Here is a 57671-nt window from a genome sequence, read left to right as displayed (position 1 = left end):
CGATGTCCGGGCCAGTGCCGAGAACACGGGCGGCGGCGAGGTGAAGGAGAACCTCGTCGACGGTGAACCGAGCACCAAGTGGCTCACCTTCGAGCCCACCGGCTGGGCCGAGTTCGACCTGGACAAACCAGTCAAACTGGTGCGTTACGCGCTGACGTCGGCCAACGACCACGATGAGCGCGACCCGAAGGACTGGGCCCTGAAGGGTTCGGCCGACGGCAAGGACTGGAAGACCCTGGACTCCCGCTCCGGCGAATCCTTCTCCGAGCGGTTCCAGACCAAGACGTACGACCTCGCCGCACCCGGCGAGTACCGGCACTTCCGGCTGGACGTCACCGCGAACAACGGCGGAGGCATCCTCCAGCTCGCCGACCTCCAGCTGTCCACGGGCGGCGGCGAAGGGCCGGTCCCGCAGGACATGCTCTCCCTGGTCGACCGCGGGCCGAGCGGCTCCCCCACCGCCAAGGCGGGCGCCGGGTTCACCGGGAAGCGGGCCCTGCGTTACGCCGGCCGGCACACCGCCGACGGGCGGGCGTACTCGTACAACAAGGTCTTCGACGTGAACGTGGCCGTCGGCCGGAACACGCGGCTGGCCTACCGGATCTTCCCGTCGATGGCGGACGGCGACCTCGACTACGACGCCACGAACGTCTCCGTCGACCTCGCCTTCACGGACGGCACCCACCTGAGCGAGCTGCGCGCCACCGACCAGCACGGCTTCCCGCTGACCCCGCAGGGGCAGGGCGCGGCGAAGATCCTCTACGTCAACCAGTGGAACGACGTGGCCTCGCGGATCGGGTCGGTCGCGGCCGGGAAGACCGTGGACCGGATCCTGGTGGCGTACGACTCCCCCGAGGGCCCGGCGAAGTTCCGGGGCTGGCTGGACGACGTGACCATCGAGTCCGCCGCCCCCGAGCGGCCGAAGGCCCATCTGTCGGACTACGCGGTGACGACCCGGGGCACCAACTCCAGCGGCGGCTTCTCACGCGGCAACAACTTCCCGGCGACGGCGGTGCCGCACGGCTTCAACTTCTGGACGCCGGTGACCAACGCGGGATCGCTGAGCTGGCTGTACGACTACGCGCGAGCCAACAATTCCGACAACCTGCCGACGATCCAGGCGTTCAGCGCGAGTCATGAGCCCAGTCCCTGGATGGGCGACCGGCAGACCTTCCAGGTGATGCCGTCCCTCGCCTCCGGTACTCCGGACCTCGGCCGGGAGGCTCGGGAGCTGGCCTTCAAGCACGAGAACGAGACGGCACGGCCGTACTACTACGGGGTGCGGTTCGAGAACGGGCTGAAGGCCGAGATGGCGCCGACCGACCACGCGGCGGCGCTGCGCTTCACCTACCCCGGCGACGACGCGAGCGTCCTCTTCGACAACGTGACGGACCAGGCGGGGCTCACCCTCGACAAGGAGAACGGGGTCGTCACCGGCTACTCGGACGTGAAGTCCGGGCTGTCGACGGGGGCGACCCGGCTGTTCGTCCACGGCGAGTTCGACAAGCCGGTGACCGGGGGTGACTCCAGCGGCGTCAAGGGCCATCTGCGCTTCAAGGCCGACGACCGGACCGTCACCCTGCGCCTGGCCACCTCACTGATCAGCCTCGACCAGGCGAAGGACAACCTCCGCCAGGAGATCCCGGAGGGCAGGTCCTTCGAGGCGGTGAAGAAGAGCGCCCAGCGGCAGTGGGACCGGCTGCTCGGCAAGGTCGAGGTCGAGGGCGCGACGCCCGACCAGCTGACGACGCTGTACTCCAGCCTGTACCGGCTGTACCTGTACCCGAACTCCGGGTTCGAGAAGGTCGGCGGGAAGCACAAGTACGCCTCGCCCTTCTCCCCCATGCCGAACCCGGACACCCCGACGCACACCGGCGCGAAGATCGTCGAGGGCAAGGTGTACGTCAACAACGGTTTCTGGGACACGTACCGGACGACCTGGCCCGCGTACTCGTTCCTGACCCCCTCCCGGGCGGGTGAGCTGGCCGACGGGTTCGTGCAGCAGTACAAGGACGGCGGCTGGACCTCTCGCTGGTCCTCCCCCGGCTACGCGGACCTCATGACGGGAACGTCGTCGGACGTGGCGTTCGCGGACGCCTACGTCAAGGGCGTCGACTTCGACGCGAAGGCGGCCTACGAGGCGGCGGTGAAGAACGCGACGGTCGTACCGCCGAACCCGGGCGTCGGCCGCAAGGGCATGGGCACCTCCCCCTTCCTCGGCTACACGAGCACCGAGACGCACGAGGGCCTGTCCTGGGCACTGGAGGGCTACCTCAACGACTACGGCATCTCCCGCATGGGACGGAAGCTGTACGAGGAGACCGGCGAGCGGCGCTACAAGGAGGAGTCGGAGTACTTCCTGGACCGCGCCCAGGACTACGTGAACCTCTTCGACGCGAAGGCCGGGTTCTTCCAGGGCCGGAACGCCAAGGGCGACTGGCGGGTGGAGTCCGCGAAGTACGACCCCCGGGTGTGGGGCCACGACTACACCGAGACCAACGGGTGGGGGTACGCCTTCACCGCCCCGCAGGACAGCCGGGGCCTGGCCAACCTGTACGGCGGCCGCAAGGGCCTCGCCGACAAGCTGGACGAGTACCTCTCCACCCCGGAGACGGCCTCCCCCGAGTTCGTCGGCTCCTACGGTGGTGTCATCCACGAGATGACCGAGGCGCGGGACGTGCGGATGGGCATGTACGGGCACTCCAACCAGGTCGCCCACCACGCCCTGTACATGTACGACGCGGCCGGGCAGCCCTGGAAGACGCAGAAGAACGTCCGCGAGGTGCTGTCCCGGCTGTACACCGGCAGCGGGATCGGGCAGGGCTACCACGGCGACGAGGACAACGGCGAGCAGTCGGCCTGGTTCCTGTTCTCCGCGCTCGGCTTCTACCCGCTGGTGATGGGCAGCGGCGAGTACGCCATCGGCTCGCCCCTGTTCACGAAGGCGACCGTGCATCTGGAGAACGGGCGCGAACTGGTGGTGAAGGCGCCCCGCAACAGCGCGAAGAACGTCTATGTGCAGGGGCTGAAGGTCAACGGCCGGACCTGGACGAAGACCTCCCTGCCGCACGCGCTGGTCGCCGAGGGCGGTGTCCTGGAGTTCGGCATGGGCCCGCGGCCGTCGTCCTGGGGCACGGGCAGGCATGCCGCGCCCGTGTCGATCACCCGGGACGACGAGGTGCCGACGCCCCGTGCGGACGTGCTGAAGGGGGACGGTGCCCTGTTCGACGACACGTCGGCGACGGATGCGGCGGTGACGTCCGTGGACCTGCCGGTCCGCGAGGGCGCCCAGGCGGTCCAGTACACGCTGACCTCGTCGGCGGACCGGGCGGAGGCACCGGACGGCTGGACGCTCCAGGGCTCCTCCGACGGCACCACCTGGCGGACGCTGGACCGGCGCTCCGGGGAGTCCTTCGCCTGGGACCGGCAGACCCGTGCGTTCTCGGTGAAGTCACCGGGTACGTACGAGAAGTACCGCCTGGTCCTCGACGGCGAGGCGACCCTGGCGGAGGTCGAACTGCTGGGCTGAAGAACCGAGTTGGGGGTCTCGTGCCGCTTCCCGTGCCCGTCCTGCCCGAGGGCGTCGACCCGGCCTGGCTGCCGCCCGCCGCCTTCCGGGCGATCGGTGGCCGCCGGACGCTGATCCGGGGGTCGGCTCCCCTGGTGGAGACGGTGCACGGGGAGGTGGTTCAGGCCTGCCGGCGGTTCGGGGGCCGGGTCGTGCGCGGCGCGCCGGACGGCGGCGCGTACGACCTGGCTCTCGCCCTCGGCGCCGAGGGCCCGGAGCCCCTCGGCGAGGAGGGTTTCACCTGCGCGCGGGAGGGCGGCACGACGACCGTCACCGCCTCCGGCGGGCGTGGCCTGCTGTACGGGCTGTTCCACGTCGTACGGCTCGGCGACGACGCCTTCCGCGGGGAGCGGGCCCGGGAGGTCCACCGGCCGGCGCTCGCCCTGCGCATGCTCGACCACTGGGACAACGTGGCCGTGCACCCGGTCATGGGCCAGGTGGAACGCGGGTACGCGGGCGGCTCGCTGTTCTGGCGGGACGGCAGCGCGCGGGGCGAACTCGACCGGGTGCGGGCGTACGGCAGGCTGCTGGCGGCGTGCGGGATCAACGCGGTCTCCGTGAACAACGTCAACGTGCACGCGGCCGAGGCGCGCCTGCTGACCGACCGCATCGGTGAAGTGGCCGACATCGCCGCGGCGTTGCGGCCCTACGGCATCCGCACCCACCTGTCGGTCTCCTTCGCCGCGCCGGTCACGCTCGGCGGGCTGCCCACCGCCGATCCGCTGGACGGGGCGGTGCGCGACTGGTGGGCCGGGGCGACGCGGCGGGTGTACGAGGCGATACCCGACTTCGGCGGGTATGTGGTGAAGGCCGACTCGGAGGGGCAGCCGGGACCGTTCGCGTACGGCCGCAGTCACGCCGAGGGCGCGAACCTGCTGGCGGCGGCGCTGGAGCCGTTCGGCGGCACGGTGCACTGGCGGGCGTTCGTCTACGACCACCGCCAGGACTGGCGGGACCGCACGACCGACCGGGCCCGCGCCGCGTACGACCATTTCGTGCCGCTGGACGGGGAGTTCGCCGAGCAGGCCGTGCTCCAGGTGAAGCACGGGCCGATGGACTTCCAGGTGCGGGAGCCGGTCTCGCCGCTGATCGGCGCGATGCCGCGGACTCGGCTGGCGGTGGAGCTGCAGGCCACCCAGGAGTACACCGGGCAGCAGCGGCATGTGTGCTGGCTGGGGCCGATGTGGAGTGGGGTGCTGCGGTTCCGGCACGAACACGACCAGTCGGTGGGCGAATTGGCGCGGGGCGGGCTCGTCGCCGTGTCGAACGCCGGCGGCGACCCGTTCTGGACGGGGCATCCGCTGGCGCAGGCCAACCTGTACACCTTCGGGCGGCTGGCCTGGCAGCCGGATGCCGAGCCGCGCGCGGTGCTCGACGAGTGGATCAAACTCAGCTTCCCGGCCGCGCCCCCGCAGTTGGCCGACGGGCTGCACGCCGTGCTCGACGGCTCCTGGCGGACGTACGAGAAGTACACCGCTCCCCTGGGCGTGGGCTTCATGGTGCAGCCGGGGCACCACTACGGGCCGAGCGTGGACGGATACGAGTACAGCCCTTGGGGGACCTACCACTTCGCCGACCGGGACGGCATCGGCGTCGACCGCAGTGTGGCGACCGGCACGGGCTACGCAGGGCAGTACCCCAAGCCGTGGGCCGAGCTGTACGAGTCTCCGGACACCTGCCCGGACGAACTGCTGCTGTTCTTCCACCACGTGCCGTACGGGCATGTGCTGAAGAGCGGGAAGACCGTGATCCAGCACATCTACGACACGCACTTCGAGGGTGTCGAGGAGGTCGAGGAGGCCCGGTCGGTGTGGGCATCCCTGGCCGGGCTGGTGGACCCGGCGCGCCACGCACGGGTGGCGGAGCGCTACGAGGAGCAGCTCCGCGGCGCCCGCGAGTGGCGCGACCAGGTCAACAGCTACTTCTTCCGCAAGTCCGGGGTGCCGGACGGGCGGGGGCGGCGGATCTGCTGAAGGATCGCCACGCCCCAGGGGTCGAGGACCAGGGGTTCGCCCTGGTCCAGCCGCTTGCCGGTGAGCAGGTCGGTCGCGGTGGCGTGGGCGGTGAGGCGGGCCGGTTCGGGGGCGTGGTTGAGGAGGAAGAGCAGGCGGGTGCCGTCGGGGGCGACCCGGGTGGCGGTCTCCACCGCGGGGTGGCCGGCGTAGGGGCCGAGCAGGTCGTGGCGGGCCAGGATCCGGCGGACGATCTCGTCGACGCCCGGCCGGTCGAGGGCGGTGGCGACGTACCAGGCCTCGCCGTCGTGGTCGCCGACGGGGTTGCGGGTCACGGCCGGGGTGCCCGCGTAGAAGTCGGTGCCGTACGTGGCGACAGGCCCGGCGCCGCGCGGTCGCACGATCTCGAAGACGAGCCGGGCCTCCGTGCCCAGCTCGGGGACGGTCTGGGTGAACTCCGGCGGCCGGGCGTCCCATTCGTCCACGCGGATGCCCATGAGGGGTGCGAGCGGCCCGGGGACGTCGGTGAGGAACGCGCGGTCGTGCTCGTCGACGCGGCCGGAGAGGAAGGTGGCCAGGACCGTGCCGCCGCGGGCGGCGACGGCTTCGAGGCGGGCGGCGAGATCGCCCTTGACCATGTGGAGGGCGGGGGCGAGGACCACGTCGTAGGGCGTGAGGTCGGCGCTCTGCGGGATCACGTCCACGTCGGCGCCCGCCTCCCGGGCGGCCCGGTAGTAGGCGTGGACCACGTCCGGGTACTTCACCAGCCGGGACGGGCCGTCGGAGATCTCCAGGGCCCACCAGCTGTCCCAGTCGAAGAGGAGCGCGGTGCGGGCGGGGGTGCGGGCGCCGAGTGTCCGGTCGCCCAAGGCCTCCAGTTCCCGTCCGAGGGCGGCGACTTCGCGGAAGACGCGGGTGTCGTCGCGGCCCGCGTGGCCGATGACGGCCCCGTGGTACTTCTCGCAGGCGCCCCGGGAGGCCCGCATCTGGAAGTAGAGGGCGGCGTCGGCGCCGTGGGCGATGGCCTGGAAGGTGGCGAGGCGGAGTTCACCGGGCCGCCGCAGCGGGTTGACGTCGCGGCAGGCCGTCGTGGACGGGGTCTGCTCCATCAGCCAGAAGGGGGCGCCGTCCTTCAGGCCGCGCATCAGGTCGTGGGCGAGGGCGGGCCGGGTCGGCGGCGCGTCGAGGGGCGGGTAGTTGTCCCAGGAGGCGAAGTCCAGGTGGGGCGCCCAGCGGTGGTAGTCGAGGGGGCGGAAGAGGCCCATGAAGTTGGTGGTGACGGGCGTGTCCGGGTCGTGGGCGCGAATCGCCTCCTTCTCGGCCAGGAAGCAGCCGAGGAGGGCGTCGGTGGTGAAGCGGAAGTAGTCGAGCGTGGTGCCCTGGAAGGCGGTGTGGTCGGGGCCGCGCCAGTGCTCGGTGAGGGCGTTCGGCGGCTCGATCTGGTCCCAGTCGGTGTAGCGGTGGGACCAGAAGGTGGTGCACCAGGCGTCGTTGAGGGCGTCGAGGGTGCCGTGCCGGTCCCGGAGCCACTGCCGGAACGCCTCGGCGCACCGCTCGCAGTAACAGGCGCCGCCGTACTCGTTGTTGATGTGCCAGGCGAGCAGGGCCGGGTGGTGCGCGTAGCGTTCGGCGAGGCGGGAGGCCAGGGCGATGGCGTGTTCGCGGTACGCCGGTGAACTGGGGCAGAAGTCATGGCGCTGGCCGTAGCGGTGGCGGCGGCCCTCGAAGTCGGTGCGGTTGACCTCGGGGTGCCGCTTGGCGAGCCAGGGCGGGAGGGCGGCGGTGCCGGTGGCCAGGCATACCCGGCGGCCCTCTGTCGCCGCGCGGTCGAGGATGCGGTCCAGGACGGTGAAGTCGTAGGTGTCCGGGGCGGGCTGGGTGAGGGACCAGGTGAAGACACCGACGGTGAGGGTGTCGATGCCGGCCCGGGTGAACAGGCGGTGGTCCTCGTCCCAGACCTCCTGGGGCCACTGCTCGGGGTTGTAGTCGCCGCCGTAGCGGATCTTGCGCGTCATGCGGTGAAGTCCTTCCGCGTCTCGGCGATCACCGGGCCGCTGCCGTGCAGCAGGGACAGCAGCAGCGGGGCGGCCAGCAGGGCGGGCACGGCCTCGGTCAGCAGGCCCGCCGACGCGGCCGTCAGAACCAGCAGCGAGGCGGCCGCGAGGGTGGCGCGGCCCTGCCGGAACAGGAAGTACGCGGCGAGGCGGGCGGTGTCCCGGGCGCGGAAGGCGAAGAGCGAGGTGAGGACGAGGGCGTGCGCGCCCCACAGGAGGCAGCCGGCGCCGATCGCCGTGAGCAGCAGCGCCCACCAGCCGGGCAGGCCGGTGGCCGAGAAGTGCGTGAGGGTGAAGGCGATGACCGTCAGCCAGACCAGCAGCGGGGTCCAGAGCTTCAGTGCCGGTACGGCGTTGATCCGCAGGCCGCGCAGATAGGCGCGGGCCGGGTGCAGTTCGGTGAGGTCGCGGCCGCGGTGGTGGAGGGCGTGGAGCGCGGCGGACAGGGCGGGCCCGAGGGGCAGCAGGCACAGGGCCGCGAGGGGGAGGTTGGCGGGGTCGGGGTCGAACAGCAGCAGTGCGGCCAGGCCCGGGGAGGCGGTGAGGAGGAGCAGCGCCTCGACGGTCAGCAGGGTGTGGACGAGGGCGGAGGCGCGCGAGAGGGTCCCGGTGCCGAAGTCGTGGGCGCGTACGGTGCTCATGCCGCGGCCCTCCGGCCGGGCCGGAGCCGCTCGTCCCGCCGGGGCGAGTCGGGGACGCGGATCACCCGTTCTCCTTCCGGAAGCGCTCGTACGCCTTGTTGTGCAGGTCGACGAGCTGCTGCATGTTCTTCGCCTTCAGCTCGCCGAGGTAGGCGTCCCACTGGGACAGCGGGCGCTTGCCGAGGACGAACCGGAGGGTGTTCTGGATGACGGTGTCCTTCAGCGGCGTGTCCCAGAGGGTCGCCTGTTCCTGCTCGAACGACTGGAGCGGGTGGGCGGGGTCGACGGGCAGTTGCTCGCGCCGGGCCATGGCGGCCTGGAACTTCTGCTCGTCCGGGCTGAACATGGAGGAGACGAGTTCCCAGCTGCCGCCGTAGGCGAAGACGCCGTTGTAGAAGCCGTAGTCCTTCTGCATGTCCTTCGGGGCGTCCGGGTCGGAGCCCATGAGGCTGATGCCGGGCTTCAGCCTGTAGCGGCTTCCGGAGCGGGTGTAGGTGACGCCCTCGACGCCCCAGCGGGCCAGTCGCTGGCCCTCGTCCGAATACCAGAGCCAGTCCACGAACTGCATCATGGCGACGAAGCTGTCACTCTTCAGCGCCTTGCTGGAGATCATCACACCGTTCTCCAGGCGACTGCCTCCCAGCACCACGGGCCCGGCCGGTCCGAGCGGCACCGGAACCATCTCGATCTTCGCGCCCTTGACCTGCTTGCCCAGGTTGTACCGGTACTCCTGCACCAGCACCTGAGGGTTGGCGCTCATCGCGTACGACTTCTCGGCCAGGAGCTTCTGCACGGCCTGGTCGTCGGTCTGGCTGAAGCTCTCGGGGTCCATGAGCTTCTCGGCGACGAGCTTGCGCAGGTACTCGACCATCTCGCGGTAGGCGTCCTGCGCGCCGGTGAAGACGTACTTCTGGGCCTTGTGGTCGAAGCTGATGTTGTCGTAAGTCCAGCCGGCCCTGACACCGAAGGCCTGGCCGAGGTAGCTGAACAGGGCACCGCAGGGGAAGGGGGTGTTGGTGCTCCAGCGGTCGGAGAAGGGGTACTTGCCGGGGTACTCGTCCTTGAGTGCCTTGAGGACGTCGTACACCTCGTCCCACGTGGTGGGCAGGGTGAGGCCGTGCCGGTCGAGGACGTCCGTGCGGAAGGACAGCGAGTAGCCGGACTTGACCTTCTCGTGCAGGCCGGGCAGCAGGTAGTACTTGCCGTCGGACTGGCGGATGGAGTCGAGCTCGGGCTCCAGCCGCCACTTGCGTACCTTGTCCCGGAAGTTGGGCATCAGCTTGACGTAGTCGCTGACCGGCAGGACGGCGCCCGAGGAGACGAAGGCGACCTCGGAGGGGTGGTACGTCTTCGGGATGAGGAACGGGGCGTCGCCGGCCCCGATGAGGACGCTGCGCTTCTTCTCGTAGTCGGCGAGCGGGACGTCGACCGGCTTGAGGGTCACGCCGGTGCGCTCGGTGAGCTCCTTCCAGAACAGCCAGCCGTCCTTCATGGGGTAGACCGGATTGTTGTTGTGCAGCACCGAGAAGGACAGCGGCTCGGCGGCCTTGAACTGCTGTCCCGCCCGGTAGTCCTTCATGGCGCCGTCTCGCTTCTTCGACAGGTCCTTGCCGTCCCCGCCGTCGTCCCCGCTGCCACAGCCGGTGACCGTGGCGAGGCCGATGAAACCGGCGGCGGCGAGGATCTGGCGCCGCGAGAGCTGTCCTGCGTTCTGCACGGAGACTCCTTTGTTCCGTAGGCGAGTCGATGAGGCGGCGTCAGCCCTTGACCGCGCCGAGCATCACGCCCGAGACGAAGTAGCGCTGGACGAACGGGTACACGCAGAGGATCGGCAGGGCGGTGAGCACGATGGTCACGGACTGGATGTTCGCGCCGACCTGGCTGAGCTGCTCGGTGCCCGCGCCCGCGTTGCCGCCGCCCGTGGCGCCCTGGATGAGGTTGCGGAGGTAGACGGTGACCGGCATCAGATCGGTCCGGTCCATGTAGAGGAACGCGCTGAACCAGCTGTTCCAGAAGGACACCGAGTAGAAGAGCACCATCGTCGCCACGACCGCCTTGGACAGCGGCAGGACGATCCTGAGCAGGACGCCGTACGTGCTCAGGCCGTCGATCTGCGCGGCCTCCTCCAGTTCGGTCGGCAGGTTCTCGAAGAAGGCCTTCATCACCAGCAGGTTGAAGACGCTGATCGCGTTCGGCAGGGCGATCGCCCAGACGCTGTTCTTCAGGCCGAGGCTGGTGACCAGGATGTAGTTCGGGATGAGGCCGCCGGTGAAGAACATCGTGAACACGGCGATGCCGACCAGCACGCCACGGCCCTTGAGCTGCTTCTTCGACAGCACGTAGGCGTAGCACGTCGTCAGGACCATGGCCACGGCCGTCGCCACGACCGTGTAGAGCACGGTGTTGCCGTAGTTCCGCCAGAACATCGCGTCCTGGAACACGATCTTGTACGTGGTGAGGTTGAACCCCTTGGGCAGCAGGGCCACCTCACCGGCCCGGATCTGCCGCTCCCCGCTGAAGGACCGCGCGAGGATGGTGGCGAAGGGGTACAGGGTCACCAGCACGACGAGCGTGAGGACCACCCCGTTGACGCCCTGGAAGACCCGGTAGGAACGACTCGGCTTCACCACAGGCTCGTCCCCACTGTGCGACGCGAGAGCTGGTTGGCGGACGTGATGAGGACCAGGCCGATGACCGCCTCGAACAGTCCGATGGCGGCGGCGTAGCTGAAGCTGTTGGACTCCACACCGGCCCGGTAGACGTACGTCGAGATCACGTCGGCGGTCGGGTACGTCAGCGGGTTGTACAGCAGCAGGACCTTCTCGAACCCGACCGCCATGAACGTGCCGATGTTGAGGATCAGCAGCGTGACCATGGTGGGCCGGATGCCGGGCAGGGTGACGTGCCAGATCTGCTGCCATCGGTTGGCGCCGTCGATCCGTGCCGCCTCGTACAGGTCCTCGTCGATCGTGGTGAGCGCGGCGAGGTAGAGGATCGTGCCCCAGCCGGCCGTCTGCCAGATCTCCGAGCCCACGTAGATCGTGCGGAACCACTCGGGTTCCTGGATGAAGCGGACCGGCTCGTGGCCGAACCATCCGAGGAGATGGTTGACGGGGCCGTCACTGGCCAGCATCTGCATGGTGATGCCCGCGACGATCACGATCGACAGGAAGTGCGGCAGGTACGACACCGACTGTACGAACCGCTTCAGGGAGCGCCGGCGCACCTCGTTCAGCAGCAGGGCCAGCACGATCGGGACCGGGAAGCAGAACAGCAGTGTGAGCCCGCCGATCCACAGGGTGTTGCGGAACACCTGCCAGAAGGTGGGGTCGTTGAGGAACATCTGCACATAGCGCAGCCCCACCCACTCCTCGCCGAAGATCGACCCTCCGGGTTCGAAGCGCCGGAAGGCGATCACGTTGCCGATCATCGGCAAGTAGCGGAAGACCAGGAAGAACAGCAGCGGCAGGATCGCCAGCGAGTACAACTGCCAGTCGCGGCGCAGCGCCCGGCGCCAGCCGGTCCGGGCGGGTGTCCGTCGGCCGCGGCGGGGTGCGGCCCGGGCCGGAGGCTGGTCCTGGGTGCCCGGCGGGGCCGGTGTGGTGGACGTGCTCATTGCTCGGGCCTCCCGTGGGCATGGGACGCGGAACCGAAACTTTCGAGCTTCTACCGGTAACTTCGCGGCAACTTATGGGCACCAGAAAGCGCTGTCAATGGGTGCTGCCGGACTCGGACGGGACGCCTGAGGCGCGTTGGAACACCGTCGAAGCTGGGTAGACCCCTGGGGCCGACCGCCCGTTCCTCGTCGCAAGTTTCTGGATGACGACCGACTCCTGCGAGGTGCCGCCGTGCCAGCGTTCGACCTGCCCCTGACCGAACTGGAGCGCCACCGCCCGGACATCGAGGAGCCCGCCGACTTCGACGCGTTCTGGACGAGCACGCTGAAGGAGGCCGGGCAGACGGACGCTCTGGTGTCGGTGCGGCCGGTGGAGACGGGCCTGCGGCTGACGCGGACCTGGGACGTGACGTTTCGGGGGTTCGCGGGCGACCCGGTGCGGGCGTGGTTCAGCCGGCCTGCCGGGGCCGGCGAACTGCTGCCTGCCGTCGTCGAGTTCGCCGGGTACGGGCGCGGCCGGGGGCTCCCCCACGAACGCCTGACATGGGTCAACGCCGGGTACGCGCATCTGCTCATGGACAACCGCGGCCAGGGCGACCAGTACGGGTGCGGCGGTGACACGCCCGATCCCCACGCCGTCGCGCCGGGCGGGCCCGGGCCGGCGGTGCGCGGGCTGCTCTCCGCCGCGGACTACCACTACCGGCGCCTGATCACGGACGCGGTGCGGGCGGTCGCGGCCGTGCGGGGGCTGCCCGGCGTCGATCCGGCGCGGACCGTGGCCGTCGGCAACAGCCAGGGCGGGGGGCTGGCCCTGGCGGTGGCGGGGCTCGTCCCGGACCTGGCGGCCGTGCTGGTCACCGCCCCCCTCCTGTGCGGCAACCGCCGCGCGCTCGACCTCACCGACGCGGGCCCGTACGGCGAGATCGCCGCGTACCTGTCCGTCCACCGGGGCGCCGAGCACGCCGCCCATCGCACCCTGTCCTACGTCGAGGGCGTCTCCTTCGCCCGCCGCGCGCAGGCTCCGGCTCATTTCGGGGTGGGACTGCGGGACACGGTGTGCCCGCCGAGCGGGACGTACGCGGCCTTCAACCGGTACGCCGACCTGACGGGGACGGACCCGCGCAAGGAGATCCACGCGTATCCGTTCAACGGGCACGAGGGGGGTGACGCGGTACAGGTGCGGCGTCAACTGGGCTGGCTGGAGACGGTGTTGGGCGGCCGGCACGAGTGACCGTCGCAAGCGGCCGGCAGACCACCCGGACGCCACCTACGCCACCGACCGCGCCGGTTCAGCCGGCGCACAAGGAAGGCGCAGCCCGCGGGCTGCGCCTTTCCGTCGGTCCTGCCCCGGCTCAGCCCGTGATCGGGGACTCCGCGGTGCAGCCGCCGGCGGTCACCAGGCCGTCGGCGCTCTGCTCCTCCAGCACCTTGCCCTTGTGGATGATCTTGCAGGTGATCTGGGAACCCTCGGGGTCCGCGGCCACCGGCATGACCGCCGCGGGCATGATGCCGCGCAGCGTGACCGTCTTCTTCCACGGCAGCTCGGGCTTCGACACCGACTCGATCTTCGGCTCCATGGCCTTGCCACCGCCGCCGTGGAATTCGATCGAGTCGATGTTCTTCCCCGTGACCTCGTAGGTGACCTCGTAGGTCTCGTCCACGGCCTTGTCGACCTGGTCGACCGCCTCAGAGCAGGAGCTGAGGCCGAACGCGAGACCGGTGACTGCGACGGAGCAGACGGCTGCACGGATGGTGCGGTTCAAAGGATCCCCCCGGATCTTGATGGTCGATTCCGCAGCCAACCGCAAAGGGAAAGGAGAGTCAACTTCCTTTGTACGGCAGCCTCGTGGGCCGGACAAGGCGGCTGACGCCTCGTCACTCCGGCTTGCTCCGGCTCGCTCCGGCCTGCTCCGGCCCGCTCCGGCGCCTCGATCCAGTGAAGGCATGCGGAGTGGTCGACGTCCCATATGAGGCAGAGCCGCATCCTGACCACCGGTCTCCGGTCCTTGAATTCGGTGATGACGCTGCCGCCTCCCCGCCAAGAGAAATGAGGGCTCGCGTCGAGGCGCTTCGGCGGGGCCGTTTACATCTGAGCCGCCGGGCGCTAACTTCCGCAACAGGCGGGGTGGGAGCGCTCCCATAGCGGTGGACCGGAACCCGCCCTCGAGTGGCTCCCGCCCCGCGCACCGGCGCACATACATCCGCAGGTCCGTACCCCCACGAACGGACGGTGCTGTCATGATCCTGACAAGCAAGCCGGGAGGATCCACGATGCCCCGCTTATCACTCCCCGCCCGGACCCGAGCCCTCTTCCTCGTGCTGCTCTCCCTCCTCGTCACCGTCCCGGCCATCGGCCTGGTCATGACGGCCGGGGGCGAGGCGGAGGCCCACGGCACACCCATGAAGCCCGGCAGCCGCACGTTCCTGTGCTGGCAGGACGGGCTGACCGACACCGGTGAGATCAAGCCGGTGAACCCCGCGTGCCGGGGTGCGCAGCAGGTCAGCGGCACCACGCCGTTCTACAACTGGTTCTCGGTGCTGCGCTCGGACGGCGCCGGCCGCACCAAGGGCTTCGTGCCGGACGGCGAGCTGTGCAGCGGCGGCAACACCAACTTCACCGGGTTCAACACGCCCAGCAAGGACTGGCCGCTCACCCATCTCACCTCGGGCGCGACGGTCGACTTCTCCTACAACGCCTGGGCGGCGCACCCGGGCTGGTTCTACGTCTACATCACCAAGGACGGCTTCGACCCGACGAAGACGCTCACCTGGAACGACATGGAGGCCCAGCCCTTCCTCTCGGTCGACCACCCGCCGCTGAACGGCTCCCCGGGCACGGTCGAGGCCAACTACGCCTGGAAGGGCAAGCTCCCCGACAACAAGTCGGGCCGGCACATCATCTACATGGTCTGGCAGCGCTCCGACAGCCAGGAGACCTTCTACTCCTGCTCCGACGTCGTCTTCGACGGCGGCAACGGCGAGGTGACCGGCATCAAGGAGCCGGGCAACCCGACCGAGCCGGTGCCCGGCACCTGCACGGCCACCCGCAAGACCACGGGCACCTGGAACGGCGGCTACCAGTCCGAGGTGACGGTCACCAACACCGGCACGGTCCCGATGCTGGGCTGGATGGTCGACTGGAGGCTCCCGGCGGGCCAGAAGGTCGAGAGCCTGTGGAGCGGCAGCGCGACCTACAACGGCCAGGCGGTGATGGTCCACAACGCCAACTGGAACGGCTCCCTGGCCCCGGGCAAGAGCACGACATTCGGGTACGTCGTCTCCGGGCCCGGCGGTGACACCACGAGCGGCTTGCCCTGCCGGGTGGGCTGAGGGGTCGGACGGGGCGGGTCCGGTGACCGGGGAGTCCGGTGACCGGGCCCGTTGTGGCGATTCGCCAGGTCTCGGCGCGGGGCCGCCCCACGTTGAGCGAGCCCGCGTTTCGGGGTTGCGGGCGTGTGCTCGGAACCCGCCAGGCGTGCCGACCGAGCCGGTCCGGTCGCCCCATATGTCGTGGTTATCCAGGTGTGCGATTCTGTTGTGTGGGTGCCCTGCCGCTCATGAGCGGCGTGGATCCGCCATGGGAGGCGCGACCCCGCGCCGCCGGTCCCGTGCCCGCGTCGTCGTCGCCTGAGTTCCGGGGACTCCCACCTGCCGGTGGCTGCGGCATGGACGGGAGGTGGATGCGGACATGCCCCATTACGGCGATGCCCGGGCCGCGGTCCCCGGTCTTCGGGCACCGGGGAACGGGGGCACCGGTCCGCCTCGTCCCGCTCCGGAACCGGCCGCGCGAGCCCGCCTGCTGGCGTTCGCCGGCGTGGCGCTGGCGGCGGTGTACGTGCGCAGTGAGGACGGCGCGGAGCTCCGGCTGGTGGAGTCGGCAGGGGCCGAGTCCGAGCAGCGGTACCGGCTGCCGGGGCGGGTGGCGGTCTCGGCCGGTACCGCGGGCACGGGGGCGAGTGCCTCCCCCGGTCCGTCATCACCTGCCGCATCCCACGGCTCCCCCGCCCCGGTACCTCCGGGTGAGGCCGGTACCGGGGGCGGTTGCCCCGCCGTCGCCGAAGCGTATCAGCGGGGGCGGGCCGTCTGGCTCGCGAGTGTGACGCTCGGGCGTGAGGAAGGCGCGGCGGCCTCCGCCCCGCTCGGGGCGCTGCCGCTGGGGGCCGCGGGCGGGTGGCTGGGATGCCTGGTCGTGGTGGGCGAGGCCGGGGAGGGGCTCGGGGCCGAGCAGCAGGAGTTCCTGGAGCGGTACGCCGAGGCCGTCGCCGAGCGGCTGCGGGGCGAGGCGGACCGGTCGGCGCCCTCGCCACTGCTGGATTCGGCCCTGCGTGCCATGGGGGTCGGGTCCTTCGCCCTGTCGCCCGGCACCGGGCTGGTCGAGACGGACCCGGCGCTGCTCGAACTCGTCGGCATCCCCGAGGGCGGTTTCGACGGCAAGACCGACACGCTGCTCTCGTACAGCGTCCCGGAGGACGTCCCCGCGCTGATGTCGGTCATCGAGCCGTCCGCTCAGACCCCCGGCCGGCGTGAGCTGGAGTTCCGTATCCGCCGGCCCACCGGTGAGCTGTGCTGGCTGCGGCTGAACTGCCGGGTGCTGAAGGGGCCCGAGGGCACTCCGGAACGGGTGCTGGGCGTGGTGAGCGCGGCACCCGTGCTGCGCCGCAGCGCCAGCGACGTCGCCCGGATCCAGTGGCTGACGGCCGCGCTCGACGACGCCACGACCGTCCTGGACGTCAGCCGTGTGGTGGTCGCCGCGCTCCGCGAGCCGCTGGGTGCCGACCGGGTGGCGCTCGCCGAACTGCTGGAGGACCGGCTGGCGGTCACCGTGCTCGATCCGCCGGGTGCCGGTGCCTGGCCGGAGCTGTGGCGACGCGAGTGGCGCTCGGAGTGGCCCGACGCGCCGGTCACCGCGCTGCCCACGCTCCAGGCGGCACTGCGGGACGGCCGGGTGAGCCTGTGGCCGGCCGGTTCCGCGCTGGAACCGGGGCTCGCGGGGATCGGCCCCGGCGGGCTCGCGGTGCTGCCGCTGCCGGCCAAGAACGGTGTGGCCGGGGTCTGCCTGGTCGGCTGGGACACCCCGCACGAGTTCGCCCCCGAGGAGCGGGCCCTGCTGACCGCCACCGCGGGCCTGGTCGGGCAGGCCCTGAAGCGCGCCCACGCCTACGACGCCGAGCAGGAGCTCGCGACGATGCTCCAGCGCAGCCTGCTGCCGCGCCGGCTCCCCAAGCTGCCCGGGGGCACCGCCGTGGCCCGCTATCTGCCCGCCCGGCGCGGTCTCCAGGTGGGCGGCGACTGGTACGACGTGATCGCACTGTCGGAGAACAAGGTGGCGCTGGTCATCGGGGACGTGCAGGGGCACAGCGCCGGGGCCGCGACGATCATGGGCCAGATGCGTACGGCGGTCCGGGCCTACGCCGTGGAGGGGCATCCGCCGGACGTGGTCGTCGCGCACGCCAACCGGCTGCTCGTCGGCATGGAGACGGACCTCTTCGCCACCTGCTGCTATGTCGAGCTCGACATGGAGGAAGGGAACGCGCTGTTCGTGCGGGCCGGGCATCTGGCGCCGCTCGTGCGGCATCCCGACGGCGGCACCGCGGAGATCGCGGTCGAGGGCGGGCTCCCGCTGGGCGTCCTCGCGGACGCGGAGTTCCCTCTCACCGCCCTCGCGCTCGCCCCGGGCTCGGTGCTCGCGCTGGTCACGGACGGCCTGGTCGAGTCGGCCGATCTGCAGGTCGACGAGGGGATGCGGCTCGTCCGCCGGGCGCTCGCCGCCGCCGATCCCGCCGACCCGGGGCGGATGGCGGACGAGCTGCTCGGCGAGGCCGGACGCCGTGAGGACGACGTGGCGGTACTGCTGCTGCGCTACGACGGGATGCGGGTACGTCCCGTGCGGGCGGGCTGGGTGGTGTGGCGGCTGCCGGACGCGGTGATGCACGCCCGCAGGTTCAGTGCGCGCACGCTGCGTTCGTGGGGCATCGCGACCGAGGCCGACACCGTCCTGCTGGTGGTGTCGGAGCTGGTCACCAACGCGCTGGTGCACACCCAGGGCGCGGTCCGGGTGGAGCTGACCCTGGCGGCGGACCGGCTGCGGGTGGCCGTGAGCGACTCCTCGCCCCGGGCGCCGGCCAAGCCGGTGGTCGTGGACTGGGAGTCGACGGGCGGCCGTGGGCTCTTCCTGGTCGAGGCCGTGTCGGCCACCTGGGGTTCGGTGCCGGTGGGCGGCGGCAAGCAGGTCTGGAGCGAGATCGTCGTCACCCGTCCGGAAGGGGACACGGAACGCGGCGCGGAGCCGGACGAGGAACCGGAGGCCGAGCCGGAGGAGGAGCGGAAGCCGGGCCGCGGCTGGGGCCTGGGCCGGGACCGCAGCTGGGGCCTGGGCCGGAACCGGGACCGCGACCGCCGCAAGTCGCGCGGCCAGAGCCGGCACCGTGGCGAAGACCGGACGGCGGGCGGTCACGACGGCCGTGTCGCGGACCGCCATGACGACCATGCCGCCGGCCGCGAAAGCGACATCGACAGCGACAGCAGCCGCGCCACGAACCGCCACGACGACCACGCCACTGACCGCCAGGACACGCAGACGGCAGGCCGCCACGACGAGCAGGCGACAAGCCGCAAAGGCGAGCAGAGGGCAGGCCACAAGGGCGAGCGGGCGGCAAGCCGCAAAGGCGAGCAGGCCGTCGGCCTCGACCGGGCCATGGAACACATCGGCGACGGGGTCGCAGACACGCCCCCGCACCGGAACCGGCCCCCCGAGGGAGGTCCCTGATGCGTGGTCTCGCCCTGCGCGGCGCCGCCGTGCTGCTGGCGCTCCTCCTGGCCGTGTCCCTCGCCGGGTGCACCGACAGCGGCGGGGAGGGCGAGGGCGGGCTGACCGTCGGGCTGCTGTTGCCGAGCCGGGCCGTGCCCCGCTGGGAGAAGTCCGACAAGCCCCTGATCGAGAAGCGGCTGAAGGAGCTGTGCCCCGACTGCACGCTCGTGTACGCCAACGCCGAGAACGACGCGGCGAGCCAGCGGCAGCAGATGACCTCCATGATCACCCGGGGGGTCTCGGCGCTGATCCTGGACGTCGTCGACCCCAAGGCCCTGCGCTCCACGGTGCGCGCGGCGGAGCGCGAGGGCATTCCGGTCGTCGCCTACGACCGGCTCGCCGAGGGCCCGATCTCGGGTTTCGTCAGTTTCGACGGCGCGCAGGTCGGCAGACTCCAGGGCCAGACGCTCCTGGAGGGCATGGGGGCCAGGGCCGACGGCGGCGGTGTCGTCATGATGAACGGCGACCCGTCCAGCCCCAACGCCGCCTGGTACGAGGGCGGTTCCCTGGCCGTCCTGCGGAACCGGGTGCGGATCCTGAAGTCGTACGACACCATCGGGTGGCGTACGGAGAACGCGCACGACCACATGTCCGCCGCGATCAGCGCCCTCGGCCCGAGCCGGATCGAGGGGGTGCTCGCCGCCAACGACTCGATCGCGGCCGGTGTCATCTCGGCGCTGAAGAGCGCCCGTGTCGCGCCCCTGCCCCCGGTCACCGGCCAGGACGCCGACCTGGACGCGGTGCAGCGGATCGTCAAGGGCGAGCAGTACATGACCGTCTACAAGCCGTTCCGGCTGGAGACCGAGGCGGCCGCCGCGATGGCCGTGGCCCTGGCGCGCGGCAATGACGTCGACGCCCTGGTCACGGCGCAGGTGGACAGTCCCACGACCGAGGACGTCCCGGCGGTGCTGCTCGACCCGATCGCCGTGACCCGCGAGACCATCGGCCGGACGCTCGTCCGGGACGGTGTCTACACGATCGACCAGATCTGCACCCCGAAGCTCCGCCCGGACTGCGCCCGGGCCGGGCTCACCCGGTGAGCGAGGTGGTTCCCCGTGGCCCATCCCCCCGTCCTGGCGTTGCGCGGCATCACCAAGCGGTTCGGCGGCGTGCAGGCGCTCGTCGACGTCGACCTGCAGGTCCGGGCCGGTGAGGTCGTGGCCCTGGCGGGCGACAACGGAGCGGGCAAGTCCACGCTGGTCAAGGTGATCTCCGGGGTCAGCCCCGCCGACCGGGGCGTCATCGAGTGGGAGGGGCGTCTCGTGCAGATCAAACGCCCGCACGACGCCCACGCGCTCGGCATCGCGACCGTGTACCAGGACCTCGCCATGTGCGACAACCTGGACGTCGTCGGCAATCTCTTCCTCGGCCGCGAGATCGACCGGGTGGGCGTCCTCGACGAGGTCGAGATGGAGCGCCGTGCCCGTGATCTGATGCGCGCCCTGTCGATCCGCATCCCCGACGTGCGGGTGCCGGTCGCCGCGCTGTCGGCCGGGCAGCGGCAGGCCGTGGCGATCTCCCGCTCGCTCATGGGCGCGCCCAAGGTGCTGCTGCTGGACGAACCCACCGCGGCCCTCGGCGTCGAGCAGACCAGCCATCTGCTCGACCTCATCGAGGAGGTGCGCGACCGCGGTATGGCGATCATCCTCATCAGTCACAACATGGGCGACATCAAGGCCGTCGCGGACCGGGTGGCCGTGCTGCGGCTGGGACGCAACAACGGGCTGTTCGACGTGAGCACGGTGACCCAGGAGCAGATCATCTCCTCCGTCACGGGGGCGGCGGACAACGCCGTGGCCCACCGCACGAAGGGCGACGAGGAGGCGTGGCCGTGAGCCGCGGCGGGCCGCACCGGGACGGCGGACCGGCCGGGCCGGGCAGCGCCGGACCGGTCACCACCGGCCGCGGCCGGCGCACCCGCGGATGGCAGGACAACCTGCGGGAGTACGCCCTGGACGTCCGCGCCGGCGTGCGCGACGGGGAGCGGGGGCCGCTCCTGGTCATCGCCGGGCTCATCGTGATCTGGATCGTCTTCCAGGGGCTGGACGACAAGTTCCTCTCGCCGCGCAACCTGTCCAACCTCAGCGTGGACATCGTCGGGACCGGCCTGGTCGCCGTCGGCATCGTGTTCGTGCTGCTGATCCGGGAGATCGATCTGTCGGTCGGCTCGGTCAGCGGCCTGGCGGGGGCGGCGTTCGCCGTGCTGAACGTGAACCACGGGGTGCCGGAGTGGCTGGCGGTGATCGTGGCGGTGGCCGCGGGGACGGCCGTGGGCGCCTTCCACGGGGTCTTCCACGCCTGGCTCGGCGTGCCCGCGTTCGTGGTGACGCTGGCCGGGCTGCTGATCTGGAACGGCCTGACGCTCTACCTGCTGGGAGCCAGCGGCACGATCAACATCGACGAGGAGGGCTTGGTCGCCTCGCTGACCAGCCACCACTTCGGCGACGACCTGGCGGCGTACGCGGTCGCGGGGCTCGGCACGGCCGGGTACGTCCTGGCCGCCCGCCGCCGCCGGAGCCGGCACCGGGCGGCCGGGATGCCCTACCCGTCCGAGGGCGAGGTCTGGCTGCGCACGGGGCTCCTCGCGGTGGTGTCCTTCGCGGCGGCCGTCACCCTCAACCGGTTCCAGGGACTGCCGCTCGCCCTGCTGATCTTCCTGGTGGTCCTGGTCGTCTCGGACTACGTGCTGCGCCGCACCCGCTACGGGCGGCGGGTGTACGCGCTCGGCGGCGGGGTCGAGGCGGCCCGGCGGGCCGGCATCGGGGTGGAGCGGGTGCGGGTCGCGATGTTCATGGTGTCGGGGACGCTGGCCGCGGTCGGCGGGCTGTTCGTGGCGTCGGGGCTGACCTCGGCGAGCCCCACGACGGCGCGTGCCGCCGGTTCGGGGATGCTGCTGATCAACGCGATCGCGGCGGCCGTCATCGGCGGGACGAGTCTGTTCGGCGGGCGGGGCTCGCCCTGGTCGGTGCTGCTCGGTGTGGTGGTGATCCAGTCGATCGCCTCGGGCATGGGGCTGCTGGGCGTCCAGGACGCCGTGCAGTTCATGATCACCGGCGGGGTGCTGCTGGCCGCCGTCGCGGCCGACGCGCTGTCCAGACGCTCCCAGGCCAGACGCGGCCGGCCGTGACCGCCGGGCGCCCCGCAGTCGGCGCCCGGAAGTCGCCCATCAATCCGTTTCTTATGAAATGCCTAACAAATGGCAAAGGTGGGTAAGGGGCGAGATGTCATGAAACGCAGCCGCCTCACTCAGGCGGCCGTGGCCGTCGCGGTCGCCGCCGGTCTGGTCCTCGCCGGATGCGGTGACACCGATCTGCCAGGTGGCGAGGAGCAGGCCGACCTCAGTGTGCTCGCGACGGACGTGCCTCAGATCCAGACCTTGAAGAAGCTCACCAAGAAGCACTTCACGGCGGAGACCGGCATCACCGTCGACTACACGCTGCTGCCGGAGAACGAGGCACGGGAGGAGATGAACCGCGAGTTCGCGACCCAGGCCGGCAACCACGACGTGGCCAGCGTCAGCGCGTACGAGGTGCCGATCTACGCGGACAACGGATGGCTAGCCCCGCTGGACTCCTATGTGAAGGCCGACAAGGACTTCGACCAGGACGACGTCTTCCCGAACCTCGCGTCCTCGCTGACCGGGGAGGACGGCAAGCTCTACGCCGAGCCCTTCTACGGCGAGGGCTCCTTCCTGATGTACCGCAAGGACCTGTTCCGCAAGGACGGGCTGACGATGCCGCCGAACCCGACCTGGCAGCAGGTCGCCGACCTCGCCGCCCGGGTCGACGGAACCGACGGCGCGAGCGGCATCTGCCTGCGCGGTCTGCCCGGCTGGGGCCAGAACCTCGCCCCGATCAACACGGTCGTCAACACCTTCGGCGGCCACTGGTACGACATGGACTGGAACGCGCGCCTGACCTCACCGGAGTTCAAGAAGGCCGTCGGGTTCTACGTCGGCCTGCTCCGCTCCCACGGCCAGCCCGGCGCCGAGCGGATGGGTGTGCTGGAGATCCTGGACCGTTTCGTCCAGGGCAAGTGCGCCATGATGTACGACGCCACGTCGCTGGCCTCGTCGATCGAGGCCGACAGTTCCGCGGTCAAGGGCAAGGTCGGTTACGTCCCGGCCCCCCACGACCGGACCGAGAAGGCCGGCTGGCTGTGGACCTGGGCGTGGGGCATCCAGCAGGCGGCCGAGAACAAGGACGCCGCCTGGGAGTTCATCTCCTGGGCCTCCTCCAAGGAGTTCCAGGAACTGGTCGGCCGGGAGGTGGGCTGGACCTCGGCCCCCGCCGGGAACCGCATGTCGCTCTACGAGAAGCCCGAGTACCAACAGGCGGCCGCTGCCTGGTACCGGCAGGAGTTCACGGCGGCGACGGACTCCGCCGACCCGCAGAACCCGGGCGTCGGCCCCCGCCCCTACGACGGCATCGGCTTCCTGGGCATCCCCGAGTTCGCCGTGCTGGGGACAGCGGTCTCGGAGCAGATCGCCGCGGCCATCGCCGGGCGGCAGTCGGTGGACACGGCCTTGGAGAAGGCGCAGGACCTCGCCCAGGCCGCGGCGGCGAAGTACCGCGGCGAGTGACCCGCCCGCGCCGCGAGAACGGCGCGGGCCGCGCCCCCGGTCTCCCGGGAACGCGGCCCTCGAACTGCCGTGGCGGTCCGCTTACTTGCGGATCAGGCTGCGCAGCACGTACTGCATGATGCCGCCGTTGCGGTAGTAGTCCGCCTCGCCGGGGGTGTCGATGCGGACGACCGCGTCGAACTCGACGCCGGTGTCGGTGGTGACCTTCACCGTGCGCGGGGTGGTGCCGTTGTTGAGCTCCTCGACGCCGGTGAAGTCGAAGGTCTCCTCACCGGTGAGGCCGAGGGACGCGGCCGACATGCCCTCCGGGAACTGCAGCGGGAGCACGCCCATGCCGATGAGGTTCGAGCGGTGGATGCGCTCGTAGGACTCGGCGATGACGGCCTTGACGCCGAGGAGCGCGGTGCCCTTGGCGGCCCAGTCGCGGGACGAGCCGGAGCCGTACTCCTTGCCGGCCAGGACGACCAGCGGGATACCGGCGGCCTGGTAGTTCTGCGAGGCGTCGTAGATGAACGACACCGGCGCGTCGGCCTGGGTGAAGTCGCGGGTGTAGCCGCCCTCGGTGCCCGGCGCGATCTGGTTGCGCAGGCGGATGTTGGCGAACGTACCGCGGATCATGACCTCGTGGTTGCCGCGGCGCGAGCCGTAGCTGTTGAAGTCGCGGCGCTCGACGCCGTGCTCCGTGAGGTACTTGCCGGCCGGGGTGTCGGCCTTGATGGCACCGGCCGGGGAGATGTGGTCGGTGGTGACCGAGTCGCCCAGCTTGGCGAGCACGCGGGCGCCGGAGATGTTCTCGACCGGGGCCGGCTCGTGGGCCATGCCCTCGAAGTACGGGGGCTTGCGGACGTAGGTCGACTCGGCGTCCCACTCGAAGGTGTTACCGGTCGGGATCGGCAGCGCCTGCCACTGGGCGTCGCCCGCGAAGACGTCGCTGTAGGACTTGGAGAACATGTCCTCGCCGATGGCGTTGGCGACGACCTCGTTGACCTCGGCCTCGGTCGGCCAGATGTCCTTCAGGAAGACCGGGTTGCCGTCCTGGTCGGCGCCCAGGGCGTCCCGGGTGATGTCGACCTTCATGGAGCCGGCGAGCGCGTAGGCCACGACCAGCGGCGGGGACGCCAGGTAGTTCATCTTGACGTCGGGGTTGATACGGCCCTCGAAGTTCCGGTTGCCGGAGAGGACCGAGGTGACCGCGAGGTCGTGGTCGTTGACGGCCTTGGAGACCTCCTCCGGCAGCGGGCCGGAGTTGCCGATGCAGGTGGTGCAGCCGTAGCCGACGAGGTTGAAGCCGACCTTGTCGAGGTAGGGGGTCAGGCCCGCCTTCTCGAAGTAGTCGGTGACGACCTTGGAGCCCGGGGCGAGGGTGGTCTTGACCCACGGCTTGCGGGTCAGGCCCTTCTCCACCGCCTTCTTGGCCACCAGGGCGGCGGCGACCATGACGTACGGGTTGGAGGTGTTGGTGCAGGAGGTGATGGCCGCGACCGTCACCGCGCCGTGGTCGATCTCGTACGTCGTGCCGTCGGGGGCGGTCACGGTGACCGGGTTGGACGGGGCGCCGTTCGGGGCGACGGCCGGGGCGTCGGAGGCCGGGAAGGACTCCTGGCCGGCCTCGTCCACGGAGTCGACGTAGTTGCGTACGTCCGTCTTGAACTGCTCGGCGGCGTTCGCGAGGACGATGCGGTCCTGCGGGCGCTTCGGGCCGGCGATGGAGGGGACGACCGTCGCCAGGTCGAGCTCCAGCTTCTCGGAGAAGTCGGGCTCGGCGGCCGGGTCGAGCCAGAGGCCCTGCTCCTTGGCGTACGCCTCGACCAGCGCGAGCTGCTGCTCGCTGCGGCCGGTGAGCCGCATGTAGTTGATGGTCTCGTCGTCGATCGGGAAGATCGCGGCGGTGGAGCCGAACTCCGGCGACATGTTGCCGATGGTGGCGCGGTTGGCCAGCGAGGTGGCGGCGACGCCCTCGCCGTAGAACTCGACGAACTTGCCGACGACGCCGTGCTTGCGCAGCATCTCGGTGATCGTGAGGACGAGGTCGGTGGCGGTGGTGCCGGCCTGGAGCTCACCGGTCAGCTTGAAGCCGACGACGCGCGGGATGAGCATGGAGACCGGCTGGCCGAGCATGGCTGCCTCGGCCTCGATGCCGCCGACGCCCCAGCCGAGCACGCCGAGGCCGTTGACCATGGTGGTGTGCGAGTCGGTGCCGACCAGGGTGTCCGGGTAGGCCTTGCCGTCGCGGACCATCACGACACGGGCCAGGTGCTCGATGTTCACCTGGTGGACGATGCCGGTGCCGGGCGGGACGACCTTGAACTCGTCGAAGGCGGTCTGGCCCCAGCGCAGGAACTGGTAGCGCTCCTTGTTGCGGCCGTACTCCAGGTCGACGTTCTGCTTGAAGGCGTCGTTCGTGCCGAACTTGTCGGCGATGACGGAGTGGTCGATGACCAGCTCGGCCGGCGCCAGCGGGTTGATCTTCGCCGGGTCGCCGCCCAGCTCCTTGACGGCCTCACGCATGGTCGCGAGGTCCACGACACAGGGAACGCCGGTGAAGTCCTGCATGATCACGCGGGCCGGCGTGAACTGGATCTCCTGGCTGGGCTGGGCCTGCGAGTCCCATCCGCCGAGGGCACGGATGTGGTCGGCGGTGATGTTCGCGCCGTCCTCCGTGCGGAGCAGGTTCTCCAGCAGGACCTTGAGGCTGTAGGGCAGGCGAGCCGAGCCCTCCACCTTGTCCAGCCGGAAGATCTCGTACGACTCGTCGCCCACCTGCAGCGTGCTGCGGGCGTCGAAGCTGTTCGCCGACACGACAGTCTCCTTCATTGATGTGCGCGTACCACCACGATCCTGCCGCCACGGCATCTCGGCCGATCCGCTAAGGTAAGGCTAAGTTAGGTATGCCTTACCGAGGGTGGCGGCTTGCGGTGCTCTCTCGGCAGATATCTCGATGTCGAGATAACTCTAGTACACGAGCGCCGGATGGTCATGCCCCGGCGCCCACCCTGCGGTCATGCGCGCCCTTTTCCCGGGTATCCGAACCAGGTATCCGAACCGGATTCCCCGCACACGGAAGAGGAGACAGGCATGCCGCTCACGTTCCGCAAGAGTTTCCGGATCCTTCCGGGGGTGCGCCTGAACATCAACAAGCGCTCCTGGTCCATCACCACCGGCGGCGGAAAGAACGGCCCGCGCTACACCCGCAGCAGCACAGGACGTCGCACGACATCGATGGATCTGCCCGGACCTTTCGGGTGGCGGCGCACCACGAGGGCGCGCCGGCACTGAGGATGCCGGGCGGGATTGACGTCCCGTCACCCGTTCGGACCCCCCGGTCGGGTGTCATCTCATATCTGAGATAACCTCAACCTCATGGCAGACGACTACCTCGTACGCATCGGCAAGCTCATCCGTGACGCCCGGCAGCACCGAGGCTGGACGCAGTCGCAGCTTGCCGAGGCGCTCGGCACCAGCCAGAGCGCCGTCAACCGGATCGAGCGCGGCAACCAGAACATCAGCCTTGAGATGATCGCGCGCATCGGGGAGGCCCTCGACAGCGAGATCGTGTCGCTCGGTTACGCCGGTCCGATGCATCTGCGGGTGGTCGGCGGGCGCCGGCTGTCCGGTGCCATCGACGTGAAGACGAGCAAGAACGCGTGCGTGGCGCTGCTGTGCGCCTCACTGCTCAACGAGGGGCGCACGGTACTGCGCCGCGTCGCGCGCATCGAGGAGGTGTACCGCCTCCTGGAGGTGCTGGGCTCCATCGGCGTGCGCACCCGGTGGATCAACGACGGCGTCGACCTGGAGATCGTGCCGTCGGCCGAGCTGGACCTGGCGGCGATCGATGCGGACGCGGCCCGCCGCACCCGCTCCATCATCATGTTCCTCGGCCCGCTGCTGCACCGCATGGACCACTTCAAGCTGCCGTACGCCGGCGGCTGCGACCTCGGCACGCGCACCATCGAGCCGCACATGATCGCGCTGCGCCGCTTCGGCCTGGACATCGCCGCCACCGAGGGCCAGTACCACGCCCAGGTCGACCGTGCGATCAGCCCCGACCGCCCGATCGTCCTGACCGAGCGCGGCGACACGGTGACCGAGAACGCGCTGCTCGCCGCCGCCCGGCACGACGGCATCACCGTCATCCGCAACGCCTCGTCCAACTACATGGTCCAGGACCTCTGCTTCTTCCTGGAGGCCCTCGGCGTCAAGGTCGACGGCATCGGCACCACCACGCTCACCGTGCACGGCGTCCCGACCATCGACGTCGACGTGGACTACTCCCCCTCCGAGGACCCGGTCGAGGCGATGAGCCTGGTCGCGGCGGCCGTCGTCACCGAGTCGGAGCTGACGGTGCGCCGGGTGCCGATCGAGTTCCTGGAGATCGAGCTGGCGGTCCTGGAGGAGATGGGCCTCGACCACGACCGGACGCCCGAGTACTTCGCCGACAACGGCCGTACCCGGCTGGTGGACCTCACCGTCCGGCCCTCCAAGCTGGAGGCGCCGATCGACAAGATCCACCCCATGCCGTTCCCCGGCCTGAACATCGACAACGTCCCGTTCTTCGCGGCCATCGCGGCGGTCGCCCAGGGCCAGACCCTCATCCACGACTGGGTCTACGACAACCGCGCGATCTACCTGACCGACCTGAACCGCCTCGGCGGCCGGCTCCAGCTCCTCGACCCCCACCGCGTCCTGGTCGAGGGCCCGACCCGCTGGCGCGCCGCCGAGATGATGTGCCCGCCGGCGCTGCGCCCCGCGGTGGTCGTCCTGCTGGCGATGATGGCCGCCGAGGGCACGTCGGTGCTGCGCAACGTGTACGTCATCAACCGGGGTTACGAGGACCTGGCGGAACGGCTGAACTCGGTCGGGGCGCAGATCGAGACGTTCCGGGACATCTGACCGGAAGCGCGTCCTCAGGTGTGGGCCCGCCGGAACGGGAAAGTCCGCTCCTGTGGACGCGCTTCTGCTGACCTTCGGGCACAGCACCGCCGGCCGGGACCGGATCGGCGAGCTGCTGCACGGTGCCGGGGTGACGGCCGTCGTGGACGTGCGGACCGCTCCCGGCAGCCGGCGGGACCCCGACCTGCTGCGGGAGCGGCTCGCCGAGTGGATGCCGGCGGCCGGCATCACCTACCGGTGGGAACCCGCACTGGGAGGGTTCCGCCCCCTGCCCGCGGACAGTCCGGACGTGGTGTGGCGCAACGCGTCCTTCCGCGGCTACGCCGCCCACACCCGCTCCCCCGAGTTCGTCACCGCGATGGACCGCCTGCTGCACGAGGCCGCGGGCGCCCGCACGGCCGTGATGTGCAGCGAGGCGGTCTGGTGGCGCTGTCACCGCCGGCTGATCGCCGACTTCGCGGTACTGGCCCGCGGCGCACCGGCCCACCACCTCATGCACGACGGGCGTCTGAGTGCCCATTCGCCGACACCGGGAGCCCGTCTGCGCGCTGACGGGCTCCTCGTGTACGACGCCCCGGCCGAGCCGCCCCGGGGCTGAGCCGTCAGTACAGCTTGTTCACCGCCGTCACCGTCGTGGCCTTGAAGTCCGCCACTTGCGCGTGCTGGAAATTGCCCATCTGGCCCCAGCGGACGACCGTGACGGTCGTGCCGTCGCGGCCGACCGAGAAGAGGCCGATGTCGGAGGAGCCCCAGGCGGAGGCGGTGTGGATGCCGTAGACGTCGGCGCCCTCCTCGACGTTCAGCCGGCCGTAGTACTTCTGCGTCGCCGTGATGTCCGGGTCCTGCTGCATCAGCTTCTTCGCACAGCCGGCGAGGTCCTTGCGCAGCAGTGCCGCGAAGTTCTTCGCCCGCTGTTCGCTGCGCTCCACGACCGTGATCTGCTGGGCGTTCGTGTCGTACTCCGTCCAGTAGTCCCGGTGCGTGGTGATGGACGGCAGCGCGTCGCCCACGCAGACCGGCAGCGGGTCGGGCTGACCGGCGGTGACCGGACCGGCGTACCAGGGCGACGTCGGGTGCGGCGGCAGTTCGGCCGGCTCCAGGAAACGGGGCGTACCGGAGGCCGGTGCGGTGGCGGCGACGGCCGGGACGGCGGCTGCGGCCACACCGGCGACGGCCGCCAGCGCGGCCACGGTGGTGCGGATGCCTCGGTTCTGCCGCATTCCTCGGGCACGGATCTTCATGGTCTCCCCCATTGGTTCCCCCGGTTTTCCCGGTCGGCTGCCCGGGCTTCTGCCCTTGCCCCCAGTACGACCCGTCACCGGCCGCATGCGTTGCCCTGCCGGCCCGCTACGGGTCCGTCCCGAATGTCACCGGTCTGCTACCGGGAGCCGAGCCCCTCACCGAGGGCGGCGAGGGGGTGACGAGCCGGCGCGGATGCCGGTCCACGTCCCTCCTCGGACGGTCGGCGCCGGTCTCCGGCCGGGGTGCCCGCGGGGCGTCAGGCACATGCGTGCCGCACGGGGCGTGCCCGCGACGAGCCGTGAACCGCGGATGCCGCCGCCTCGCGCCCGGCGCGCGCCGCGGCCCGGCCCGTGATCCGCTTCACACCGGCCCAGGCCCTGGGCCCGGGCCTTACAGGGCGTAAAGCGACCGAAGAATGGATATGGGCTATACGGCGATACGCGGGGAGTGTCCGACGTGCCCGGATGACGGGTGCGGCGGCCTCAGGAGGGGGAGCGCGCATGGACGGCCGGCCCTTGTATCTCGAACCGCGGCTGGAGCCACGGCTGAGGTCGCTCGTGGCGGCGCACGGCACGCTGCACTCGATCGTCGACGCACTCGGCTCACCCCTGCACGTCGTGGTGCCGGACCAGATCGCCGAGAACCTGGAGCGGTTCCGGTCGGTGTACCGCTCGCACCACCTGTCGGGCCAGGTCTTCTACGCCCACAAGGCCAACCGGTCCAGCGCGCTGCTGCGGCGGCTCGCCGCGACGGACGCGGGCGTGGACGTCGCGTCGCTGGGCGAGTTGCAGCACGCGCTGGGTGCCGGGTTCAGTGCCGGCCGGATCACGGCCACGGGGCCGAAGAACCCGGAGTTCCTGTGGCTGGCGGCCCGTGCGGGTGTCACGGTCAGCGTCGATGCCGTCGCCGAGCTGGACCAGCTCGCCGCCCTGGTGCGCAAGCACACGCTCGCCCCGGTGCGGGTGCTGCTGCGGCTGTCGGGCTTCGAGTCGTCAGGGGTGAAGGTGCTGAGCCGGCGCAGCCGTTTCGGCACGCCCGTAAGGGAGTTGGAGCTGCTGCTGGAGGCGGTCGAGCGGCACGCCGACGCGGTCGATCCGGCGGGGGTGGCCTTCCATCTGGACACGACGAGCGTCACGGAGAAGGCGACCGCCCTCGAAGGGAGCCTGGCCGCGCTGGAGTTGTGCCGGAGCCGGGGGCTGCGGCCGCGGGCCGTGGACATCGGCGGCGGGTTCGGCATCGGCTATCTCGCCGAGCGCGAGCAGTGGGAGGCGTACACGACCGCGCTGACCGCGGCCGTCCTCGGCCGGCGTCCGCCTCTGACGTGGGGCGGGCACGGCTACGGGCTGCGCAACGAGTCCGGCACCCTGCGCGGCACGCTCGGTCTGTACCCCGCATACCGGTCCGTGGCCGGCGCCGCCTACCTGGACGAGTTGCTGGCCCGGCCCGCCGCCTCGCTGGGCGGGCGCCCGCTGGCAGCGCTGCTGCTGGAGCACCTGTACGACCTGCACACCGAGCCCGGCCGGGCGCTGCTGGACCAGTGCGGACTCACCCTCGCGCGTGTCCTGGAGGTCCGCACCCAGGAGGGTGGCGGGGAACTGCTCGTACGGCTGGCCGCGAAGGCGGACGACATCGCGCTGGAGGACCACGGAGTGCTCATGGACCCCGTGGTCGTCCCCCGGGGCGGAGCCGGGCCGGGGGACGTGCCCGTCGCCGTGCATCTCTTCGGCAGCCTCTGCCTGGAGACCGACCTGATCACCCGGCGCACGGTGTTCCTGCCGCGCCGCCCGGAACCCGGCGACCTGCTGGCCTTCGCCAACACCGCCGGCTACGCCATGGACTTCCACGCCACCCGCGCCCAGCACCAGCCCGCCGCCGGCAAGGTCGCCGCCTGGCAGGACGGCGATGCCTGGCGCTGGTGCCTCGACGACCAGTTCTGGCCGATCACGCCCGCGAGGGGAGCTCAGTGAGGTACGACAGCATCACCGAGGCGATAGGCAACACCCCTCTGGTGCGGATAGACCCGGCGGTGCACGGCCTGCGCACCATCGATCTGTACGCCAAGCTCGAAATGCTCAACCCCTTCGGCTCGGTCAAGGACCGCGCCGCCTGGAGCATGGCGGGACCCCTGCTGGCCGAGGCGGTCGAACACGGCAGTCAGGTGGTCGAGTTGTCCAGCGGTAACACGGCCAAGGCCCTCGCGGTCATCGCGGGCATGCACGGCCTGGGCTTCAAGAGCGTCACCAACCGGATGCGGGTCCCGGAGATCAAGGACCTGCTGTTGCTGCTCGGGGCGGAGATCGAGGAGTTGCCGGGGCAGAGCGAGTGCCTGGACCCGACCGCCACGGACGATCCGCTGACCCTGTTCCACCGCACGCTCGCCGCCTCGGGCAGCGCCTATCTGCACACCGACCAGTACTTCAACCCGCGCAACACCGAGGCCCATCTCACCGGCACCGGACCGGAGATCGTCAAGGACCTGGACGGCCGCGTCCCGGACTGGTTCGTCGCCTGTGTGGGCACGGCCGGGTCCTCCACGGGCGTCGCCCGCGCGCTGCGCGAGGAGGATCCCTCCGTGCGGGTGGTCGGGCTCGTGGCGGCCAAGTCCGACTTCATCCCCGGCATCCGCACCATCGACGAGGTGCAGGAGGTGGGTCTGTTCGACCCGGAGACGTACGACACGATGGAGTCGGTCACCGCCGACCAGGCGATCGAGGGGATGCTGACCCTGAACCGACGCTGCGGCATCCTGGGCGGGCCCACCGGCGGGGCGGCCTACTTCGGCGCCGTCCGCCATCTGCGGGCGCTGGACGCGGAGTCGGAGGAGCGGCGGACCGCGGTGTTCATCGTCTGCGACCGGGTGGAGAGCTATCTGAGCTACGTCCGGCAGCGGCGGCCCGATCTGCTGGGCCGCCCGCCCCGGAGGAACTCACCGGCCGACCTGTCCGAGGCCGAGGTCGGCGGGGCGCCGTCGGTCACCGTGGCCGAGGCCCGGCGCTGGATCGAGACCGACCGGCCGCTCGTGGTCGACCTGCGCAGCCCCTACGCGTACGCGGCGCTGCACATCGACGGTTCGGTCAACATCGTCGACGAGCTGTTCGCGGAACTCGTGCGGGGCGGCCTGCCGTTCAGCCGGCGTCAGCCGGTGCTGCTGGCCTGCCCGGTCGGTGAGCAGTCCGCCCGGTACGGGGCGCTGCTGACCCGGATGGGCCATCCGGACGTACGCAGCCTGGCCGGCGGCATCATCGCCTGGCGGGACGCGGGCGCGCCCCTGGTGCGGGACTGACCGGCGTGAACACACCGAGCAGCCGCGAGGAGCAGGAGCGGTGGCAGCGGGCGCTGCGCGCCCAGTTCCCCATCGTCACCGGGCATCCGGAGCTGGCGTACCTGGACAGCGCGGCCACGGCGCAGAAGCCGCAGGCCGTCCTGGACGCCGTACAGACGTATCTGACCACCTCCAACGCCAACTCGGCGCGCGGCACCTACACCTGGGCCAACCGGACCACGGAGCTGGTGGAGCGCACCCGCGGGCGCGTCGCCCGGTTCCTCGGGGACGACCGGCCGGAGCGCTCCGCCGTCCACTTCACCGGCGGCACCACCGAGGGGCTGCGGACCATCGCCCGCGACTGGCTGCCGGGCTTCCTGCGCGACGGCGACGAGATCGTCGTGCCGGACGCCGATCACCGGGCGAACATCGTGCCCTGGCTGGAGGCGCAGCAGTCGCTGGCGCGGGAGGGGGTGCACGTGCGGGTGGTGCCGATGCCGTACCAGAGCGGCTCGGGGGACTACGACCACCGGGCGCTGGCGGAACGGGCCGGGCCGCGCACCCGGTTCGTGGCCACCACCCATGTGCACCACGTCTACGGCGGCGACATGAACGTGCACCGCATCCGTGAGGCCGTCGGCCCGGACGCGGTCATCTGCCTGGACGCCGCGCAGAGTGTGGGTCATCTGCCGGTGTCCGTGGCGGAGCTGGACGTCGACTTCGTGGTGTTCTCCGGTCACAAGGCGCTGGCCCTGCCCGGTTCGGGGGCGGTCTGGGCCCGGCAGGCGCGCGGGCCGCAGTTCGTGCCCGGCGGGTGGAGCGGCACCCCGAACACGGTGGGCATCGCCTCGCTCGAAGCGGCCCTGGACTGGCTGGAGGCGGCCGGTGTCGACCGGATCGAGCGCTGGACGACCGACCTGGCGGTCCGGCTCACCGAGGGGCTGCGCCGGCTGGACGCCTACGAGATCCTCGGCTGCCCGCTCAGCCTCGCCGCCGACTCGGCCGTGCAGCGCCGCCAGGGCATCGTGACGCTGCGGCACCGCGCAGTCGACTCGGGCGACCTGGGGTTCATCCTGTTCAGCCACGGATTCATGGTGCGCTCCGACCATCACTGCCAGGGCGACGCGGGCGAGAAGACCGGTTCGGTGCGGGTGAGCCTGCATGTGTACAACACGGTGGAGGAGGTGGACCGGCTGCTGTCCGTTCTCGCGTCACTCCGGTGACACAGCCGACTGGGCATAATGGGAACCGTTTCCACCTGTAGGCTCGGGCCGTAACGAGTCAGGTGCGAGACGGCGAGGTGGCGCGACCGGATGGGGCTGAGTCTGGCGACGGCGGAGCGATGGGTGGAGCGCTGGGAGCTCCAGCAGCAGCGGTACGCCGTCGACCGCGAGGAGCGGTTCACGGTGATCGCCGATGTCGTCGAGCACGTCACGGCGGGGCGCGCGGCCCCGCCTCTCGTGGTGGACCTGGGCTGCGGGCCCGGCTCCCTCGCGGCCCGGCTGATCCGGCGGCTGCCGGACGCCGAGATCGTGGCCGTGGACCGGGATCCCGTCCTGCTGGAGCTGGGCCGCACCCACCACCCGGACGCGGCCCGCTACGTCGACGCGGAGATCGGCGCGCCGGGCTGGGTGCGGGCCCTGGAACTGGACCGGCCCCTGGACGCGGCGGTCTCCACGACGGCCCTGCACTACCTGGACCGCGACACCCTGCTCGGCACCTACCGGCAGCTCGCCGCGCTGCTGCGCCCCGGGGGCGTCCTCGTCAACGGCGACCATCTCCCCCAGGGTGAGACGAGCCCGGCGGGGATCGCCGCCCATGTCGGGCGGTGCCGGGCCGACCGGCAGCGCGTGTTCGCCCACGAGGACTGGGGCTCCTGGTGGGCCGCGGTCGGCGACGACCCGGAGCTGACCGACCTCCTCGCCGAGCGCCGGCGCCGCGAAGCCTCCCTGGGCACGACGCGCCCCGCCGAACTCCCCCTCTCCGCCCACCTGGAGCTCCTTGGGCAGTCCGGCTTCGCCACGGCCGGCCCGGTGTGGCAGTACGGCGACAGCTGCGTGGTCGTGGCGGTGCGCTAGAGAGACCGGCGATTCACCCGTACGCCCCGCCCCGGATGGCGGGCCGTGGCGGGTCCTCCGACAATACATGCAGGAATCGCTATATGTTAATGTCGCCATGTCCGGCCCAGGTCGACACGTCGCGGCCGGCGCCAGCACACGCAAGGAGCTCCACCATGACCACCGCCCAGCACATCACCCACGACGACCACGCGCACGCCCACGGCGACGACTGCGGCCACCTCGCCTTCACCCACCGCGACCACACCGACTACGCCCACGACGGCCACATCCACCGCACGCACGACGGCCACACCGACGAGTGCGCGACCGACGGCCACGCGGTGCACCAGAACCACGACCACGAGCACGGCGACGACTGCGGCCACCTGGCCGTGCGGCACGACGACCACACGGACTACGTGCACGACGGCCACCGGCACGCCGCCCACGAGGGACACTGGGACGACCACTGACGGCAGTCGCCCCTAGGGCCCAGCCGGACGAAGAACCAGAACTGGGAATCGTTGTCATATGCTAATGTATGCATATGACAACGACGCCCACTCCCCCGACGGACGAACCGGATCCGACTCTCCAGGCGGCCGGCGAGCTGCTGCGCGCCCTGGCCTCGCCCGTACGGCTGGGCATCGTGCGGGAACTGTCCGGCGGCGGGAAGTACGTCCATGAACTGGTGACCGCCCTCGGTGTCAGCCAGCCGCTGGTCTCCCAGCACCTGAGGGTGCTGCGCACCTCCCGGATCGTCACCGCCCGGCGTCAGGCCCGAGAGACGCGGTACACCCTCACCGACGACCATGTGGCGCACATCGTGCTGGACGCCATCCGGCACGTACAGGAGTAGCGCCTCAGGTCAGGCTGTCCCACTGGACGGTGCGGTCGCACCAGCGCCGGAGCAGGGTGCGGTCGTGGCCGACGGCCAGCAGGGCGGCGCCCGTCGCGGCCCGGTAGTCCTCGACGGCCGCGACCAGGGCGGCGGCCGTGGAGGCGTCGAGCATCGCGGTCATCTCGTCGCACACCAGCATGCGCGGGCGCAGCACCAGCGCCCGGGCGAGGCAGGCGCGTTGCAGCTGACCGTCGCTGACCTCGTGCGGCCGCCGGGTCAGCAGGTCGGGGGTGAGACCGACCACGGGGGCCAACTCGGCGATCCGGCCGGGGACTTCCGCACCGCGGCCGGTGGCGCGCAGGGGCTCGGCGATCAGGTCCGTGAGCGGCAGCCGCGGGTCCGCGGAGAGCCTGGCCTGCTGGAAGACGACCCCGAAGGCGGTGCGCTTCTCGCGTGGGGCGTGGTGGCGCCAGCGCCGTACGGGCTCGCCGTCGAGGAGCAGGGTGCCGGCGTCGGGGCGGTGCAGCAGGGCCGCGACCCGCGCGAGGGTGGACTTGCCGCAGCCGCTCGGGCCGAGCAGACCGACGGACTCGCCCGGCGCGACGGTCAGGGACACGTCCCGCACCACCGGGGCGTTCCTGGCGTATCCGGCGGTGATGGAGCGCAGTTCAAGCACGGACGTCCTCCGGCACGTGCGGATGGTGGCAGGCGACCGTTCCGGCGGGCGGCTCGGTCGCGCAGGTGTCGGTGGCCCGGTCGCAGCGGGCGGCGAAGGCGCAGCCGGCCGGGAGGTCGCCGAGTTCGGGCGGCATGCCGGGGATGGGGGTGAAGGCGCGGTCGGGCAGGGCCTGGAGAAGGCCGCGGCTGTAGGGGTGGCGGGGCCCGGGTGAGCCGAAGAAGGCCGCTGCGTCGGCGAGTTCGACGATCCGCCCGGCGTACATGACCGCGACCCGGTCCGCGATGCGCTCCGCGGCCGCCAGATCGTGGGTGATCATCAGCAGGGCGCGCCCGCGGCCGCCCTGGCCCGGGTCGTCGACGTGCCGCCGCAGTTCGTCGGCCGTACGGTCCACCAGGTCGCGGTCGAGTCCCGTGGTGGGTTCGTCGGCGAGCAGCAGGGGTGCGTCGCCGACCAGGGCGAGGGCGGTGGCGGCGCGCTGGGCGAGACCGCCGGAGAGCTGGTGGGGGTGGCGGTCGAGGTGGTCGGCGGGGAACGCGGCCCGTTCGGCGGCGGCCTCTGCGGCGGCCCGCAGGGCGGCGCGCCCCCGGGTCGCGGTCAACGCGGCGACCGTCTCCTCCAGTTGGGAGCGGACGGTGCGGACCGGGGTGAGGTGGGCGGCCGGGCTCTGCGGTACGAGGCCGATGAGCCGCCCTCGTACGGTGCGGGCGAGGGTCCGCTCGCCGGCCGTGAGCAGGTCCAGGTCACCGAGGAGGGCCGAACCGGCGGTCTGGGCGTTGCCGGGGAGCAGGCCGAGCAGGGCGGAGGCCAGCACGGACTTTCCGCAGCCGCTCTCCCCGATCAGGGCCAGGCACTCGCCGGGCGCCACGTCGAAGCGCGCGTCGGTGACGGCGGCGACGCGGCGTCCGCCGGGCATGAGGAACCGCACGGACAGTCCGCGCACCGACAGCACGGGGGTCATGGACTCCATACCGGCGCTCACAGCATCAGCTCCGATCGGTGGCGGGGGTTGATCCGCTCGCGCCAGGCGCCGGCGAGTCCGGCGATGGCGAGGGTGGGGACGATGAGGAAGAGACCCGGGAAGAGGGTCGGCCACCACTGGCCGGCGAGGAGGGAGCCGCGGGCGCTCTGGATGAGGGTGCCGAGGCTCGCCGTGTGCGTGGGCAGCCCGAGTCCGAGGAAGGACAGCGCCGACTCGTGCCACATGGCGTGCGGCACCATCAGCACGGCGGCGAGCGCGGCCTGGGGGAGGACGGCGGGCAGCAGGTGCCGTACGGTCACCCGCCACCGGGACGCCCCGCCGGAGACGGCGGCGTCGATGTACGGCCTGGACCGCAGGGAGAGCACCTCGGCACGGACGATCCGGGCCGTGGACAGCCAGTGGGTCAGTGCGACCGAGATGACCACCGGCCACACCCCGGGGCGGAACATGGCGACGATGAAGATGCCGAGCAGCAGATGCGGCACGGACGAGAACGTGTCGACCACCCGCATCAGGGCCCGGTCGGCCCAGCCGCCCAGCGCCCCGGCCGCGGCGCCCACGGCCGTGCCGACGACGGTCGCGGTCAGCGCCGCCGCGACGCCGACGAGCAGTGAGACGCGCAGGCCGTAGACGCAGCGCAGCAGCAGGTCGCGGCCGACGTCGTCGGTGCCGAACGGGTGGGTCCAGGAGGGTGGTTGCAGCTTGGCGGCGAGGTCGACGGCCTGCTGGTCGAGCTGGACCAGCAGCGGCACGAGCAGCACGGCGAGGACGGTCGCGGCCACCAGCACGGCGGAGGTGCGCACGCGCAGGGCGCGGGTGGAGCGGCGCCGGGGTCCGTGCGAGCGCCACTCGGTCCGCTCCGGGGCGGCGGCGGGCGCGGGTGCGTCACATGTCACTGAGCTTCACCCTCGGGTCGAACAGTCCGTAGAGCAGGTCGGCGAGCAGGTTCCCGGCGAGCACGGCGGCGGTGGCCAGGGTCGTCAGGGCGGCGAGCAGCGGGAAGTCGACGGCGGTGGCCGCCTCGACGGTGGCCGCGGCGATGCCCGGCCAGCTGAAGACGCTCTCCACCAGCAGCGCCCCGGTGATCAGTTCGGGCACGCGGGAGCCGATGAGCGTGAGCACCGGAAGGAGCCCGGAGCGCAGGGCGTGGCCGAGCAGGACGGTGCCTTCGCTCAGGCCGCGGGCGCGGGCGCCGCGTACGGGGTCCTCCGCCAGCGCGTCGCCGACACCCTGGCGCACGTACAGGGTGAACCAGGGCAGCTGGGACACGGCGAGGACACCTGCGGGCAGGAGGAGATGGCTCGTGACCTGTCCTGGCGTGACCTGTTCGCTGCCGGTGTCGGTCAGGCCGCCCGCCGGGAGGACGTCCCACTGGAGGGCGAACAGCCAGATGGCGAGCAGCGCGATCCAGAAGACCGGTGCCGCCTCCAGGGTGTAGGCGAGGGAGGTGACGGTCCGGTCGACGAGCGAGCCGGGGCGGCGGGCGGCGAGCACGCCGAGGACCGTGCCGACCAGCACGGCGGCGGCGAAGGCGACCGCGCAGAGCAGCGCGGACCACACGAGGCGTTCGCCGATGACCTGGGCGACCGGCTGCCGCATGACGCTGGAGTGGCCGAGGTCGCCGGTGAGGGCGGAGGTCAGCCAGTGCCACCAGCGGGCGGCGAAGGGCCGGTCCACGCCGAGGTTCTCGCGCAGCCGGTCCAGGGTCTGCTGGTCGGCGCCGAGCGCGGCGGTGCCGGCGTAGGCCTTGACGGGGTCGAAGGGGGAGGCGGCGGCGATGGCGAACACGCCGAAGGTGACGACGAGCAGGACGGGGACGGCGAACAGGGCCCGCCGTCCCGCCAGTCGTGCCATCGCTCCCCAGGGGAGGCGGGTCACTTCTTCGGCTGCCAGTCCTCGATGTTCCACCAGGGGCCGCTGGCGAAGCCGTGCTCGTGCGGCTCCAGCTGGGTGTTCAGGTTCTCCCAGCGGTCGGCCAGCACGTAGAGGTGGTCGATGTGGGTGAGGAACGTGTAGCCGGGGTCCTGCACCAGGGCGCGCTGGAGCTTGTCGTAGGCGGACGTGCGCTCGGCCGGGTCCTGGCCGCGGCGGCCGTTGTCGAGGGCGCGGTCCACGGCCGGGTTGTCGTAGCGGGCCATGTTGTTGAACCCGTCGCCGGCGAGGGAGGAGTGCAGCAGGGTGTAGAGGCCGAAGTCGGGGTCGCCGGTGCTGCCGAAGCCCGCGAGGACGGCGTCGTCCTTCATGCGGGGTTCGATGACCTCCCAGGTGGCGCTCTCCGCCTTCACCTCGATGCCGGCCTTCTTGGCGTCGGAGGCGTAGGCGAGGGCGTGGTCCTGGCGGACCTTGTCGCCGGAGGGGTAGAGCAGGGTGAAGGCCGCCCGCCGTCCGTCCCGGGTGCGGATGCCGCCCTCGCCGGGCTTCCAGCCGGCCTCGTCCAGGATCTTGCCGGCCTTGCCGAGGTCCTGGGTGCGCTCGATGCCCTCGCTGAACGCCGGGTCGTCGACGGGCAGCGGCCCGTACGCCGGGCGGCCGGCGCCGTCGAGGATCTTGTCGACCATGGCCTCGCGGTCCACGGCGGCGTCGAGGGCCCGGCGGATCGCGCGGTCGCCGGTGACCTTGTTCGCGGTGGGGAGGGTGACGGCCCGGAAGTCGTAGGACCGGGCCTCGTAGGTGCGCCTGGCGTCGTCGCCCTTGAACGTGGCGGCGAGGTTGGGCGGGAGGACCGCGCCGTCGAGGTCGCCGGAGCGCAGGCGGGTGGCGCGCACGTTGTCGTCGCCGATGACCGCCATGGTGAAGGTCTTCACCTTCGGCTCGCCGCCCCAGTAGCGGGGGTTGGCCTTGAAGGTGAGCTTCTCGCCCTTGCTCCAGCGGCTGAGGACGTACGGCCCGGTGCCGACCGGCTTGGTGTTGAAGGAGCCGGTGTTGGGGTCCTGCTCCCCCGCGATGTGCTCGGGGACGATGGGCAGGACCGTGCGGGCGGCGAAGGGGGCGTAGGGGTACTTGAGCGTGAAGACGACCTTGTCGTCGCCGCTCGCCTCGACCTCCTTGACGGCGTCCAGCTCGCTCTTGAAGGTGTTGTTGGTCTTCGGGTCGAGGGCGGTCCGGTACGTGTAGACGACGTCGGCGGCCGTCAGCGGTTCGCCGTCGCTGAACTCGACCCCGTCGCGCAGGGTGTAGGTGTACGTGCGGCCGCCGTCGGTGACCTTGGGCAGTGCGGCCGCCAGAGCGGGCTTCAGCTTCAGGTCGGCGTCGCGGGCGAGGAGCCCGTCGAAGATCTTGGAGTTCCCGTCCTTGCCGTAGCCGAGCAGCGGGCTGAGGGTGTCCGGCTCGGATGCCACCCCGAGTACGACGGAGCCCCCGGACTTGCCGTCGCCCGAGCCGCCGCCGCTGGGGGCCGAGCAGGCGGTGACCGCCGCGGCCAGCGCCGCCGTGACGGCGGCCCCTCGTATCCGACGGGTCGGCATGTGACCTCACACCCTTGTTGCTCTCATAAGGCTGTTGCAAAGACATCGCAATTAAACAGGATCGGCGGGGTGTTCAGGCCTGGCTCAGGGTGATGTCCTGCCCCTGGACGGCGTGAAAGCCCGGCAGCGGCAGACCGCTGAAGGTGCGCAGCTCCATCAGGGTGGCCTCGACGTGGGCCGCCCGGGCCACGAGAGGACCGAAGGGGTGGCGGGTGCAGCGCCGCCACCGGTGGGCAGAAGCAGCGTGGCACCGGCCGTCGTGGAACCGTCCGGGGAATGTCCTGGGCGTGTCACGCTTCCCGTCGGGCTGTTCCGATGGGTCCGGCGCGGGAGGATGGTCTGTCTGTACGAGTCGTCCGAACCCTTCGGGCGGCCCTACCGACGTGGAGGTGCGCCATGTGTGCCCACCAGCCCCTGTGCCCCGCGACCGACTCCCCCGCCGCGCACGTCGTCGCGGCCCGCCCCGAGCAGGGCTGGAGCCTGCTGTGCGACGGGACGGTCGTCTTCGACGACACCGGCGAACTGCTGCCGGACGGGCGCGTGGTGCAGCCACGCCGGGTGAGCGCCGCAGGTCTGGCCGTCGCGGCCTGACCGGGGCGGCACCCCAGGCTGTGTCCGGCCTAGGGCAGGAGCGCGAAGCCGTCCAGTTCCACCATCGCCTCGGCGTCCCACAGCCGGACGACCTCGACGACCGCCATGGCGGGATAGTCGCGGCCGGCCAACCGCCGCCAGGTGCGGCCCAGTTCGGGCGCGTGCGCACGGTACGCCTCGACGTCCGTGGCGTAGACGGTGACGCGGGCCAGGTCGGCGGGCGTGCCACCGGCCGCCGCGAGGGCGGCCAGCAGGTTGGTGAGGGCCCTCTCGAACTGCTCGGGCAGGGTGCGGCCGACCACCTTGCCGTCGGTGTCCAGGGCGGTCTGCCCCGCGAGGAACACCACCCGCGACCCGGACGCCACGACGGCGTGGGAGAAGCCGGCCGGCGGGGACAGCTCGGGCGGGTTGACGCGCTCGGTGCTCACCGGGCCTCCTGACGGGCGTACAGCTCCTTGGCGATGATGCCGCGTTGCACCTCGCTGGCCCCCTCGTAGATACGCGGGGCGCGCACCTCGCGGTAGAGGTGTTCGAGCAGGTGACCGCGTTGCAGGGCCCGGGCGCCGTGCAACTGGACGGCGGCGTCGACGACGTACTGCGCGGTCTCGGTGGCGAGCAGTTTCGCCATGGCGGAGCGCCCGGGCACGCCCGGGGCGTCCGCGTCGTGGGCCGACGCCGCCGCGTGGACCATCAGCCGGGCCGCCTCCGTGCGCAGGGCCATCTCGGCGACCTGGTGCGAGACGGCCTGCAGGTCCCGCAGCTTGCCCCCGAAGGCGTCCCGTCCGGCGGTGTGGGCGAGGGTCGCGTCGAGGGCGGCCTGGGCCATCCCGACCGCGAAGGCGCCGACGCTGGGCCGGAACAGGTTGAGCGTTCCCATGGCGACCCGGAAGCCGCGGTCCACCGCGCCGAGCACGTCGTCGGCCGTGACGGGCACGGCGTCGAAGTCGAGGGCTCCGATGGGGTGCGGCGAGAGCATGTCGAGCCCGCGGCCGGTCAGGCCAGGGCGGTCGGCGGGGACGAGGAAGGCGGTGACGCCGCGGGCCCCGGCACCCGGGGCGGTCCGGGCGAAGACGGTGTAGAAGTCGGCCTCGGGGGCGTTGGAGATCCAGCACTTCTCGCCGGTGAGGCGCCAGCGGGCGGGGCCGTCCGGGGCGGCGGCGAGTGCCGGGGCGGCCGGTGGCCCCTCGCCCTGCGGGGACTCGGGCTCCGCACGCAACTCCAGCGCCGCCGCGTCCGATCCCGCCCCCGGCTCGCTCAGCGCGAAGGCCGCGATCGCGGTGCCGTCGGCCACCCGGGGGATCCAGCGGGCGCGTTGCTCCTGCGTGCCGTGCGCGTGGACGGGGTGGGCGCCGAGGCCCTGGAGGGCAAGGGCCGTCTCGGCCTCCGTGCAGGCGTAGGCCAGGGACTCGCGCATCAGGCACAGGTCGAGAGCCCCCGAGGTGAACAGGCGCCCGAGCAGCCCCAGGCTGCCGAGCTCGGCGACCAGGGCCCGGTTCACATGTCCTGGTTCGCCCTTGTCGGCCAGCGGGCGGAGCCGTTCCGCGGCCAGGGTGCGCAGCTCGGCACACCAGGCGAGTTGTGCCGGTTCGAGCGAGAATGCGGTCATCGCCGGTCCCTTCTCCGCCACCCCGCCTTCCGGCCGGGCCACTCCGAGGCTATCGCGGACCGTTGACTGTCGTCACCAACACGATACGCTCCAGGGGCGAGCCCACCACGCCAAGGGGGCGAACCGTATGAATCCACGGGGCACGGCCCACGTCGACACCTTCGCCCGGGACCATCTGCCACCCCGGGACCAATGGCCCGAGCTCCGCTTCGATCTGCCGGAGCTGCACTACCCCGAACGGCTCAACTGCGCCACCGAACTGCTGCACGGCCCGCCCGACGACCGCACGGTGTTCCTGACGCCCGCCGGCGAGCCGTGGACGTACGGCGATCTGCGCGCCCGCGTGGACCGAGTCGCACACCTGCTCACCGGTGACCTCGGCGTCGTCCCCGGCAACCGGGTGCTGCTGCGCGGCCCCACCACGCCCTGGCTCGCGGCCTGCTGGCTGGCGGTGCTGAAGGCGGGGGCCGTGGCGGTCACCGTGCTCGCCCAGCAGCGGCCGCACGAGCTGAGCACGATGTGCGAGATCGCGCGGGTGCGGCACGCGCTGTGCGACATCCGGGCCGTCGACGACCTCGCCAAGGCCGAGATCCCCGGCCTGCGGATCGCGACCTACGGCGGTGACGCCCCGGACGACCTGCTGAACCGGCCGGCGCCCACGACCCCTTACGAGGCCGTCGCGACGGCGGCCGACGACGTGGCGCTGATCGCGTTCACCTCCGGCACCACCGGCCGCCCCAAGGGCTGTATGCATCTGCACCGGGACGTCCTGGCGATCGCCGACACCTTCTCCCGGCACGTCCTGAAGCCCGACGCGGACGACGTGTTCACCGGCAGTCCTCCCCTGGGCTTCACCTTCGGCCTGGGCGGGCTGGTGGTCTTCCCGCTGCGGGCGGGCGCGAGTGCGCTGCTGCTCGAACAGGCCGGGCCCCGGCAGTTGCTGCCCGCCATCGCCCGGCACCGGGTCTCCGTGCTGTTCACCGCCCCGACGGCGTACCGGGCGATACTCGACGAGCTCGACGGGCACGACGTCTCCTCCCTGCGCCGCTGCGTCTCGGCCGGCGAGAACCTGCCCGCGGCCACCTGGCAGGCCTGGCACGAGCGCACGGGCCTGCGCGTCATCAACGGCATCGGCGCCACCGAGCTGCTGCACATCTTCATCTCCGCGGCCGACGACCGGATCCGGCCCGGAACCACGGGCGTTCCCGTGCCGGGCTGGCAGGCGCGCGTGCAGGACGCGGACGGCGAGCCCGTGCCCGACGGGCAGCCAGGGCTGCTCGCCGTGCGCGGACCGGTCGGCTGCCGGTACCTGGCCGACCCGCGCCAGCGGGACTACGTGCGCGGCGGCTGGAACGTCACCGGCGACACCTACGTCCGCGACCCCGACGGCTACTTCCGCTACGTCGCGCGCGCCGACGACATGATCATCTCGGCCGGGTACAACATCGCCGGACCCGAGGTGGAGGACGCGCTGCTGCGGCACCCGGACGTGGTGGAGGCGGCGGTCGTCGGACGGCCCGACGAGGCCCGCGGGCAGGTCGTGCTGGCCTTCGTCGTCCTCAAGGAGGGTGCGGAGCGGAACGCCGATGCGCTGCGCGCCTTCGTGAAGAGCGAGCTGGCGCCGTACAAGTGCCCGCGCGAGATCGTCTTCCTGGACGCGCTGCCCCGCACGGCCACCGGCAAGCTCCAGCGGTTCAGACTGCGCGCCCACGGGGTACCGGGAGGCGACCAGGAGTGATCCGTACGACCTAAGATGATCAACGTGTCCGACCAGCATGCACCACGGTCTCTCATCGTCACGCTCTACGGCGCGTACGGCCGCTTCGTGCCGGGCCCCGTGCCGGTAGCCGAACTGATCCGGCTGCTGGCCGCGGCCGGCGTGGACGCTCCGTCCGTCCGCTCGTCGGTGTCGCGGCTCAAGAGACGCGGACTTCTCGTGCCGGCCCGCACCGCACAGGGTGCGGCCGGCTACGAACTGTCCCCGGATGCCCGCCAGTTGCTCGACGACGGCGACCGCCGCATCTACGCCTCCGCCCCACCCGAGGACGAGGGCTGGGTGCTCGCGGTGTTCTCCGTGCCGGAGTCGGAACGGCAGAAGCGGCACGTGCTGCGCTCCCGTCTCGCCGGGCTCGGTTTCGGCACGGCCGCTCCGGGCGTGTGGATCGCGCCCGCACGGCTGTACGAGGAGACCCGGCACACGCTCCAGCGGCTGCGGCTCGACGCGTACGTCGACTTCTTCCGCGGCGACCACCTCGGCTTCGCCCCGACCGCGGAGGCCGTCGCCCGGTGGTGGGACCTGGCGGCCATCGCCAAGGAGCACGAGGCGTTCCTCGACCGCCACGCGCGCGTGCTGCACGACTGGGAGAAGCGCGAGGACACCCCGGCCGAGGAGGCCTACCGGGACTACCTCCTCGCCCTGGACTCCTGGCGCCACCTGCCCTACACCGACCCGGGCCTGCCGTCCGGGCTGCTGCCCGCGGACTGGCCGGGGGTCCGCTCGGCGGCGGTGTTCCGGGGGCTGCACGAGCGGCTGCGGGACGCGGGGGCGGGGTTCGTGGGGCTCTGACCCCGCGGGCGCCGCCCGGTGTGCGGCGTTTGCGTCCGCTTCGGAACGGTCAACGATGTCCGCGAGTGGACGGAGCGCGTACCGGGAGGCGGACCGAGGGATGACCGTCACCACATCACCGGGCACGGCGGGCGCCCGCGCGGACCGGCTGCCGTGAGGCGGTGGGGGCGCTCGGCGCGCGGCGGGTGGGAGCGGGCCGGTGCGCACACCCTCGTCCGGCAGGGCCGCGACGTGGAGCTGCTGCACCGGGCCATGGGGTTCGCCACGCTCGCGCTGGTCACACTGGCACCGCTGCTGATCGTGGTCGCCGCCGCCGACCCGCTGGAGCGTGGCGGTTTCGCGTCGTGGCTGGCCGACGGCATGGGGCTGTCCGGCCGGTCCGCGCGGGTGCTCACGGACATCATCAGTCCCCCGCGCAAGGTCATCGGCACCACGAGCGTGCTGGGCGCGGTCGCCCTCGCCGTCTTCGGCATCGCGTTCGGCGGGAGCGTGCAGAACGGCTACGAGCGGATCTGGGGGCTGCCCTCCGGCCCGTGGCACCGGGTCTGGCGGCAGGCGGTGTGGATGATCGCGGTGACCGCGTACCTGTACCAGGAGGTGCAGACGCGCAGCCTCGTGTCGGGCCCGGAGCGGATCGCTCTGAGTTCGGCGACCGGGGTGCTGTTCTTCTGGTGGGGGCAGCGCTTCCTGCTGGGCGGACAGGTCCGCTGGAGCGAACTGCTGCCCGGGGCGGTGGCCACCATGGCGGGCCTGGGCGGCCTGCGGATGTTCTCCTACTTCGTCTTCACGCCCCTCATCGTCACCAACGCGATCAGCTACGGAGCCGTCGGCGTCGTCCTCGTCGTGGAGTCCTGGCTGATCGGCGTGGGCTACGTCGTCTACGGCGGGGCTCTCATCGGCCGCTGGGTCCAGGAGCACCACGGATTCCGGTACCGGGGCCGGTAGCCCCGGAGGCGCCGCCCCTCCCGTAGAAACGCACATGCGACCCTCTGGCAACCCCAACCCTGCTCATGCGAATCCACAGGGGGTCTTCCCCTCGCATCTGCGGCATTATGATCGGCGCATACCCAGCAGAGGGAGCAGTCCCGTGATGACCCGTACCGTGCGCCGCATCCGCCGCCCGCTCCAGGGGGCCGCGGTGGGAGCCGCAGCCCTGCTGGCCCTGAGCGCCTGCTCGTCGTCCGGCTCGGACTCCTCGGCGAAGCCGGACTCCTCCGGTCCGGGCAAGCTGTCCGGGGAGGTGACCGTGTTCGCCGCGGCCTCGCTGAAGGAGAGCTTCACGACGCTGGGCGAGCGGTTCGAGAAGGAGCACCCCGGCACGAAGGTCACCTTCAGCTTCGGCGGCAGCGACTCCCTCGCCGCGAGCATCACCGGCGGCGCTCCGGCGGACGTCTTCGCCTCCGCGAGCCCCAAGACCATGAAGATCGTCACGGACGCCGGGGACGCCTCGGGCACCCCCGCGACCTTCGTCCGCAACGAACTGGAGATCGCCACCCTGCCCGGCAACCCCGGGAAGATCTCCTCACTCAAGGACCTCACCGAGGCGGGCCTGAAGGTCGTGCTCTGCGACAAGGAGGTGCCGTGCGGCGCCGCCGCGCAGAAGGCCCTCGACGCGAGCGGGCTCAAGCTCACCCCCGTCTCCTACGAGCAGGACGTCAAGGCCGCGCTCACCAAGGTCGAGCTGAAGGAGGCCGACGCCGCCGTCGTCTACAAGACGGACGTGCGCGCGGCGGGTGACAAGGTGCGGGGCGTGCGGTTCCCCGAGTCCGCCGACGCCGTCAACGACTACCCGATCGCCCTGCTCAAGGACGCGCCCAACACCGAGGCCGCCGAGGCGTTCATCGCGCTGGTGCGGTCCGCCGAGGGCCAGAAGGTCCTGAGCGGGGCCGGGTTCCTCAAGCCGTGACACCCCCGACCGACCAGCCTCGCGCCGCGGCCGACACTCTCCGGGGCGGTCCGCGGCGCCGGCGCGTCCGGACGGGCGTCCCGCTGCCCCTGCTGATCCCCGCGCTGACCGGCCTGGCCTTCCTGATCGTGCCGCTGATCGCCCTGCTGCTGCGGACTCCGTGGCACAGCCTGCCCGCGCAGCTGACCAGCGCGGATGTCTGGGAGGCCCTCAGACTGTCCCTGGTCAGCGCCACGGCGGCCACCGCCGTGTGCCTGGTCCTCGGCGTGCCGCTGGCCTGGCTGCTGGCCCGCGTCGACTTCCCCGGCCGCGGCCTCGTACGCGCCCTCGTCACGCTGCCCCTCGTCCTGCCTCCGGTGGTGGGCGGTGTGGCGCTGCTGATGGCGCTCGGCCGCAACGGCATCGTCGGGCAGTGGCTCGACGCGTGGTTCGGGATCACGCTGCCCTTCACCACCGCCGGGGTCGTGATCGCGGAGGCGTTCGTGGCGATGCCGTTCCTCGTGATCAGCGTCGAGGGCACCCTGCGGGCCGCCGACCCCCGCTACGAGGAGGCGGCCGCCACCCTGGGCGCGTCCCGGTTCACCGCGTTCCGCCGGGTCACGCTGCCGCTGATCGCGCCGGGCATCGCGGCGGGCGCGGTCCTGGCCTGGGCGCGGGCGCTCGGTGAGTTCGGCGCGACGATCACCTTCGCCGGCAACTTCCCCGGCCGCACCCAGACCATGCCCCTGGCCGTCTACCTGGCCCTGCAGAGCGACCCGGAGGCCGCGATCGCCCTCAGCCTGGTGCTGCTTGCGGTGTCGATCGCGGTGCTCGCCGGGTTGCGCGACCGATGGATGCGCGCCGGATGACCCAGACCCACGCCGCCACCGGCGCCTCCATGGACGGGCTCGACGCCCGGCTCGTCGTGGACCGCGGGGGCTTCCGGCTCGACGTGGCGCTGACCGTCGCGCCCGGCGAGGTCGTCGCCCTGCTCGGGCCGAACGGCGCCGGCAAGACCACCGCGCTGCGCGCCCTCGCCGGACTGGCCCCGCTCTCGGGCGGCCATCTGCGGCTGGACGGCACGGAGCTGGACCGTACGCCGCCGGAGGCCCGTCCCGTCGGGGTCGTCTTCCAGGACTACCTGCTCTTCCCCCACCTCACGGCCCTCGACAACGTCGCCTTCGGGCCCCGCTGCCAGGGCGCGACCAAGGCCGAGGCGCGGGCGCGGGCCGCCGAGTGGCTCGACCGCCTCGGCCTCGCCGCGCACACCGGCACCAAGCCGCGCAGGCTCTCCGGCGGCCAGGCCCAGCGCGTCGCCCTCGCCCGCGCCCTGGCGACCCGCCCCCGGCTGCTGCTCCTGGACGAGCCGCTGGCGGCCCTGGACGCCCGTACCCGGCTGGAGGTCCGTGCCCGGCTCCGGCGGCACCTGGCCGACTTCGAGGCGGTCGCCGTGCTCGTCACCCACGATCCGCTCGACGCGATGGTGCTGGCCGACCGGCTGGTGGTCGTGGAGCACGGCCGGGTCGTCCAGGAGGGCACCCCGGCCGACATCGCCCGTCACCCCCGTACGGACTACATCGCGCGGCTGGTCGGCCTGAACCTGTACCGGGGAGAGGCGGACGGCCACACCGTCCGTCTGGCCGACGGCCCGCCCCTCACCACCACGGAGGTCCTGTCCGGCCCGGTCTTCGTGGCGTTCCCGCCGAGCGCGGTCACTCTGCACCGGGAGCGGCCCACGGGCTCCAGCGCCCGCAACCTGTGGCGTTGCGAGGTGGCGGGTCTGGAGACCCACGGCGACCAGATCCGCGCCGACCTCACCGGTGTGCTGCCCCTCGCCGCCGACCTCACGACGGTCGCCGCGGCCGAACTCGATCTCCACCCGGGGGCCGAGGTCTGGGCGACGGTGAAGGCGACGCAGACCCACGCCTACCCGGTCTGAGGCGGTCGGTGTCCCCACGGATCAGGCCGCCGTCCTGACCGGCGAGCCCTCCGGGACGACGGCGGTCTGCCGCACGACGCGGCGGCGCCGGACCGGCAGGAGTGTCGGGTGGGCGACGCCCCAGGCCGCGCCCTTGCAGATGATCTCCTTGTAGAGCGCGGCGAGCCGGCCGGTCAGGGCCGCGGCCTTGGCCCGGTCGTCGGCGGTGACGTACTGGATCAGGCCGTCCTTGCGGCCCAGCGAGATGCACTGGTTGAAGTAGCGCACGGACACGGTCGGGACCTTGTCTCCCGTCAGCCGGGCCGCGATGGCGTCGGCCGCCTGCCAGGCACCCGGGACGCCCGAGGCGCACGACATCCGCAGCGGCTTGTCCCCGGGGCCCATCGCCAGGGCCGCGTCGCCGACGGCGTACACGTCCGGGTGCGACACCGAGCGCATGGTCCGGTCGACCACGATCTGGCCGGTGCCGGAGACCTCCAGGCTGGTCGCCCGGGCGATCGGGTGGACGGCGAAGCCGGTGGTCCAGACGGTGACCGCGGCCGGGATGTCCGTCCCGTCGCCGGTCGCGATGTGGCCGGCCTCGACGGCGGTGACGGCGGCGTGCTCGTGGACGGTGATGCCGAGCCGGTCGAAGACCGTGCGCAGGTGCCCGGCGCCCTTGTCCGAGAGCCAGTCGCCGAGGCCGCCGCGGGCGGCGAGGGCGACGGCGAGGTCCGGGCGGGCCTCGGCGATCTCGGTCGCCGCCTCGATGCCGGTGAGACCGCCCCCGACCACGACCACGGATTCTCCGGCGGCCAGGCCGGCCAGGCGCTCGCGCAGCCGGAGCGCTCCGGGGCGGCTTGCGATCTCGTAGGCGTGCTCGGCGGTACCGGGCACCCCCTGGTCGTTCCAGCCGCTGCCGAGGGCGTACACGAGGGTGTCGTACTCCAGCTCCTCGCCCTTCGCCTCTCCGGTCGCGTCGAGGGCGGCGACGGTGACGGTCCTGCGGTCGGCGTCGAGGGCGGTGACCTTCCCCTGCTTCAGCGCGACGCCGGTGCCCTCGAACATCTCGTCGAAGGGCCGGGGTGCGAGGTCCTGGCCGACGGCGAGCTGGTGCATCCGGACGCGCTCGACGAAGTCGGGCTCGGCGTTGACGAGGGTGATGGCGACGTCTTCGCGGTGCAGTCGCCTGGCGAGGCGCCCGGCGGCGGTGGCTCCGGTGTAGCCGGCTCCGAGGACGACGATGCGGTGCTGCATGGCGTAGCTCCTGTCAGTACGGCTGTCTTCAGCGGGTTCGCCTCTTGAACCGGGCGGCCCGCCGTTCCCTGACAGGAATGCGATGTGAGCCACGTCACACCGCGGTCGGTCGGGTCAGAAGACCGTGAGCAGGGGCTCTCCGTGGTCGCCGGCGGCCCACAGCCGAGTCGCACGTTCGAGCTTGTCGGGGTTGACCTGGTTGCGGAACGCGGCGATGCCGTCGGCGGCGACCTCCAGGCACATGACGCCGATGACCCGGCCGTCGAGGACCACCACGAGGGCGGGGTCGCCGTTGGCCGACCAGGCGTAGACGTCGGGCGAGCCGCCGACGATGGCGCGCTTGGCCGCGCTGGGCTTGAACAGGCCCCGCATGAACGTGGCGACCGCGAGGGCGCCCTCGAACGCCCTGGCACGCGCCGGGACCTTCCCGCCCCCGTCGCCGACCGCGACGGCGTCCCCGGTGAGCAGCCGCACGAGCGGCTCGGTCCTGCCGCTCGCCGCGGCCGCGAGGAACTCGTCGATGATCCGCCGGGCTGCGGCCTCGTCGATCTCGGTGCGGGTGCGGGCCCTGCCGTCCGCGACGTGCTTCTTCGCGCGGTGGAAGATCTGCTGGCATGAGGCCTCGGTGATGTCGAGGATCTCGGCGATCTCCCGGTGCGGATAGTCGAAGGCCTCCCGCAGCACGTACACCGCCCGCTCGTTCGGCGAGAGCCGCTCCAGCAGCACCAGCACCGCGTACGAGACCGATTCCCGCTGCTCGGCGGTGTCGGCGGGTCCGAGCATCCGGTCCCCGGCCAGCAGCGGCTCGGGCAGCCACTGGCCCACGTAGGTCTCACGCCGCGCGCGGGCCGAGGTGAGCTGGTTGAGGCACAGGTTGGTGAGCACCTTCGTCAGCCATGCCTCGGGAACCTCGATGCGGCCGGTGTCGGCGCCCTGCCAGCGCAGGAACGTCTCCTGCACGGCGTCCTCGGCCTCGCTCGCCGAACCGAGCAGCCGGTAGGCGACGGCCTCCAGACGCGGTCGGAAGGCTTCGAACCGGTCCACGTCGTCCATGGTCATGACCATGCCCCGGATCCTAACCTCCGCCGGCGTCACCGCTTCCGAGACTCAGCCGCGGTTTCGGGGCGTCCGTGCGGCCCGTCTGGGGGCGGCGGCTGCCCGCGCGGTACGGGGCCGGCCAGGTCGCGCCCGGTCCCGTGTAGCCCTGCTCGGCTGCCGCGTGCAGGGTCCAGTGGGGGTCGTAGAGGTGCGGGCGGGCGAGGGCGCAGAGGTCGGTGCGGCCCGCGAGGATCAGGGAGTTGACGTCGTCCCAGGAGGAGATCGCGCCTACGGCGATCACGGGGATGCCGGTGGTGTGGCGGATCCGGTCCGCGAACGGCGTCTGGTACGACCGTCCGAACTCCGGCTGCTCGTCCGCCACGACCTGGCCCGTCGACACGTCGATCGCGTCGGCGCCGTGCGCGGCGAAGGCCCGGGCGATCCCGACGGCGTCCTCGGCGCTCGTGCCGCCCTCGGCCCAGTCGGTCGCGGAGATGCGGACGGTCATCGGCCGCTCCCCCGGCCACACGTTCCGTACCGCGTCGAAGACCTCCAGCGGGAAGCGGAGCCGTTTCTCCAGGGAGCCGCCGTAGGCGTCGGTGCGCCGGTTGGTCAGCGGGGAGAGGAACCCGGACAGCAGGTAGCCGTGCGCACAGTGCAGTTCGAGCAGGTCGAAGCCGGCCCGGGCCGCGCGCACCGCGGCTGCGGCGAACTGCTCCCGGATGTCGGTGAGCTGGGCCCGGGACAGCTCGCGGGGTGTCTGGCTGAACTCCTTGTACGGGAGCGCCGAGGGGGCCACGAGCGGCCAGTTGCCCTCCTCCAGCGGCTCGTCCATGCCCTCCCACATCAGTTTCGTGGAGCCCTTGCGGCCGCTGTGGCCGAGCTGCACGCCGATCGCGGTGCCGGGGGCCCGGTCGTGGACGAAGTTCGTGATCCGTTTCCAGGCCTCGGCCTGCCGGCCGGTGTAGAGGCCGGCGCAGCCGGGCGTGATCCGGCCCTGCTCGCTGACGCACACCATCTCGGTCATCACCAGCCCGGCCCCGCCCAGCGCCCGCGCGCCCAGGTGCACGAGGTGGAAGTCGCCGGGGACGCCGTCGACGGCCGAGTACATGTCCATGGGCGAGACGACGACCCGGTTGCGCAGGGTCAGACCGCGCAGCCGGAACGGGGTGAACATCGGGGGCGTGCCGGGCGGGCAGCCGAACTCGCGCTCGACCGTCTCCGTGAAGCGGGCGTCGCGCAGCCGCAGGTTGTCGTGGGTGACGCGGCGGCTGCGGGTGAGCAGGTTGAAGGCGAACTGGCGGGGCGGCTGGTCCAGGTACAGGGCGATGTTCTCGAACCACTCCAGGCTGGCCCGGGCGGCGCGCTGGGTGGAGGCGACGACGGGTCGCCGCTCCGCCTCGTAGGCGGCCAGGGCCTCGGGCAGCGAGTCCCGCTCCTCCAGACAGGCGGCCAGGGCGAGCGCGTCCTCGACGGCGAGCTTGGTGCCGGAGCCGATGGAGAAGTGGGCCGTGTGGGCGGCGTCTCCGAGGAGGACGATGTTGCCGTGCGACCAGCGGTCGTTGACGACCGTGCGGAACGTCGTCCATGTGGAGTTGTTCGACTTAAGGGGGCGGCCGCGGAGCGCTTCCGCGAAGATCTTGGCGCAGCGTTCGACCGACTCCGCCTCGTCGAGTTCGTCGAATCCGGCCGCGCGCCAGACCTCTTCGCGCATCTCGATGATCACGGTCGAGGCGTCGGGGGCGTAGGGGTAGCCGTGGAGCTGCATCACGCCGTGTTCGGTTTCGGCGATCTCGAAGCGGAAGGAGTCGAAGGGGAAATCGGCGGCGAGCCAGATGTAGCGGCAGCGGTGGTTCGTCACCCGGGGGCGGAAGACGTCCGCGTGCCTCTCGCGGGTGGTGCTGTGGATGCCGTCGGCGGCGATGACCAGGTCGTGGGTGCGGGGCAGGTCTGCCGGCGCCTCGGTGCGGAAGCGGAGGTCGACACCGAGGTCGCGGCAGCGGGTGTGGAGGATCTCCAGGAGGCGTTGGCGGCCCAGGGCCGCGAACCCGTGGCCCGATGAGGTTTGGCGGGTGTCGCGGTGGACGATGTCGATGTCGTCCCAGCGGGTGAAGTGCCGCTGGAGTGCCTCGTAGACCTCCCGGTCGGCGTGCTCTATGCCGCCGAGGGTTTCGTCGGAGAGGACCACGCCGAAGCCGAAGGTGTCGTCGGGGGCGTTGCGTTCCCAGACGGTGATCTCCCGTGCGGGGTCGAGGCGTTTGAGGAGGGCGGCGGCGTAGAGGCCGCCGGGGCCGCCGCCGATGATTGCTACGCGTAGGGGGTTGTCCGGCCCGGATGGCGGCTGCGGGCCGTGTGTGGCTTGTCGCGCAGTTCCCCGCGCCCCTGAGGGGATCGCAGTCACCGTCCGCTCCATTTGGGAGGGCGCTTTTCCGTGAAGGCGGCGTGGAACTCGGCGTAGTCCTCGCTGTTCATCAACAGCGCCTGGGTCGAGGCGTCGAGTTCGATCGAGGCCGCCAGGGGCATGTCCAGCTCGGACGTGAGCAGGGCCTTGGTCTGGGCGTACGCCAGGGCCGGGCCCTCCGCCAGGCGGTGGGCCAGCTGGTGTGCGGCCTCGTCGGCGGCGCCTTCCTCCGTCAGCTCGCTGATCAGGCCGATGCGCTCCGCCTCGATGGCGCGGACCGGGTCGCCGAGCATCAGCAAGCGGGTCGCGTGGCCCAGTCCGACGACCCGGGGCAGCAGGTAGGCCGCGCCCATGTCGCCGCCGGAGAGGCCGACGCGGGTGAAGAGGAAGGCGAAGCGGGCGGTGGGGTCGGCGACGCGGAAGTCCGCGGCCAGGGCGAGGACCGCTCCGGCGCCCGCCGCCACGCCGTGCAGCGACGCGATGACGGGGAACGGGCACTCCCGGATCGCCCGGACCACCTGGCCGGTCATCCGGTTGAAGTCCAGGAGCTGGGCGGTGTCCATGCCGAGGGTCGCGCCGATGATCTCGTCGACGTCGCCACCGGAGCAGAAGCCGCGGCCCTCGCCGGCCAGCACCAGGGCCCGTACGGACCGCTCCCGGGACAGTTCCGCGAGGAGATCGCGCAGGTCGGCGTAGGCGCCGAAGGTGAGCGCGTTGAGCTTCTCGGGGCGGGCCAGGGTGACGGTCGCCACGCCGTCGGCGATGTCGACGCGCAGATGCTCCCAGCCTGGAGTGCGGGCGGCGGAGCCGGTGAAGGGACTCATGACGTGCGGCCTCCTCGGGCGGGCACTGCCTCACTGAGCTCTACCCTCCGAAGCTATCACTCATCCGTGACTGTCGTCACGAGTGCGCGATAGACCGTCCGGGTAGGACGTCGGTGTGGGCCCGGCGTGACCCGGGCCGGTCACATCCGTCACAGGTCGTCCACACCGGCGTAACGGCGGGAGCAGCTGTGCGCGGCGCCGCGTTCACCTGGGTAAGCCGTCGGCAAGGAGGCAAGGGCGCCTCCGACGGTGCCCCTCGGACGTCCCCGGAGAGCGGCGCCGTACCATTCATCAGGTTGAAAGCAGGATGTCCTGCTCCATGAACGGACCCGCCGTGTACGAACTCCCCTCAGCCCCCGCCTCCTGGCGCGTCGCGCTGCCGCACACCGCAGCGGCGGTGCCCGTGGCCCGTGCCCTGGTCCGTACGGCGCTGGCCGAGCTGGAGCACGGGGCGGACTGCGACACCGCGGAGCTGCTCACGGCGGAGCTGGTCGCCAACGCGGTGGAGCACACCACGGGCGAGTCGCCGATAGAGCTGGTCGTGGAGCTGTTGCCGTCGGGCTGCCAGGTCGAGGTCCACGACGCCGACCCGGCCCCGCCCGGCGACCTCACCTGCCCGGCCGGCGGACCGCCCGACCCGTGGCAGGAGCACGGGCGCGGGCTGCTGCTGATCCGCGCCCTGAGCTCCTCCTGCGGGCACCGGCCGACCGAGTCCGGCAAGGCGGTCTGGTTCAGACTGCCTCTCGTACCGGCTCAGCGGCGTCCGTCGGTGTGACCGCGGCGAGCCGGGAGTTCCGGCGCCCGTAGAGCAGGTACAGGGCGATCCCGGCCGCGAGGAACCCGGCGAACTGGATCCAGGTCGTCGCGCCCGTCTCGTACATCAGGTACAGGCAGAAACCGACGCCGAGCAGCGGGGTGACGGGGTACAGCGGCACCCGGAAGGTACGGGCGAGGTCCGGCTCGCGGCGGCGCAGGGCGATGACCGCGATGTTGACGACGGCCATGACGGCGAGGGTGCCGATGGTGCACAGGTTGACCACCGCGTCCAGCGGGGCGAAGGCCGCGGGGAGCGCGAAGACGACCGCCACGATCAGCGTGCCGGCGACCGGCGTGGAGGTCTTCGGCGAGACCTTCTCGAAGACGCGCGGGATCAGCCCGTCGCGGGACATGGACATCAGGATCCGGGTCTGGCCGTACATCACCGCGAGGACGACCGAGGCGATGGCCACGACCGCGCCGAAGGCGATCACCCCGCCGCCGACGGTGGAGCCGGTGACCTGGTTGACGACGTAGGAGAGTGCCGCCGGACGGCCGCCGACCGCGTCACCGCCGATGGCGCCGATCGCGGCGAGCGCGACGGCACAGTAGAGCAGCGTGACCAGGCCGATGCAGACGAGGATCGCCACGGGGATGTCCCGGCGGGGGTTCTTCGCCTCCTCGCCGGCGGTGGTGATCGCGTCGAAGCCGATGTACGAGAAGAAGGCGGCGGTCGTGCCCGCCCCGATGCCGGCCAGGCCCGTGGGGGAGAACGGCGTGAGGTTGCCGTCCTCGAACGCGGTGAAGCCGATCGCGACGAAGGCCACCAGGACGGCGAGCTTCAGCACGGCCATCGCCGCCGTGGCCCGGGCGCTCTCGCGCACACCGCGGACCAGCAGGACGGCGGCCATGGCGATGACGATCACGGCCGGGAGGTTCACCACGCCGCCCTCGCCCGGACCGGCCGACAGGGCCGTGGGCAGGTGCAGTCCGACGAGGCTGTCGAGGAGTTCGTTGACGTACTGGCTCCAGCCGACCGCCACCGCGGACACCGAGACGCCGTACTCCAGCAGCAGGCACCAGCCGACGAGGAAGGCCGTGCCCTCGCCGAGACCGGCGTAGGCGAAGGAGTACGAGGAGCCGGAGACCGGGATCGCGCCGCCCAGCTCGGCGAAGGCGAACGCAGTGAAGACGCAGGTGATCGCGGCAAGCAGGAAGGAGACGACGACGCCCGGGCCGGCCTGGGCGACCGAGTCGGACAGGCCGACGAAGATGCCGGTGCCGACGATGGCACCGACGCCGAAGCAGACGAGCTGGAAGAGGCCCATCGTGCGCCGGAGGCCGTGGCCTTCGCGGTCGGTGCCGGATTCGGCCACCAGGAGATGGGACGACTTGAAGCGGGGCATGCGGGTGGTGCTCGTTTCTGGTGGTGCGGCAGTGCGACGGGTTCGTCGCGCGGCGGCCGCGGAGAAGGGGTGGTTCCGGGCCGCCGGTCAGCATAAGGCCTGTTCAGGCGAGGGTTGCCACCATGACCGCCTTGATGGTGTGCATCCGGTTCTCCGCCTCGTCGAAGACGACCGAGTGGGCCGACTCGAAGACCTCGTCGGAGACCTCCAGGTACTCCAGGTCGTGGGCCGCGTGGATCTCCTGGCCGACCTTGGTACCGAGGTCGTGGAAGGCGGGCAGGCAGTGCAGGAACTTCACGTCCGGGTTGCCGGTGGCGCGCAGGACGTCCATGGTCACGGCGTACGGGGCGAGGGCGGCGATGCGCTCGGCCCAGACCTCCTTCGGCTCGCCCATGGAGACCCAGACGTCCGTGGCCACGAAGTCGGCGCCGCGCACGCCCTCGTCCACGGTCTCGGTGAGCGTGATGCGGGCGCCGCTGCCGGCGGCGAGCGCACGGGCCCGGTCGACGACCTCCTCGGCCGGCCAGTACTCCTTCGGCGCGACGAGACGGACGTCCATGCCGAGCAGGGCGCCGGTGACCAGGTAGGAGTTGCCCATGTTGAAGCGGGCGTCGCCCAGGTAGGCGAAGGAGACCTCGGTCAGCGGCTTGGCGCAGTGCTCGGTCATGGTCAGCACGTCGGCGAGCATCTGGGTGGGGTGCCAGTCGTCGGTGAGCCCGTTGTAGACCGGGACACCGGCGTGCGCCGCCAGCTCCTCCACCTTCTGCTGGCTGTCGCCCCGGTAC

The 57671-nt window shown here is 71.8% G+C and carries 46 protein-coding genes and 2 pseudogenes (2 of these 48 cut by a window edge); 26 read left to right on the top strand and 22 right to left on the bottom strand.

Going from position 1 to position 57671, the window contains the following annotated elements; translation table 11 throughout:
* Both RFN52_RS30825 and RFN52_RS30820 read left to right on the top strand, forming a co-directional pair.
* Positions 1–3529: the 3' portion of a GH92 family glycosyl hydrolase gene (locus tag RFN52_RS30825; protein WP_184851046.1), read on the top strand. The gene continues 269 nt to the left of window position 1, outside the view; 3529 of the gene's 3798 nt are visible here — the last part of the coding sequence; the start codon falls outside the window, past its left edge; it ends in the stop codon at positions 3527–3529.
* A 20-nt stretch (positions 3530–3549) separates the two neighbouring features.
* Positions 3550–5541, top strand: coding sequence for an alpha-glucuronidase (locus tag RFN52_RS30820; protein ID WP_184851044.1), 1992 nt, complete (start codon positions 3550–3552; stop codon positions 5539–5541).
* Here the strand turns inward: RFN52_RS30820 and RFN52_RS30815 are convergent.
* The 5 genes from RFN52_RS30815 to RFN52_RS30795 all read right to left on the bottom strand — a co-directional run bounded on the left by RFN52_RS30815 (position 5487) and on the right by RFN52_RS30795 (position 11831).
* Positions 5487–7535: a beta-galactosidase gene (locus RFN52_RS30815; protein ID WP_184851042.1), complete on the bottom strand. Its 2049-nt coding sequence runs from the start codon at positions 7533–7535 to the stop codon at positions 5487–5489. The two genes, RFN52_RS30820 and RFN52_RS30815, sit on opposite strands and share 55 nt — an antisense overlap.
* The gene (locus tag RFN52_RS30810; RefSeq protein ID WP_184851040.1) at positions 7532–8215 is read right to left on the bottom strand and encodes a hypothetical protein; all 684 of its coding nucleotides are present in this window, start codon (positions 8213–8215) and stop codon (positions 7532–7534) included. Before RFN52_RS30810 ends, RFN52_RS30815 begins: the two co-directional genes overlap by 4 nt.
* A 61-nt stretch (positions 8216–8276) precedes the next feature.
* Complete coding sequence (locus RFN52_RS30805) at positions 8277–9932, bottom strand: ABC transporter substrate-binding protein (protein WP_184851038.1); 1656 nt, start codon at positions 9930–9932, stop codon at positions 8277–8279.
* Positions 9933–9972: 40 nt separating this feature from the next.
* Positions 9973–10845, bottom strand: a complete 873-nt coding sequence (locus tag RFN52_RS30800; protein ID WP_184851036.1) for a carbohydrate ABC transporter permease — start codon at positions 10843–10845, stop codon at positions 9973–9975.
* Positions 10839–11831 (bottom strand): ABC transporter permease, encoded by a 993-nt coding sequence (locus RFN52_RS30795; protein ID WP_184851034.1) that lies wholly within the window; start codon positions 11829–11831, stop codon positions 10839–10841. The genes RFN52_RS30800 and RFN52_RS30795 overlap by 7 nt, the downstream gene beginning before the upstream one ends.
* A 232-nt stretch (positions 11832–12063) precedes the next feature.
* On the opposite strand from RFN52_RS30795, the gene RFN52_RS30790 reads away from it, so the two are divergent.
* Positions 12064–13062 carry an acetylxylan esterase gene (locus tag RFN52_RS30790; protein ID WP_184851032.1) on the top strand — a complete coding sequence of 333 codons (999 nt, stop codon included), beginning with the start codon at positions 12064–12066 and terminating at the stop codon, positions 13060–13062.
* A gap of 121 nt (positions 13063–13183) precedes the next feature.
* Here the strand turns inward: RFN52_RS30790 and RFN52_RS30785 are convergent, their stop codons facing one another.
* Positions 13184–13594: an MmpS family transport accessory protein gene (locus tag RFN52_RS30785; RefSeq protein ID WP_184851030.1), complete on the bottom strand. Its 411-nt coding sequence runs from the start codon at positions 13592–13594 to the stop codon at positions 13184–13186.
* Between the two features lie 508 nt (positions 13595–14102).
* Between RFN52_RS30785 and RFN52_RS30780 the strand changes: the two genes are divergently transcribed.
* The 6 genes and pseudogenes from RFN52_RS30780 (at position 14103) to RFN52_RS30755 (ending at position 23221) form a co-directional block, all read left to right on the top strand.
* Positions 14103–15161: a lytic polysaccharide monooxygenase auxiliary activity family 9 protein gene (locus RFN52_RS30780; protein WP_184851028.1), complete on the top strand. Its 1059-nt coding sequence runs from the start codon at positions 14103–14105 to the stop codon at positions 15159–15161.
* A 358-nt stretch (positions 15162–15519) separates the two neighbouring features.
* Positions 15520–18081 (top strand): annotated as a pseudogene (locus RFN52_RS30775) (SpoIIE family protein phosphatase); the annotation flags it as partial.
* Between the two features lie 515 nt (positions 18082–18596).
* A complete protein-coding gene (locus tag RFN52_RS30770) occupies positions 18597–19679 on the top strand; it encodes a substrate-binding domain-containing protein (protein ID WP_184851026.1) in 1083 nt (360 codons plus the stop codon).
* Positions 19680–19694: 15 nt separating this feature from the next.
* Positions 19695–20474: an ATP-binding cassette domain-containing protein gene (locus RFN52_RS30765; RefSeq protein ID WP_184851024.1), complete on the top strand. Its 780-nt coding sequence runs from the start codon at positions 19695–19697 to the stop codon at positions 20472–20474.
* Positions 20471–21766 carry a sugar ABC transporter permease gene (locus RFN52_RS30760; RefSeq protein WP_184851022.1) on the top strand — a complete coding sequence of 432 codons (1296 nt, stop codon included), beginning with the start codon at positions 20471–20473 and terminating at the stop codon, positions 21764–21766. The genes RFN52_RS30765 and RFN52_RS30760 overlap by 4 nt, the downstream gene beginning before the upstream one ends.
* Positions 21767–21865: 99 nt before the next feature.
* Positions 21866–23221 (top strand): ABC transporter substrate-binding protein, encoded by a 1356-nt coding sequence (locus tag RFN52_RS30755; RefSeq protein WP_184851020.1) that lies wholly within the window; start codon positions 21866–21868, stop codon positions 23219–23221.
* Positions 23222–23302: 81 nt separating this feature from the next.
* On the opposite strand, the gene acnA is transcribed toward RFN52_RS30755, so the two are convergent.
* A complete protein-coding gene (acnA, locus tag RFN52_RS30750; protein ID WP_184851018.1) occupies positions 23303–26020 on the bottom strand; it encodes an aconitate hydratase AcnA in 2718 nt (905 codons plus the stop codon).
* A 276-nt stretch (positions 26021–26296) separates the two neighbouring features.
* Here acnA and RFN52_RS30745 point away from each other — a divergent pair, with 276 nt between their 5' ends.
* The 3 genes from RFN52_RS30745 to RFN52_RS30735 all read left to right on the top strand — a co-directional run bounded on the left by RFN52_RS30745 (position 26297) and on the right by RFN52_RS30735 (position 28709).
* Positions 26297–26497, top strand: coding sequence for a DUF4236 domain-containing protein (locus RFN52_RS30745; RefSeq protein WP_184851016.1), 201 nt, complete (start codon positions 26297–26299; stop codon positions 26495–26497).
* A gap of 84 nt (positions 26498–26581) precedes the next feature.
* A complete protein-coding gene (locus tag RFN52_RS30740; RefSeq protein WP_184851014.1) occupies positions 26582–28111 on the top strand; it encodes a helix-turn-helix domain-containing protein in 1530 nt (509 codons plus the stop codon).
* Between the two features lie 52 nt (positions 28112–28163).
* Positions 28164–28709: a DUF488 domain-containing protein gene (locus RFN52_RS30735; RefSeq protein WP_184851012.1), complete on the top strand. Its 546-nt coding sequence runs from the start codon at positions 28164–28166 to the stop codon at positions 28707–28709.
* A gap of 4 nt (positions 28710–28713) precedes the next feature.
* On the opposite strand, the gene RFN52_RS30730 is transcribed toward RFN52_RS30735, so the two are convergent.
* Complete coding sequence (locus tag RFN52_RS30730; protein ID WP_184851010.1) at positions 28714–29364, bottom strand: hypothetical protein; 651 nt, start codon at positions 29362–29364, stop codon at positions 28714–28716.
* A 489-nt stretch (positions 29365–29853) separates the two neighbouring features.
* Between RFN52_RS30730 and RFN52_RS30725 the strand changes: the two genes are divergently transcribed.
* From RFN52_RS30725 to RFN52_RS30700, 6 genes are all read left to right on the top strand, one after another.
* Positions 29854–31320: an alanine racemase gene (locus tag RFN52_RS30725; protein ID WP_184851008.1), complete on the top strand. Its 1467-nt coding sequence runs from the start codon at positions 29854–29856 to the stop codon at positions 31318–31320.
* Positions 31317–32636, top strand: coding sequence for a pyridoxal-phosphate dependent enzyme (locus RFN52_RS30720; protein WP_184851006.1), 1320 nt, complete (start codon positions 31317–31319; stop codon positions 32634–32636). Before RFN52_RS30725 ends, RFN52_RS30720 begins: the two co-directional genes overlap by 4 nt.
* A gap of 5 nt (positions 32637–32641) precedes the next feature.
* Positions 32642–33838 (top strand): aminotransferase class V-fold PLP-dependent enzyme, encoded by a 1197-nt coding sequence (locus RFN52_RS30715; RefSeq protein WP_184851004.1) that lies wholly within the window; start codon positions 32642–32644, stop codon positions 33836–33838.
* Positions 33839–33928: 90 nt separating this feature from the next.
* Positions 33929–34693 (top strand): class I SAM-dependent methyltransferase, encoded by a 765-nt coding sequence (locus RFN52_RS30710; protein WP_184851002.1) that lies wholly within the window; start codon positions 33929–33931, stop codon positions 34691–34693.
* A gap of 155 nt (positions 34694–34848) precedes the next feature.
* The gene (locus RFN52_RS30705; protein ID WP_184851000.1) at positions 34849–35148 is read left to right on the top strand and encodes a hypothetical protein; all 300 of its coding nucleotides are present in this window, start codon (positions 34849–34851) and stop codon (positions 35146–35148) included.
* 74 nt (positions 35149–35222) lie between these two features.
* A complete protein-coding gene (locus tag RFN52_RS30700) occupies positions 35223–35534 on the top strand; it encodes an ArsR/SmtB family transcription factor (protein ID WP_184850998.1) in 312 nt (103 codons plus the stop codon).
* Between the two features lie 4 nt (positions 35535–35538).
* On the opposite strand, the gene RFN52_RS30695 is transcribed toward RFN52_RS30700, so the two are convergent.
* The 6 genes and pseudogenes from RFN52_RS30695 to RFN52_RS30670 all read right to left on the bottom strand — a co-directional run.
* Entirely contained in the window at positions 35539–36192 is a 654-nt protein-coding gene (locus tag RFN52_RS30695; RefSeq protein WP_184850996.1) for an ABC transporter ATP-binding protein, read from the bottom strand.
* Entirely contained in the window at positions 36185–37162 is a 978-nt protein-coding gene (locus tag RFN52_RS30690; protein ID WP_373308451.1) for an ABC transporter ATP-binding protein, read from the bottom strand. The genes RFN52_RS30695 and RFN52_RS30690 overlap by 8 nt, the downstream gene beginning before the upstream one ends.
* An 8-nt stretch (positions 37163–37170) precedes the next feature.
* Complete coding sequence (locus tag RFN52_RS30685) at positions 37171–38070, bottom strand: ABC transporter permease (protein ID WP_184850992.1); 900 nt, start codon at positions 38068–38070, stop codon at positions 37171–37173.
* A complete protein-coding gene (locus tag RFN52_RS30680; protein WP_184850990.1) occupies positions 38060–39028 on the bottom strand; it encodes an ABC transporter permease in 969 nt (322 codons plus the stop codon). The genes RFN52_RS30685 and RFN52_RS30680 overlap by 11 nt, the downstream gene beginning before the upstream one ends.
* Before the next feature lie 20 nt (positions 39029–39048).
* Positions 39049–40638 (bottom strand): ABC transporter substrate-binding protein, encoded by a 1590-nt coding sequence (locus tag RFN52_RS30675; RefSeq protein ID WP_184850988.1) that lies wholly within the window; start codon positions 40636–40638, stop codon positions 39049–39051.
* 73 nt (positions 40639–40711) lie between these two features.
* A pseudogene (locus tag RFN52_RS30670) lies at positions 40712–40864 on the bottom strand (DUF6299 family protein); the annotation flags it as partial.
* Between the two features lie 170 nt (positions 40865–41034).
* On the opposite strand from RFN52_RS30670, the gene RFN52_RS30665 reads away from it, so the two are divergent.
* Positions 41035–41229 (top strand): DUF5999 family protein, encoded by a 195-nt coding sequence (locus RFN52_RS30665; protein ID WP_184850986.1) that lies wholly within the window; start codon positions 41035–41037, stop codon positions 41227–41229.
* A gap of 29 nt (positions 41230–41258) precedes the next feature.
* On the opposite strand, the gene RFN52_RS30660 is transcribed toward RFN52_RS30665, so the two are convergent.
* Together RFN52_RS30660 and RFN52_RS30655 are read right to left on the bottom strand one after the other, a co-directional pair.
* Complete coding sequence (locus RFN52_RS30660; RefSeq protein WP_184850984.1) at positions 41259–41657, bottom strand: RidA family protein; 399 nt, start codon at positions 41655–41657, stop codon at positions 41259–41261.
* A complete protein-coding gene (locus RFN52_RS30655; protein ID WP_184850982.1) occupies positions 41654–42835 on the bottom strand; it encodes an acyl-CoA dehydrogenase family protein in 1182 nt (393 codons plus the stop codon). Before RFN52_RS30655 ends, RFN52_RS30660 begins: the two co-directional genes overlap by 4 nt.
* A 127-nt stretch (positions 42836–42962) precedes the next feature.
* On the opposite strand from RFN52_RS30655, the gene RFN52_RS30650 reads away from it, so the two are divergent.
* From RFN52_RS30650 to RFN52_RS30625, 6 genes are all read left to right on the top strand, one after another.
* Positions 42963–44573 (top strand): AMP-binding protein, encoded by a 1611-nt coding sequence (locus RFN52_RS30650; protein ID WP_184850980.1) that lies wholly within the window; start codon positions 42963–42965, stop codon positions 44571–44573.
* Between the two features lie 15 nt (positions 44574–44588).
* Positions 44589–45401: a PaaX family transcriptional regulator gene (locus RFN52_RS30645; protein ID WP_184850978.1), complete on the top strand. Its 813-nt coding sequence runs from the start codon at positions 44589–44591 to the stop codon at positions 45399–45401.
* Between the two features lie 153 nt (positions 45402–45554).
* Positions 45555–46346, top strand: a complete 792-nt coding sequence (locus RFN52_RS30640; RefSeq protein ID WP_184850975.1) for a YhjD/YihY/BrkB family envelope integrity protein — start codon at positions 45555–45557, stop codon at positions 46344–46346.
* Between the two features lie 145 nt (positions 46347–46491).
* Positions 46492–47307 (top strand): molybdate ABC transporter substrate-binding protein, encoded by an 816-nt coding sequence (gene modA / locus RFN52_RS30635; RefSeq protein ID WP_184850973.1) that lies wholly within the window; start codon positions 46492–46494, stop codon positions 47305–47307.
* Positions 47304–48155, top strand: coding sequence for an ABC transporter permease (locus RFN52_RS30630; RefSeq protein WP_184850971.1), 852 nt, complete (start codon positions 47304–47306; stop codon positions 48153–48155). Before modA ends, RFN52_RS30630 begins: the two co-directional genes overlap by 4 nt.
* Complete coding sequence (locus RFN52_RS30625) at positions 48137–49225, top strand: ABC transporter ATP-binding protein (protein ID WP_374050185.1); 1089 nt, start codon at positions 48137–48139, stop codon at positions 49223–49225. The genes RFN52_RS30630 and RFN52_RS30625 overlap by 19 nt, the downstream gene beginning before the upstream one ends.
* A gap of 21 nt (positions 49226–49246) precedes the next feature.
* Here RFN52_RS30625 and RFN52_RS30620 read toward each other — a convergent pair whose 3' ends face one another.
* From RFN52_RS30620 to RFN52_RS30605, 4 genes are all read right to left on the bottom strand, one after another.
* On the bottom strand, positions 49247–50461 hold the full coding sequence (locus RFN52_RS30620) for an NAD(P)/FAD-dependent oxidoreductase (RefSeq protein WP_184850966.1): 1215 nt from the start codon (positions 50459–50461) through the stop codon (positions 49247–49249).
* 114 nt (positions 50462–50575) lie between these two features.
* Entirely contained in the window at positions 50576–51526 is a 951-nt protein-coding gene (gene sigJ / locus RFN52_RS30615; RefSeq protein WP_184850964.1) for an RNA polymerase sigma factor SigJ, read from the bottom strand.
* A 10-nt stretch (positions 51527–51536) separates the two neighbouring features.
* Complete coding sequence (locus RFN52_RS30610) at positions 51537–53912, bottom strand: bifunctional salicylyl-CoA 5-hydroxylase/oxidoreductase (RefSeq protein WP_311241089.1); 2376 nt, start codon at positions 53910–53912, stop codon at positions 51537–51539.
* Entirely contained in the window at positions 53897–54724 is an 828-nt protein-coding gene (locus RFN52_RS30605; RefSeq protein WP_184850962.1) for an enoyl-CoA hydratase family protein, read from the bottom strand. The genes RFN52_RS30610 and RFN52_RS30605 overlap by 16 nt, the downstream gene beginning before the upstream one ends.
* Positions 54725–55031: 307 nt before the next feature.
* Here RFN52_RS30605 and RFN52_RS30600 point away from each other — a divergent pair, with 307 nt between their 5' ends.
* Positions 55032–55499 carry an ATP-binding protein gene (locus tag RFN52_RS30600; protein ID WP_184850960.1) on the top strand — a complete coding sequence of 156 codons (468 nt, stop codon included), beginning with the start codon at positions 55032–55034 and terminating at the stop codon, positions 55497–55499.
* Here the strand turns inward: RFN52_RS30600 and RFN52_RS30595 are convergent.
* Positions 55456–56886, bottom strand: coding sequence for an amino acid permease (locus RFN52_RS30595; RefSeq protein ID WP_184850957.1), 1431 nt, complete (start codon positions 56884–56886; stop codon positions 55456–55458). The genes RFN52_RS30600 and RFN52_RS30595 overlap by 44 nt on opposite strands.
* 103 nt (positions 56887–56989) lie before the next feature.
* On the bottom strand, positions 56990–57671 hold the 3' portion of the coding sequence (gene argF / locus RFN52_RS30590; RefSeq protein ID WP_184850955.1) for an ornithine carbamoyltransferase. Its footprint extends 326 nt past the window's final position; the window shows 682 of its 1008 coding nt (coding positions 327–1008); its start codon lies beyond the right edge, outside the window — the gene reads right to left on this strand; its stop codon occupies positions 56990–56992.

Origin of the sequence: Streptomyces collinus (assembly GCF_031348265.1) — a bacterium.
Taxonomy (GTDB): domain Bacteria; phylum Actinomycetota; class Actinomycetes; order Streptomycetales; family Streptomycetaceae; genus Streptomyces; species Streptomyces collinus.
The sequence above is the reverse complement of the archived record's forward strand: the minus strand, read 5'-3'. Positions and strand labels throughout refer to the sequence as shown.

Excerpts from the sequence above, each read along its gene's own strand:
- RFN52_RS30815 (WP_184851042.1), bottom strand. The coding sequence starts at position 7,535 with ATGACGCGCAAGATCCGCTACGGCGGCGACTACAACCCCGAGCAGTGG.
- RFN52_RS30810 (WP_184851040.1), bottom strand. The coding sequence starts at position 8,215 with ATGAGCACCGTACGCGCCCACGACTTCGGCACCGGGACCCTCTCGCGC.
- RFN52_RS30795 (WP_184851034.1), bottom strand. The coding sequence starts at position 11,831 with ATGAGCACGTCCACCACACCGGCCCCGCCGGGCACCCAGGACCAGCCT.
- RFN52_RS30780 (WP_184851028.1), top strand. The coding sequence starts at position 14,103 with ATGCCCCGCTTATCACTCCCCGCCCGGACCCGAGCCCTCTTCCTCGTG.
- RFN52_RS30770 (WP_184851026.1), top strand. The coding sequence starts at position 18,597 with ATGCGTGGTCTCGCCCTGCGCGGCGCCGCCGTGCTGCTGGCGCTCCTC.
- RFN52_RS30755 (WP_184851020.1), top strand. The coding sequence starts at position 21,866 with ATGAAACGCAGCCGCCTCACTCAGGCGGCCGTGGCCGTCGCGGTCGCC.
- RFN52_RS30745 (WP_184851016.1), top strand. The coding sequence starts at position 26,297 with ATGCCGCTCACGTTCCGCAAGAGTTTCCGGATCCTTCCGGGGGTGCGC.
- RFN52_RS30740 (WP_184851014.1), top strand. The coding sequence starts at position 26,582 with ATGGCAGACGACTACCTCGTACGCATCGGCAAGCTCATCCGTGACGCC.
- RFN52_RS30730 (WP_184851010.1), bottom strand. The coding sequence starts at position 29,364 with ATGGGGGAGACCATGAAGATCCGTGCCCGAGGAATGCGGCAGAACCGA.
- RFN52_RS30725 (WP_184851008.1), top strand. The coding sequence starts at position 29,854 with ATGGACGGCCGGCCCTTGTATCTCGAACCGCGGCTGGAGCCACGGCTG.
- RFN52_RS30710 (WP_184851002.1), top strand. The coding sequence starts at position 33,929 with ATGGGGCTGAGTCTGGCGACGGCGGAGCGATGGGTGGAGCGCTGGGAG.
- RFN52_RS30705 (WP_184851000.1), top strand. The coding sequence starts at position 34,849 with ATGACCACCGCCCAGCACATCACCCACGACGACCACGCGCACGCCCAC.
- RFN52_RS30700 (WP_184850998.1), top strand. The coding sequence starts at position 35,223 with ATGACAACGACGCCCACTCCCCCGACGGACGAACCGGATCCGACTCTC.
- RFN52_RS30690 (WP_373308451.1), bottom strand. The coding sequence starts at position 37,162 with ATGGAGTCCATGACCCCCGTGCTGTCGGTGCGCGGACTGTCCGTGCGG.
- RFN52_RS30680 (WP_184850990.1), bottom strand. The coding sequence starts at position 39,028 with ATGGCACGACTGGCGGGACGGCGGGCCCTGTTCGCCGTCCCCGTCCTG.
- RFN52_RS30675 (WP_184850988.1), bottom strand. The coding sequence starts at position 40,638 with ATGCCGACCCGTCGGATACGAGGGGCCGCCGTCACGGCGGCGCTGGCC.
- RFN52_RS30665 (WP_184850986.1), top strand. The coding sequence starts at position 41,035 with ATGTGTGCCCACCAGCCCCTGTGCCCCGCGACCGACTCCCCCGCCGCG.
- RFN52_RS30655 (WP_184850982.1), bottom strand. The coding sequence starts at position 42,835 with ATGACCGCATTCTCGCTCGAACCGGCACAACTCGCCTGGTGTGCCGAG.
- RFN52_RS30650 (WP_184850980.1), top strand. The coding sequence starts at position 42,963 with ATGAATCCACGGGGCACGGCCCACGTCGACACCTTCGCCCGGGACCAT.
- RFN52_RS30645 (WP_184850978.1), top strand. The coding sequence starts at position 44,589 with ATGATCAACGTGTCCGACCAGCATGCACCACGGTCTCTCATCGTCACG.
- modA (WP_184850973.1), top strand. The coding sequence starts at position 46,492 with ATGACCCGTACCGTGCGCCGCATCCGCCGCCCGCTCCAGGGGGCCGCG.
- RFN52_RS30625 (WP_374050185.1), top strand. The coding sequence starts at position 48,137 with ATGGATGCGCGCCGGATGACCCAGACCCACGCCGCCACCGGCGCCTCC.
- RFN52_RS30620 (WP_184850966.1), bottom strand. The coding sequence starts at position 50,461 with ATGCAGCACCGCATCGTCGTCCTCGGAGCCGGCTACACCGGAGCCACC.
- sigJ (WP_184850964.1), bottom strand. The coding sequence starts at position 51,526 with ATGGTCATGACCATGGACGACGTGGACCGGTTCGAAGCCTTCCGACCG.
- RFN52_RS30610 (WP_311241089.1), bottom strand. The coding sequence starts at position 53,912 with ATGGAGCGGACGGTGACTGCGATCCCCTCAGGGGCGCGGGGAACTGCG.
- RFN52_RS30605 (WP_184850962.1), bottom strand. The coding sequence starts at position 54,724 with ATGAGTCCCTTCACCGGCTCCGCCGCCCGCACTCCAGGCTGGGAGCAT.
- RFN52_RS30600 (WP_184850960.1), top strand. The coding sequence starts at position 55,032 with ATGTCCTGCTCCATGAACGGACCCGCCGTGTACGAACTCCCCTCAGCC.
- RFN52_RS30595 (WP_184850957.1), bottom strand. The coding sequence starts at position 56,886 with ATGCCCCGCTTCAAGTCGTCCCATCTCCTGGTGGCCGAATCCGGCACC.